Consider the following 54044-nt stretch of genomic DNA (forward strand, 5'->3'; position numbering starts at 1 on the left):
ACGGCGGCAGGAGCAGGATGCCATCGGCGCCGGCAGCTTCCGCGGCCTGGGCGTTTTCGATGGCCTGGGCGGTGGATCCGCCGGCGGAGGCCAGGACCGGAACGTGGCTGCCCACTTCGTCGACGGCGGTGCGGACCACGCGCTCGGACTCCGCGGGGGTCAGGGAGAAGCCTTCGCCGGTGCCGCCGGCGGCGAAGAGGCCGGCCACGGGGAAGCTTGCCTGCCAGGACAGGTGCTTGCGGTAGTTCTCCTCATCGAACTGGAGGTTGGCATCGAACGACGTCACGGGGAAGGACAGCAGGCCTTCCTTGAGGGTGTCCGCCAGTTCCTGGGGGGTGTACTTTGCCACGGTGAGGTCCTCCGGGTGTGTGCGCCGCGAAGGCGGCAGGCTGATGATTCCTTCCCAGCGTAGGAGCGCCGCTGATGCCTGTCTAAGTGTATTTTTATATGTATTGATACCTTTGTTGCATCATGATGCCGCACGCGCCCAGTGGCATCTCGTGCTGCGTGGCCAGCCCGGGGATCACTCCATCGCGAATTCGAGGTCGCGCAGCAGGCGGGCCAAAGCGGGGTTGGTGATCCTGCGGTTCCACAGCGCATGCAGTTCCACTTCCTCCCCGCGCCCGGCCTCGAGCGGCAGGAACTCCACGTCCTTGATGCCCAGCAGGGTGGCGGAGTGGGGCACGAAGGCAAGGCCCCGGCCGGCGGCCACCAGGGAAACCATGGTGAGGATCTGGCTGACGGTGTGCACCACGTTGGCGTGGCGGATGGGCAGCATCCGCACCACCAGGTCGTAGAAATAGCGGGCCTGGCTGGGGGAGTGCATGATCAGGGGCTCGTCCTTGAAGTCCTCGGCTGTGATGTCCCGCGCCAAGAGCGTCAGCGGGTGCCCCACCGGCACCGCTATCACCATGGATTCGCGGTAGAGCAGGTGTGAATCGAAGGTGTCACTGTCGAACGGCGGCCGGGCCAGCCCCAGGTCGAGTTCTCCGGTGAGGAGGCCGCTGAGCTGCTCACCGGTCACCAGTTCCTGCAGGTCGATGTCCACGTCCGGGATGATGGCCGCCAGTTCCCCCAGAAGTGGGCCCAGGATGCTGAAGCCGCTTGCTGCGGTAAACCCCACCCGCAGGACACCCGACCGCCCGGAGGCGATCCGCCGGGCTGTGACAGGGGCCCGCTCGGCAAGTGCCATCAGTCGCCGGGCCTCGTCGAGGAAGGCTTCGCCGGCGGAGGTCAGGGTGACTTTCCTGTTGTCCCGTTCCAGCAGCTCGGCCCCGACGATCTTTTCCAGCTTCTGGATCTGCCGGCTCAGCGGTGGCTGCGTCATGTTCAGCCGTTCGGCCGCGCGGCCGAAGTGGAGCTCCTCGGCCACGGCGATGAAGCCGGCCAGCTGGTCGAAAGTAAACATGATGCCTTCCGGGTATCAAATGATGCAGATATGGGCTTAGACAGGCATCATAACCGGTCCCTACACTCGACAAAGCGAACGGGGTGACCCGGTTCACAGATTGTTCCGGGCCCCACCCGGAGACTTAATGAGGAGTTCCAATGAAGCACTTCCCCACCCGCCGCGCGATCCTCGGCACTGCGTCGGCTGTCACGCTGCTGGCCCTGACGGCATGCGGCGGCAACGTTGGCGGCGGCGCCGCTGCCGGCAACTCGTCCAAGTTCCCCAGCGGTCCGGTCACGCTCACCGTCGGCCAGGCGGCCGGCGGCAGCACCGACCTCATCGCCCGCGCCCTGGCTGAAGGGGCTACCAAGACCCTCGGTTCGCCCATGCCGGTGGTCAACAAGCCCGGCGCCAACGGAGCCCTCGCCACCAAGGAAGTGGCAGGCAAGACCGCAGACGGCCAGGAGCTGGTACTGCTCACTGCATCGCTGATCACCATCACCCCGCTGGCCGTCAGCGCCGACGAAGCCGTAAACATCGATGACCTGGACATCATTGCCGGGCTGTCGCAGGACGACTACGTCCTCGTGGCCAGCCAGCAGTCAGGTTTCAAGAGCTTCAAGGATGTCACCAACGCCGGCCGCAACGTCACGTTCGGCACCACGGGCGTGGGCACCGGCAGCCAGCTGGCCCAGACCGTCCTGTTCAAGCAGGCCAACGTGAAGGGCACCGATGTTCCCTTCGACAGCGGCAAGCCCGCACTCACGGCCGTCCTGGGCAACCAGGTTGAACTGGCCACCATCCAGCTGGGCGAGGCCATGGCGCAGATCGAAGCCGGCAAGGTTTCCCCGCTGCTCGTCTTCTCCGAAGAGCGCAACAGCTTCCTGCCGGACGTGCCGTCAGCCAAGGAAGCCGGCTACGACGTCCCGGTGGCCCAGTACCGTGCGGTGGCAGCGCCCAAGGGCACCCCGCAGGAGGTCAAGGACAAGCTCCTGGCATCCTTCCAGGACACCTTCAAGACCGACGCCTACAAAGAGTTCAACAAGAAGAACCTGTTGACGCCCAAAGAGCTCAGCGGCGCGGAAGTTGTCACTGAGTGGAAGGGCTACGCCGAGAAGTACAAGGAGCTGGTGGAAAAGTACGACATCAGCCTCGGCGGGAAAAAGTAAGGACCATGGAGACAACTCCAGCAGTATCCGCCGGGCGTGACGGCAGCACCGCCGTCACGCCCGGCGGTGACGCCAGTGACGCCCCCAACGAACTGCCCGAAGCCCTGACCCCGGAGCAGCTCGCCGCGCAATGGGAAGAGGAGAAGCCTCCCGCTGCCGGGCCACTGGCCAACGCCGCGTCCTCCCTGGTGGTGCTCGGCGTCGGCATCGGCGCCCTGGTCCTCTCGGTGGCCATGGGCCTGGGAACCCTGTCCGCGCCGCAGCCCGGCCTGTGGCCCTTCATGGCCAGCTGCGTGATGGTGGCGCTCGGGCTCTTCCAGCTGATCCTGGGCCGGCACAACCGGGACGCCGAGAAATTCACCCGGATGTCGTTCGCCCCGCTGATTGGCCTGGCCACCCTCGCCACGATGGTTGCACTGATGCCGGTGATCGGCTTCGAAATCCCCGCCCTGGTCCTGTGCGTCATCTGGATGAAATTCCTCGGCGGCGAAACCTGGCGCTCAACCATCCTGGTCAGTGTCCTGGTGGTGGTTGCGTTCTACGCGATCTTCATCCTGGCCCTGGGCACCTCCATTCCCCACCTCTTCTAGGAGACCACCGTGGATTTTCTTAATCCTGTGATTAACGGTTTCTCGGTCGTCCTGGAACCGATGAACCTCCTGTACTGCCTGGTCGGCGTCGTCATCGGCATGCTGATCGGCGTACTCCCCGGCCTGGGACCGGCCGCCACCATCGCCATCCTGCTGCCTCTGACCTACGGTGTTGAGCCGGTGACGGCAATCATCATGCTCGCGGGCATCTTCTACGGGGCCCAGTACGGGGGCACCATCACGTCGGTGCTGCTGCGGCTCCCCGGCGAAGCATCATCAGTGGTCACCGTTTTTGACGGTTACCAGATGGCCCGGCAGGGCAAGGCCGGAACCGCTTTGGGCCTGGCCGCGATCGGTTCGTTCATCGGCGGCACGGCAGCCATCATCGGCCTGACCTTCCTGGCGCCCCTGGTGGCAGGCTTCGCCCTGGACTTCGGACCGCCCGAGTATTCCGCGCTGGCCATGCTGGGCATCCTGCTCGTGGCAACCATCAGCGGCGGGTCCAAAGCCAAAGCGCTGATCGCGGCGTCGGTGGGCCTCTTGCTGGCCACCGTGGGCCGGGACATCTTCACCGGCGAGAGCCGTTTCACCTTCGGCAGCATCCAGCTGGCGGACGGCATCGACTTCGTGCCGATCGCCATGGGCATCTTCGGCCTCGGCGAGATCCTCTACAACCTGGAGGAGCGGCACCGCGCCGCCAAAGCGCCGTCGAAGGTTTCCAACGTCTGGCCCTCGAAAGCAGAACTGAAGCACGCCTCCGGGGCCATCGGCCGCGGCTCCGTGCTCGGGTTCTTCCTCGGCATCCTTCCCGGCGGCGGCGCCACCATCGCCTCCATGGCCTCGTACGCCATGGAAAAGAAGCGCGCCAAGCAGCCCGAACGCTTCGGTAAGGGTGCGCCCGAGGGCGTGGCCGGCCCCGAAACAGCGAACAACGCGGCAGCAACGTCGTCGTTCATTCCGCTGCTGACCCTGGGCATCCCCGCCAACGCCACCATGGCCCTGATGTTCGGCGCGCTGCTGATCCAAGGCGTCACCCCGGGCCCGCAGCTCGTGGAGCAGGAACCGGAGCTGTTCTGGGGAGTGGTGAACTCGATGTACATCGGCAACATCCTGCTCCTGATCATGAGCCTGCCGCTGGTGGGAATCTTCGTGCGGATCCTGCGTGTCCGCGCCGCCATCCTCGCCCCGATCACCGCGCTGATCACTCTGCTGGGCGCCTACACCATCAACAACAGCATGTTCGATGTGACGCTCGTGGTGGTCTTCGGCGTGGTGGGCTACCTGATGAAGAAGTTCGGCTTCGAACCCGGCCCGCTGGTCCTGGCATTCGTCCTGGGCGAGCTGCTGGAAAGCTCCCTCCGCCGCTCGCTCCTGGTGTTCGATGGCGACCCCACCGGGTTCTTCACCCGGCCCATCTCGGCCACCCTGCTGGCGGTCTTCGTCCTGGTGGCACTGATGCCGGGCATCCGCAGCCTAATCGCCAAGCGCAAGGGCACGACGGCGGCATCCGCCCCGGCCGGAGACGGCACCAACAACGACGGTGCCAACAACATCAAGGAGAAGGTATGAGCATCATCGTCGGGTTCGTCCCCACACCTGCCGGGGAGGCTGCCCTCACCGCAGGCATCGCCGAGGCGCAACTGCGGAACCAGGAACTGTTCATCGTGAACTCGGCCCGCCAGGGTGCGCTGGTGGACAAGTCCGTCGCACCCGAGGACGTGCTGGCGGAGGCCGCTGCCCGGGCTACGGCCGCGGGCATCAAGGCAACAGTCATCCAGCCGCCGTACCAGCATGACCTCGCTGACGAATTCCTGGACGTTGCCCGGGAGGTGGATGCCTCGCTCATCGTCATCGGACTGCGGCACCGCACCCAGGTGGGCAAGTTCATCCTGGGCAGCCACGCGCAGCAGATCCTGATGCAGGCCGACCGTCCCGTGCTGGCCGTCAAGGCCGACGGCGGAAACTTCTAGCAGGAACGGGAACCGGAATGTATCAGCGCAGCCCCCTTCGCAGGATTGCCGCCAGGCGCGGGCCGGTCCGCGTCGCCGCCCCGGCCCAGGTCCCCGACTGGTCCAGGCTGGGCCGCGGCGACGACGTCGAGGTGCTGGCGGCCCGGGGAACCGCCGTGTCCGGGACGATCGACATGATCGCAGCGGACCGCAGTGTGTTCTGGATGATCCGGCGCGACGGCGGCGGACGGACCATGGTCTGCTCTGGCGACGACGTGAGCGTTGCGATGATTGGCCGGGCAAAGACCGCGCCGCCGCAGGAGCATTCTGCCGCCTAGGTGAGGCGCCCCACAGGTTGGGGAACGAAGCTGTTCTGCTCGACAAGCCGGTGGTTCCTCATGGACCACCGGCTTTTCGCATCCTGCCATCATCCGGCCTCGCCGAGCTCCTTCAGCAGGGCGTCCAGGACAGGAATCTGGCCTTTGACGAGTTTGTCCCGTGCGGCGGGTACCGGAAACCAGCGGGCGTCGTCGATCTCGGGAAAGTGCTGGATACGTCCGGACCCCTTGGGCCATTCGAGCGGAAACGTGTTGCTGACAATACTTTCGGGCCGGAAATCCTGTTCCGCCGTGAACACGGTAATGATCTTGCCGCTCGATTGCCGGAACTCACCCAGCAGCCGGTACTCGGCGGCGGGAGCGGGGACGCCCATCTCCTCGGCGAATTCCCGCAGGGCCGCTGCGAGCGGGTCCTCGGCGTCACCGTACTCACCCTTGGGAATGGACCAGGCATGGGTGTCCTTCCGGGCCCAGAACGGTCCGCCCATGTGGGCGATCCACACGTGAACGTCCGGATTTGAGCCGGGACCGTCAGCGCCCCGCCGGTACAGCAGGAGTCCTGCGCTTCGAACCGGCATCTGCCCTCCAAGGTCGAATCAAAAGTGGAAAACTGCCGCCCGGTGTTAACCCGCAGTTCACGGCACTGCTTTAGGTTATTCCTTCAGGCACTCTGCTCGAAGGGACCATCATGGCCAACATTGCTGAGGTTATGGGACGGCTGACGCTGGAAGAACTTGATGAGCTTCACCGTCTTGGCCCGCAGGGCCACCTGCCCCGCCACCTCCAGGACGCCCTGGACCGCGCGGCAGGCGGGCCCGGTTCCGGCAGGGGCTACTACGTGCCCACGGGAAACGTCAGCTCCACGGGCGGCCCCCTGCTGGTGCTGCGCAGTGACGTCTCCACATGGCTGTTCAGCGCCCACCGGGACGATCCGGACCAGCTTCCGCAACACCCCTGACCCATGCCCAGTAAGCCCGGCGGGGGTTCAGCCGATCAGCAGGCTCAGCGCCTCGGTCAGGTGCTCCACTTCGCGAACGGAGAAACCGGCCGGAACCGGGCCTGGCCCTGTGTGGCTGGCCGGGACCACCGCATGGGTGAATCCCAGCCGGTGGGCTTCCTGGATCCGCTGGTTGATGCCGGGAACCGGCCGGACCTCACCGGCCAGGCCCACCTCGCCGAAGGCGATGAGCCGGACCGGCAGAGGCTTGCGGGCCTTCGCCGAGGCCACGGCCAGGGCAACGGCCAGGTCAGTGGCCGGCTCGCTGAGCTTCACGCCGCCCACCGTTGCCACGTAGGAATCATCCTTGTGCAGCTGGGTTCCGGCACGTTGCTGCAGCACGGCCAGGAGCATGGACACCCGTGAGCTGTCCAGGCCGCTGGTGGCGCGGCGCGGCTGGGAGTTGGGGCTTTCGGCCAGCAGCGACTGCACCTCGGCAAGCAGCGGACGGCGCCCTTCCATGGTCACGGTGATGCAGGTGCCGGACACCGGCTCCTTGGTGCGGCTGACGAACAGCCCGCTGGGATCGGTGAGCCCCTCAATACCGTTCTCGTTCAGGTCGAAACAGCCGACGTCATCCGTGGGCCCGTAACGGTTCTTGACGGCCCGGAGCAGCCGCAGCCGGGAGTGCCGCTCACCCTCGAACTGGCAGACGACATCCACCAGGTGCTCCAGCAGGCGGGGCCCGGCGATGGACCCGTCCTTGGTCACGTGGCCCACCAGAAGGGTGGTCATGTTGCGGCGCTTGGCCGCGGCGATGATGGAGGCGGCCACCTCGCGGACCTGGGAGACGCCACCGGCGCTGCCGTCCACATCGGCGCTGCTGAGGGTCTGCACAGAGTCCACGATCAGGAGCCGCGGTTCAATCTTTTCCACCTGGCCCAGCGCCTGGCCAAGGTCCGTTTCCGCAGACAAGTAGAGGGATTCGGCGACGGCGTCGATCCGTTCCGCGCGCAGCTTCACCTGTGCAGCGGATTCCTCGCCGGTCACGTACAGGACATCCTGGGCCGTCCGGGCGAACTTCGCGGCCACGTCCAGCAGCAGGGTGGATTTCCCCACGCCGGGTTCGCCGGCCAGCAGGATCACAGCGCCCGGGACCAGGCCGCCGCCCAGCACCCGGTCCAGCTCGGCCACGCCCGTGGGCAGGAAAGCCGCCGTGGTGGCGTCCACCTCGGCAATCCGCCGGGCCGGCTCCACAACGGTGGTGGCCGCCGTCGTACGTGCAACAGCGGTGCCCGTTTCCTCAACGGTGCCCCACGCCTGGCACTCGCCGCAGCGCCCCACCCACTTGACGGTGGTCCAGCCGCACTCGGCGCATTTGTACGCGGGCGCCTTGGAAGCCCGGGAAGTCTTTGTTGCCATGCCTCCAACCCTACTGGCGGGCACCGACATCGGGCTTCCAGCCCCGCCCGCCTGCGGCCCGGCGGCTACAGCGTCGGCAGCACGTCCCGGGCCTCCTGGGCGTCCATGCCCGTGGCTTCGAGCAGATCCACCATCAGCGGCCGGAACAGCATCACCACTGTTTCGCCCTCCAGCCGCTGCACCTCGAGCAGCTTCGGGTGCAGCCGGAGGGCGATCTCGCTGAGGTCGTTCCGGGCCGTGCGCAGGTGGGCGCGCCGGACGCCGTCATGCGATTCCGCGAGGCCCAGCGACAGCTCCTCGATCGCGGCAGCGGTCTCCTGCAGCACTTCGGCGATGTTTTCGGTGGCTTCGTCGGAGAGCGCCGCATGGTTGATGGCGCTGGTGAGCCGCCGCGCGAACACCCGGCTGTTGCGCAATGCCAGGTCGATGAAGTCCAGGGATTCCTTGAGCCGGTCCAGCTCGTCCCGGTGCCTGCGGTAGGCGGGCGCCAGGCGGGCAACCTCATTGGAGGCCCGCAGCGAGTGCCGCATCCCGTCCACCAGCGGCTGGCAGTTCCGGCCGCGGACCAGGGCGTGCCATGCCTTGGTGGAGTCGCTGTGCGCCAATGCCTCCGCGCACTCGCGCAGCACCTCTGCCAGTTCGTGGAGCAGGTTCTGGACGTCCTTCCGGGGCTCCCGTCGGGGATCCTTCGGCATCAGGATGGTCACCAGCAGGGCGCACAATCCGCCCACCACGGCGTCAATACTGCGGGTGAACGGCCCGCCGGACGGCGCCGGCAGCAGCACCACCAGCAGCGACTGCAGGGCCAGTTGGGTGGTGAAGATATTGCCGCTGTCCAGGAAGCGGGCCAGCAGGATGGAGAAAAGGAGCACGACGGCGGCCTGCCAGATTCCGCTGCCCAGCCAGTGCAGGAGCAGGTCGCCCACCGCGATGCCGATGGTGCAGCCCAGCCCCACCTCCAGGACCCGGCGCAGCCGCGGCTCCCGCGAGAACCCCAGTGCAATCAGTGACGATGTGGCGGCGAACAGCGGCCCGGAGTGCCCCAGCACGTACTCGGCGAACGCGTAGGCGCCCACGGCGCAGACCGTCATCTGGATGGCCGGAACCAGGGAATTGCGGCTCCGGATCAGCCCGGTGCGGAAGCGGCCGTGCAGGAAGTGCCTGCTTGCTGAAAGTCCTGCTGCGGGGGCCATGGCGTCAAGTCTATTTGCTGCCCGGGCTGGTTCCGGCGCGCGCAGCTGCACTACGGCGGCGAATGTGATCTGCGCAATGGTGACCCGGCAAGTGTTAACCAAAGTCCCGCCGTCGTTAAGGTCCCGTTCACTTTGGGCAGCCCATCCCGTTACCTGCGGCCCATAACTTCGTTGAAGGTACAGAACGTACGCATCGCGCAGCAGGGTTCTCCGTCCCTGCCCGCACTGAATATCCCTGGAAGGGGTACACCTAGTGAAGGCACTCCGCTTCGGCCGCCACGCGGCTATCGCTGTTATCGCAGCCGGCGCACTCGCGCTTACCGCCTGCGGTTCAGACAACGCCACGGGCACCACGCCTGCCGGCAACCAGACTTCCTCCGGCCCCAAGGTCACGGGCACCCTCACCGGCATCGGCGCCTCCTCCACCGGCGCAGCCATGGACGCGTGGAAGGCAGGCTTCGCCTCCGCCAACCAGGGCGCCACTGTGCAGTACTCCCCGGACGGCTCCGGCGCAGGCCGCAAGGCCATCATCGACGGCTCGGCACAGTTCGCCGGCTCCGACGCGTACCTCAAGGATGAGGAGCTCGCAAGCTCCCAGACCGTCTGCGGCCCGGACGGCGCCATCAACATCCCGGTCTACATCTCGCCCATCGCCGTTGCGTTCAACATCCCCAACGTCACCGAGCTGAAGCTGGACGCCACCACGGTTGCCAAGATCTTCCGCGGCCAGATCACCAAATGGAACGATCCCGCCATCGCCGCCCTGAACGAGGGCGTCAGCCTGCCGGACCTGAAGGTCACCCCGGTGAACCGCTCTGACGATTCCGGCACCACCACCAACTTCACCGACTACCTGGCCTCCGCTGCCCCCGAGGTCTGGACGGACAAGTCCTCCGGAGTCTGGCCCGCCAGCCTCCAGGGCGAGAACGCCAAGGGCACCTCCGGTGTGGTCAAGACCGTCACCGACACCCCCGGCGCCGTGACCTACGCTGACGACTCCGCCGTGGGTGGCAAGCTCGGCACCGCCTCCATCAAGGTGGGCGAGGAGTTCGTCAAGATCTCCGCCGACGCCGCCGCCAAGGCTGTTGAAGCCGGCAAGCCCGTTGACGGCCGCTCCGCCAATGACGTGTCCATCAAGCTGGACCGCAAGACCACCGCTGCCGGCGCCTACCCGGTGGTGCTGGTTTCCTACCACGTGGTCTGCAGCGCCTACGACAAGCAGGAGACCGTTGACCTGGTCAAGGCCTTCGAGAACTACGTAGTCTCCGACGCAGGCCAGCAGGCCGCCGCCGACTCCGCGAAGTCCGCCCCGCTGTCCTCCTCCCTCGCGGAGAAGGCCCAGAAGGCCATTGACTCCATCAAGGTCAAGTCCTAGCAGCCGCACCAAAACCGGGTTCCCCGCCTGCCGAGAGGCAGGCGGGGAACTTCGGTTTGGACGCAGCAATCTTTTTCGTGCCAGTTAACGATCGAAGGGCCGTCGAATGACCGCCACCTCCCTGACCAGCACCCAGGGCGCCGGCCGCACCGGGGACAAAATCTTCTCGGGCGCCGCGCTCGCCGCCGGCTGCCTCATCCTTGCCGTCCTGTTCGGCGTCGCGCTCTTCCTGGTGGTCCAGGCCATCCCGGCGCTCACTGCACCCGCCGCCGAAATCCAGGGCGGGGCAGGCTTCTTCGCCTACATCTGGCCCATCGTGATCGGCACGCTGATCGCCGCCGTCATCGCCCTGGTGATCGCCACGCCCATCGCCATCGGCGTTGCACTGTTCATCTCGCACTTCGCCCCCCGCGGCCTGGCCGCCGGCCTGGGATACGTGGTTGACCTGCTGGCCGCCATCCCGTCGGTGGTTTACGGTGCCTGGGGCGCAACATTCCTGGCCCGGGAGATCTCCCCGGCCTACAACTGGCTGGCGGACAACATGGGCTGGCTGCCCATCTTCCAGGGACCCGCCTCGGCCACCGGCAAGACCATCCTGACGGCGGGCATCGTCCTGTCCGTGATGGTGCTGCCCATCATCACCTCGCTGTCCCGCGAGATCTTCCTGCAGACCCCCAAACTGCACGAGGAAGCCGCGCTGGCCCTCGGCGCCACCCGCTGGGAAATGATCAAGATGTCCGTCCTGCCCTTCGCCCGGCCCGGCATCATCAGCGCCGTCATGCTCGGCCTTGGGCGTGCGCTCGGTGAAACCATGGCCGTGGCCCTGGTGCTGTCCTCCGGCGCGCTGACCGCCAGCCTGATCCAGTCCGGCAACCAGACCATCGCCGCTGAGATCGCCCTGAACTTCCCGGAGGCCAGCGGCCTGAAGGTGAGCACGCTGATTGCCGCAGGCCTGGTCCTGTTCGTCATCACCCTGGCCGTCAACATGATTGCGCGCTGGATCATCACCCGGCACAAAGAATTCTCGGGAGCCAACTAAATGACCTCCACGCTTACCCCGGTGCGCAGCAAGCGCTCAGCACTGACCAAGGGCCAGCTGCCCAAGTACGCCCCTTACATCGTCCTGGCCGCCGCCCTGGTCGTGGGCGCCGCCATCCTGGCGCTCATTGGCTTCAACGCCTTCGGGTGGGGCCTCGTCTCGGCGCTGCTGTTCGCCGTCGGGCTCGTGTCCTGGAGCGCCGCCGTGGAAGGGTCCCGCAAGGCCAAGGACCGGCTGGCCACCTGCCTGGTGGTGGGTTCCTTCCTCGTGGCGCTGCTCCCGCTCGTCTCCGTGATCTGGACCGTGCTGGTCAACGGCGTGCCCGGGCTCCTGAACCCCGGCTTCCTGAGCAGCTCCATGAACGGCGTCACCGGCGTCTACGACAACAAGGCCGTTGAAGAGGGCGCCCCCGTCCTCGGTGGCATCTACCACGCGCTCCTGGGCACCGTGCAGATCACCCTCCTGGCCACCGTCATTTCCGTGCCCGTGGGCCTGCTGACCGCCATCTACCTGGTGGAGTACGGCAACGACGGCCGCCTGGCCCGGGCCATCACCTTCTTCGTGGACGTCATGACCGGCATCCCGTCCATCGTGGCCGGCCTCTTCGCAGCGGCCTTCTTCTTCGCCGTGGTTGGCCCGGGAACCAAGACCGGCGCGGTGGCCGCCGTCGCGCTGTCCGTCCTCATGATTCCCGTGGTGGTCCGCTCCAGCGAGGAAATGCTGAAGATCGTCCCCAACGAACTTCGCGAGGCCGCTTACGCCCTGGGCGTGCGGAAATGGCGGACCATCCTCAAGGTGGTCATCCCGACGGCGATCTCCGGCATTGCGTCCGGCGTCACCCTGGCCATCGCCCGGGTGATCGGCGAGACAGCTCCCATCCTGGTCACCGCAGGGTTTGCCACCAGCATCAACGGCAACGTCTTTGGCGGCTGGATGGCCTCTCTTCCCACCTTTATCTACACCCAGATCCTCAACCCCACCTCGCCCGCCAACCCGGACCCGTCGTCCGAGCGGGCCTGGGGTGCGGCGCTGGTACTGATCATCCTGGTGATGATCCTCAACCTCGCCGCACGGCTGATCGCCAGGATCTTCGCCCCCAAGACGGGCCGCTGAGCCCGCAGCCCCTTCCGGCCCCTCGGGCCGGATGCCAGACTTAATTCATCCCCAGTCAGTGAAGGAACACCATGTCTAAGCGCATCGACGTCAAGGACCTGAACGTTTACTACGGCGACTTCCTCGCCGTGGAGGACGTCAGCATCAACATCGAGGCCAAGTCCGTCACCGCGTTCATCGGCCCGTCCGGTTGCGGCAAGTCCACGTTCCTGCGGACCCTGAACCGCATGCACGAGGTCATCCCCGGCGCCCGCGTGGAGGGCGAGGTCCTCCTCGACGGAGACAACCTGTACGGCAACGGAGTGGACCCCGTGACGGTCCGTTCACAGATCGGCATGGTGTTCCAGCGTCCCAACCCGTTCCCCACCATGTCCATCCGGGACAACGTGCTGGCCGGCGTGAAGCTGAACAACAAGAAGATCTCCAAAGGTGAGGCCGACGTCCTGGTGGAACGCTCGCTGAAGGGCGCCAACCTGTGGAACGAGGTCAAGGACCGCCTGGACAAGCCCGGCTCCGGCCTCTCCGGCGGCCAGCAGCAGCGCCTCTGCATCGCCCGTGCCATCGCCGTGGAGCCGCAGGTGATCCTGATGGACGAGCCCTGCTCCGCCCTGGACCCCATCTCCACGCTGGCAATTGAGGACCTCATCAATGAGCTCAAGGACCAGTACACGGTGGTGATCGTGACCCACAACATGCAGCAGGCCGCGCGCGTCTCTGACAAGACCGCGTTCTTCAACATCGCCGGTACCGGCAAGCCCGGCAAGCTGATCGAGTTTGGCGACACCCACACCATCTTCAGCAACCCCGTGGAGAAGGCCACCGAGGATTACGTCTCCGGCCGCTTCGGGTAAAACCGGCAGCTCCGGATAAAGGGGAGCGCAGGCACTGCGTCCCGAGGCTGGCTTACTCCGGGACTTCCAGCTGGAATCCACACCGGCACCGCAGGACCCTGGTGGGAAGGCAGACGGCGTTGTGCCCTCCTCCCGCACTGCGGTTCCGGTAGCCCAGCCGCTCGATTTCGAACCCGGCTTCCTCCATGGGGTAGCCGCAGTGGACGTAGTCATCGCCGAACATGATCACCTGCGTCATGGAGCGCACCTGGTGGAGGGCGGCGGCCACGTCCGTGGCGTAGGCCAGATGCTCCTGGAACTGCCTGCAGTCATCGCAGGTGTAGGACACCGTCACCAGGTCCCCACCACCGGGATCCAGGGCCGTGATCGCGTGGATGGTCACGTGGTTTTCCGTGCCGCAGGTTGCGCAGCCTAGCTGCCGTGGCTGGGGCAGCGGGCGCCGGGGATTCGAAGTAGACATGATGCCTGCTCTTTTCCGCGATGTGCATTCATGCCGCCGGTTTGCAGCAGCGGCGCCAATCCGGCGGTTGCACGCGGCGCCGGACGCATCCCCGGCACCCAGCCCTGGGGGACATCTTTCGAATGTACGTCACCGGCGCGAGGACTGTACAGGAAAACCGGGCGCTCAGGCTGCCGCGGACAGGGCCAGCGCCAGCACGAAGGCGAGTGCCGCCGTCGCCAGCGGGGTGAGGATCCAGAGCCCCACGATGCGGATCACCAGCTTCCGGTTGGTGACGGAGAAATGCTGGTTCTCGCCGGCTCCCAGGACCGCCGCGGTGACGGTGTGGGTGGTGGACAGGGGCCAGTGCAGTGCCAGCGCCCCCACGAACAGCATGAGGGCGCTGTAGATCTGGGCCACCGAACCGCGCAGCGGATCCACCCGGGTGAGCTTGTAGCCGATGGTGTGGGATATCCGCCATCCACCAAGCAGGGTCCCGGCAGTCATCATCACCGCGGACAGCAGGACAACCCACACGGGGATGCTCCCGCCGTCGGAATATCCTGCCGCGAGCAGGGCGAGCAGCAGCACTGCGCTGACGCGCTGGCCGTCCTGCAGGCCGTGGCCGAACGCCACAGCACCGGCGGCGATGGCCTGGCTGCGGCGGAAGCGCTGGTTCACCACGCTCGGCTGCGTATGGCGGGCCGCCCACGTGGCCGGATAAACCAGCAGGAACGCGCCGCTGTACGCCACCAGGGGGGAGAGCAGCAGTGGCAGGACCACCTGCAGGAGCAGCGACTGGTCTGCGCCGCCCACCCCGGTCCCGCCGACGGCGAGGCTGGCCAGGCCGGCCCCCGCAAGGCCGCCCACCAGGGTGTGCGTGGAGGGGACGGGGATGCCCCGCCACCACATCAGCAGGCCCCAGGCACAGGCGCTGAGAAGGCCGGAAACCAGGATGGTCAGGCCGTCGGTGCCGGACGGCAGGCTGATCCAGGTCTGGCTGACGGCAACGGCCAGGGTGGCGCTCAGGAGCGCGCCCACAAAGTTGAAGAAGGCGGCCAGCAGGACCGCCACGCTGGGCGTGAGTGCCCGGTTGCGGACGGGCAGGGCCGTGGAAAGGGAAACGTCCCGGAAGCCGTTAAGGAAGGCAAACGCGGCGGTGAGGAGCACCACCGCGCCGAAAAAGACTGCCGTCACCTCACGATTCCTTGACGATGATGCTGCCCACCTGCGTGGCGATGCGCCGCATGTCCTTCGTGACCTCCACCAGTTGGTTGGCCACGTCCCGGTTGCGGGAGTATTGGGCCCACTTCATGTCCGAGATCATGTCCGCCACCCACACCCGGTGCGTGCGCTCGGCCCGTTTGGTAAGGCGGAGGATCTCGATCCAGTAGTCCTCGAGGTCGTCCAGGTTGTTCAGCCGGCGCATGGCATCCACGGTCAGTTCAGCCTGCCTGCTGATGATCTCCAGCTGGTCCGCGGCGCGCTTGGGGAGCCGCTCCAGCTTGTACAGCGCAACCAGTTCGGCCGCGGCGTCCATCTTTTCCATGGCTTCGTTGAGGTAGCGGGACAGGGTGTACATGTCCTCGCGGGGGAGCGGGTTCACGAAGCTGGTCCGCATGTGGGTCAGCAGGGCATAGTGCAGCTCGGAGGATTTTGCATCGTGGTTGTGCATGTCCTCCACGAGCTTGGCGTGGTCCGCGGCCGAGACTCCCAGGATTTCCGCCAGGGTGCCGCTGGCCAGGACAATCTGCTGCGCCATCTGGGAGAGGAGTTTCAGCCCGGCGGGCTCCTGGGGAAATAGACGCAACTGCTTCACGTGGCTTACCGGTTTCCGGGAAAAGTTCAAGGCGGGGGATTGCCGCCGTGTGACTTGACCCGGGCGCGCAACTGACGCTAACTCTACCGGCCCGTCACTGCGGGCCTGAAATGGGCGGACGGTCAAAAGGGCAGAAAAATGGTGCCGAACCGGATACGCCTCTCGGCGGTAGGCCGCTCTAGGCGGCTGAGTGTTGAAGCCCGGGGGTTTCGCGGTTCGGCACCGATTTCAGTCTTCTACGATGCTTCGCCCAAGTCAATCTTGACAGTTGGCGGTGCTTGGGCAGGGGGATTCAGTCGAGCTCACCGAGGCGCCACGCGTTGGCGGCGTGCTCCAGGTCTTCGGCGGTCTTCACCAGCTGGTGCGAGTTGCGGGTCAGCCGGCTGGCATGGGCCTCGTTGGCGTGCTCGGCGCCGTCGGCGAGCGTTACCTGGCCGAGCGCCACCACGCGGCAGAAAGCAGCGGAACGTTCCAGCGCGACGTCGAACTCGCCGTCGAACGCGCCGGAAAGGACGGCGTCCGCCATGGTCCGCATCTCATCCGCACCCGGCGGTTCTGCCACGCCGGCAACCACGTTGGACACCTGCGCGGTGTCCTTGCCTGCCCGGAAATAGACGGAGATGCGCTCGGGGTCCTGGACGGTGGCGGCACGCAGGGCGTAGAGCCGCCACAGTGCGCCGGGCAGGGAGCGGGCGGGGCTTTCGGCCCACATCTCCGCAATGGCTTCCAGGCCCTGTTCGTCCGCGAGCCGCACCAGGCGCTCGGTGATGACGGGGTCGTCGCTGTCGCGGCCATGCCGGACCAGCGCCTGCGCAGCGAGGTGCGCGGCCTCGGATACCCGGGCGGGATCGGCGCCGCCGGCAAAGGGCTCGAAGTCGATGGGGGCGAACGGCTTGGGCTTGTGGTGCCGGTTCGCGCCGCCGTATGGCTTGGATCCTGCTTGCTCGCTCATGCCCCCACGCTACTCCTGTGCAGTGCCTGAATCGAGCATGCCAAGCGGGCACAGGACCGGGCAGGAAAGCGGGTGCCGGATCAGCCGTGGAACGCCCGACGCCGGCATGCGGACTGCGTGCGGAGGCGCCGGAACCATGGGTTAGAGTATTAACGTCCAGAAATGGATGGGCCGGGATGGCGAACGTGGCAGACTGCAGCGTTGACCAGCCGGCTGGGGCCTTTAGCTCAGTTGGTAGAGCATCGGACTTTTAATCCGTGGGTCGAGGGTTCGAGCCCCTCAGGGCCCACCCATTCAGCGGGCCGGAAGCGTAGAGCTTCCGGCCCGTTTTTTGTTTGCCCGTTGTGGCGCCGGTCCTGGGCTTGTTCGCTGGCCAGAACCTTCACGGCGCGGTCCCGCGGACTAGCTTCTGACGGGAGCCTGCGCTGCCGGGGCAAGCCACGGGCTGCCAGCGGCAATATCCGTGAACCGTTCGCCGATCAGCCGGTAACCCTCGTCATTCGGGTGCAGGAGGTCCGGGAGGAGATGTGCGTCGGCGGACCCGAAAAGCCGCAGGCCGTCCAGGTGATGCAGGTTCGAATCGGACGTGCCGCGCTCGCTGACGGCGTCCGCGAGGATGCTCCTGGCGTCGCGGAGGGTCAGCAGCCCGTCGCCGGGCTTACGGGCAAGGTCGGTGGCCAGGAACTTTCCGTCCACCAGCCGCGAGGGGCCGGGGGCGTCCTCATGCTCGGGGCAGAAGATGGGCGATATCAGCACCAGCGGGGTCTCAGGGTGGCCGTCCCGTACAGTGTCCAGGAACCCGTGAACGGCCGGTGCGAAAGTGCGCCGGCGGAGGCTGGCGCTGTTGATGATGTTGATGCCCACCTTCAGCGTGATGAGATCGGCGGGCTGGTCGCGGATGGTCCGCGCAACGAACTGGTCGAGGTGGGCGGAGCCTGCAAGTCCCAGGTTGTAAAGGTCCAGGCCAAGGTTGCGGGCGGCAACGACGGGCCACACCCCGAGGGGTGCCTCGGCGTGCGAGGACTGGCTGATGGAGCTTCCGTAGTGGACCCAGCGGGGACCAGTGCTCGGTGCTGGCTGTAGCGGCCTGTCGGAACGGACGCCGTGGATCCTGGCGCTTCCCCGGTGCGGCAACCACACTGTGACAGTGCGCTCCTGCCGTGGCCCCGGAATCTCGAAACGTGCCGTGGACGGGGCGGCAGGAGTCAGGGTGCTGGACCCGTCCGGAAAGGTTTCCAGGACGTCCCCCTCGTGGAATTCCCGGCTCTCGGCGTGGCCATCCGATGTGGTCATGCTGATCACGGCTGCCTGGAGCGGACGCCAGCGCCAGGCAGCGGATTCCCGTGTGAACGTGAGGTCCAGTTCCAGCCAGGCCGCGTCCGTCAGGAATTCCAGCCGCACCCCGGAGGGTGTGGCGTTGGCTTTGGCCAGCGGCGCGTCGCCGCCGAACTGGGCCTGCGTCCAGGCCGGGAGGCGTTTGACCGACATGCCCCCGTTGTTGAGGGAAACGTCCAGGGCGCCTTTGATCGCGGTCAGCAACATACCGGGCGCGCCGTTGTCCAGGGTCATATTGCCATTCCATCACGCGGCCCCGCTGATTCGCGTGCGCCGTCCGGCGGATGACGCCCCTTGAAGAAATCCACAATGTAAAGCACACTAGACATGTAAAGTTTGTTGTACATATCAAGGGGGACACCATGGCAAGGCAGCAGACACGCACCAGATGGGGGCAGGCAAAATTCGGGGATGGCCGGATTCCTGCGGTCCTTTTTGCCATTCCCGGCGGATTACTCCTGGGTGCCGCCGGCGGTTGGCTGGCCGTGGGAACCGGCCTCGCCGGGTCAAACCCCCTGCTTGGCTTCGCGGTTTTCACCGCCTGCCTGGCAATGCCGGCGATGGCGCTGATGTACGTCCTGGTGGTCGACAGAAGCACTGTCGAAGGTGCAGTTGACCGCCCCGAGGAATCGGTGGAAGGCAAATGGTATGACAAGGCCGCCTCAGGATCGTTCACGGACCTCGTCCTAGTCCTGGGAGTCCTGGCCGCCGTGGCCGCGTTCGTTCCTGCCGATCTTGCGGCAGACCTGAAACTGGTCCTGCCGGCAATCCTGGCTGTCTGCTTCGCCTCCTTCGGCGTCCGTTACCTGCTGCTGCGCCTCCGGGGCTGAGATGGAAAACCGCGTCAACGAGTGCCGGTCACGGCTCGGGTGGTCACAGCAACGGCTTGCGGACCAGCTGGGGGTCTCCCGCCAAACCATCATCTCCATTGAACGCGGACGGTTTGACCCGTCGCTGCCCCTTGCCTTCCGGCTCGCCCGGATCTTTGAGACCACCCTTGAAGAACTGTTCCTTCCGGACGGGAATCCCTAGCCAGGCCCCGTTCACCACGCCAGCCGGACCTTCCTCATAAGCTTGTTCGCTCCCCAGAGCCTTCACGGCACGGTCCGGCAAAGTAGCTTAGGACGCGCCGGGGGCGGGCCACCCGTTCCAGCGGGACAATAGGCAGATGGCTAAAAGCAGCAAGGGCAGGATGCCTCGCCTGGAGGATGTGGCCGATGTGGCCGGCGTTTCCCACCAGACCGTCTCCCGTGTCATCAACAACCACCCGAATGTCAGCAAGGCCACCCGGGAAAAGGTGGAGGCCGCCATTGCGGAGCTGGGGTACCGGCGAAACACGGCTGCCCGAAGCCTGGTCACCAGGCGGTCCCAGACCATCGGGGTCCTTGGCAGCGAGCTGTCCCAGTACGGGCCGGCCAATACCCTCCTCGGTGTGGAGCAGGCTGCCCGCGACGCCGGCTACTTCGTCAGCATCGCCGCACTCCGCGAGGTCAGCGGAGCTGCCATCGCCGATGCCGTCAGCCATTTCCTGGACCAGGCGGTGGACGGCATTGCGGTGCTGGTGCCGCACGCCGAAACCCTCCAGGCGCTCGATGCGCTGAACATCCCGGTGCCCGTGATGGCTGTGGGATCGCTGGGCAACAGCGAGGTGAGTGGCGCCATGGTGGACCAGCGCGCAGGGGCGCGGCTCGCCGTCGAACATCTCATTGCCCAGGGGCACCGGCGGATCGGCCATGTCTCCGGTCCCGCCGGTTGGACCGACGCCGCTGAGCGCGCCGAGGGGTGGCGGGAAGCCCTCCACGACGCGGGGCTGGCGGACGATCTGCTGGTGGAAGGGGATTGGAGTGCCGGCAGCGGCTACGCCATTGGCCGCAGGCTGGCGGCGCGGCGCAGCGCCACCGCCCTGTTCGTGGGCAACGACCAGATGGCGCTGGGAGTCCTGAGGGCCTTCGCCGAGGCCGGTGTCCGCGTGCCCGACGACGTCTCCGTAGTCGGGTTCGACGACCAGCCGGAATCGGGGTACTTCAGCCCGCCGCTGACCACCGTCCGGCAGGACTTCGAGGAACTGGGCCGCCGCTGCCTGGACATCATGCTGAAGGAAATCGAGGCCGGCGCCGGGATCAGCTCCACGGTGGTCACGCCGGAACTTGTGCCACGGTCCAGCACCGCCCCGCCCGCGGCCGGGTAGGCGGCCCACAAAAAGTTCCATGATTCTGCATCCAACTCCGCGCCCGCACCAGTAGTAGGGGTGTAAGCGTAAAGCGCCCGCCGGACGGGCCGACCCAAGGAGAAGGACATGCGAAAGAGGATCTTCACAGCAGGTATCGGTGCCGCAGCCATTGCCGCCGCTATGGCCCTTGCCGGTCCCGCCAACGCGGCCGAAGGCGACGCCCAGCTGTCGGTGCTGCACGGCGTTCCCGGGCTGACGGTAGACGTATGGGTCAATGGCGACCGCACCCTGGACGACTTCACCCCGGGCAGCCTGGCAGGCCCGCTGGCATTGCCCGCAGGCGCCTACCAGATTGCGATCACTGCAGCGGACGCTGCTGATGCATCCGCGGCCGTCATCGGCCCCGTTACCGTGAACCTCGCGGCCAACGGCAACTACACCGCCGTGGCCAACCTTGACGCCGCGGGCAAACCCACAGCCAACCTCTTCACCAATGACGTGTCCCAAATCGCCGCGGGCAAGGGAAAGCTGACCGTCCGGCACACCGCCGCGGCACCCGCCGTCGACGTCCTGGCCGGCGGCGGCGCCGTGGTCACCAACCTGTCCAACCCCAACGAGCAGACCCTCACCCTGGATCCCGGAACGGTTTCCGCCGCCGTTGCCGCCACCGGCACCACCGCCCCGGTGATCGGCCCGGCGGACGTCACCATCGCCGAGGGCACGCACACCATCGTGTACGCGTGGGGCAGCCTGGCGGACAAGAACCTGCAGCTTGCCGTCCAGACCATCCCGGGACTGCACTCCGCGCCCGGTTCTGTCCCCGGCGCCCGCGACGGATCCGCGGACGCAACGGCTCCGGCAGGCCTGGTCCTGGGCTTCGGTGCAGCCACCCTCGCCCTGCTGCTTAGCGGCTTCGGCGCGGCCCGCGCAGTGGCCGCACGCCGCGTCCGGCAGTAGCTTCCGGCGATCCGATAGACCGGCCGCCCGGCGTACCCTGCCCACCTGCGCCGGGCGGCCACCCTACCGAAAACCACTGGTCCCCGTTCGGGCGCGGGGCGCGGACCGAGAAAGGCCACGGCGATGAACGGACGTACGACGACGGCACGGGAGTCCCGCCGTCGTCCATCTGTTGGGGCGCGGATCGCCGCCGCCGCGTCCATTCTGGTGCTGACCGCGTGTGCGCCCGCCGGGCCGCCCCCGGCACCTTCCGTTGCGCCCGCCAGCGCAGCAGCTTCCGCGGCAGCCGACCCTCCCAGTGCGGTTCCCACTGCCGCTCCGGCCGCCCCGGGCGCCGCTGCCCCCGGCCCGGCCGCTCCCGCCGGCCAACCGGGTGCCGCGCCCACCATTCCTGTCCATCCGGCTACCCTGGGTGCTGTTCCGGGAGACCCTGCGCCGACGTCGATCTCCATCGCCGGCACGGCCATCGATATGCCGGTGGTTCCCGGGGGAGTGTCCGGCGAAGGTGCCATGGAATTACCGGACGCTTTCGACCGCGCCGCCTGGTACCGGTTCGGGCCAGCCCCGGGAGCGGCCGAAGGGGCCGCCGTGATCGCCGGCCACATCGACACGGCCTCGGACGGGGCACCGTTCTCCGCCTTGAAATCACTGCCCGAGGGGACCGCCATCCGCGTGGGCCGTGACGGCTCCCCGGACCTCACCTACCGCGTGGTGAAGGTGGAACTGATGGCCAAGGACAGGTTCGACGGCGGCTCGCTCTTCCGCCGCACCGGGCCGCACGAGCTCAAGGTGGTCACCTGCGGCGGGAGGTGGCTGGACGAGCGGATGGACTACAGCGACAATGTGATAGTCACCGCGGTCCCCGGGTAAGCGGTGACCAGCCATGGTTCTTGTCACCGATGCCGGGAAGGAGCCGCGAGTGACCTCTCCTGCGCAAGCCTCCCACGGCTGGGACGACGGGCTGACCGCGTCCTTCCTCGCCGGTGATGAGAGGGCTCTGGCGGCGGCCTACCGCGAATTCGCCCCGCTGGTGCACACCCTGGCCCTCCGTTCCCTGTCGGACCGGTCCGCGGCCGACGACGTCACCCAGGAGGTCTTTATCCGGGTGTGGCGCTCGCGGAACACCTTCAAGCCGGAGGTGGCCCGGTTGCCCGCCTGGATTGTGGGCATCACCCGGAACGTCATCACCGACGCGCACTCGGCCACCGCACGCGAAGTGCGCAAGGCCCACGCGGCGGCCGGGGCCGGACTGGCCGCCGGAGAAGTGGGCGCCGGAACGGAGGCGGCGGAGGTCCTCGCGGACCGGCTGATGTTGGACGGCGAACTGGACAGGCTGGGCGAACCACAGGGGTCCATCATGAAGCTGGCCTTCTACGAGGATCTGACGCACGAACAGATCTCACGGAAACTGGACCTGCCGCTTGGTACCGTCAAGAGCCACATCCGCCGCAGCCTGACGCATTTGAGAAGCCGATTGGAGGTAGACCATGCCGCATCTTGATCCGGAACAGTTGAGCCTCCTTGCGATGTACGAGGACTGGGAGGACGCCGACGGCCGGGAGCACCTCAGTGTCTGCCCCGAATGCGCCGCCGATTACGCCGCGCTGCGCCGCACGGTTGACGCCGTCAGGACGACGCCGGACACCACAAGCCTGTCCGTTCCCGGACCGCACGTGTGGGCCGGAATCCACCGGCAACTTGGGCTTGCCGAGGCTGTCCAGGCGGACCCGCTGAGTGGTCCCGGTACCAAGCCTGCGGAGGCACCTGGCGAGGCGGCGCCGCCGAACGTTGCTCCGTTCAGCCCGCGGAGGAAGGCGTGGTGGCAGCGCACCGGGACGTGGATCGCAGCCGCTGCGGCCGTTGTGCTGGTGGCGGCGGGCGGCATCTGGGTGTCCACCCGGCCCGCCCAGCCCACCCAGCTGGCGCAGGCCCAGCTGACACCGCTGGCCCAGTACTCCGCCACAGGATCGGCGAAGGTGGTGGAGGCGGCCGACGGTTCGCGCCGGCTGGACGTCACGCTGGACAAGGATGAGGCGCGGGGCTACCAGGAAGTCTGGCTGATCGCCCCGGATCTGTCGCGGCTGGTCAGCCTGGGCATTATGAACTCGGACTCCGGAAGCTTCGAGGTGCCCGCCGGCCTGCAGCTGGCGGACTACCCGATTGTGGATGTCTCGGACGAGCCGGTGGACGGCAATCCGGCCCACTCAACGGTCAGTATTGTCCGGGGGACGCTTACTTCCTGACTGGGACGCCGGCGTCCGTATCTACTGGATTCCGTTGGCTTCGCCGTGCATGGATTGTGTCCAGCTGCCGGGTGGCGACAACCGTCAGCAGCGCCGCCGCCATGTGCAATTACAGGAGCAGGTGAAGATCGTGCGGCACGGGTCCTTGGTTCTGGCCTTGGTTGGCCGTACCTGGTTCCTGGGCGGGCGCCTGGCCGCAACCATGCGTGGGCGCGTCGAATCGAGTGGATATCGAAAAGGCAGCGAAGGCGAAGTGCAGCAACTGCTGGGCGATCCCGGCGGTGAGGAGCAAGCCCCAGCCGGGAAGCCGCCCGGGCTTGCCGATCGCCGCCGCCATGCCCAGCAGCGCCGCCAGCGCCACCACAATCAGCAGCGAGGGTGAGGCGCCGCCGCCCAGGACATGCGCCACCAACCCGAGCCCCGCGGCGATCGGGCCAAGGAGCCAGGCCAGGGCCGCAGCGGTCATGCGCCCGGCCTCGGCTCTGGTGGTGCTCACAGATTTCCCTCAGTCCATCCGGCTGGCAGTACCAGTGGACCGTACCCCGAATTGCTGCTGATGAACGCTGGGTCCCATCGACTCGCTGTGCCGAAGCATGGACTTTTCGCTAGCTATACTAGATGCTTGGCAGGCTAGTGAAAATTCTGAAGCTTCGACGAAGAGGTTAAGGGTGGAATGCAGTGACGAGCAGCGGGCTCTGGTGTCTTTGATCAACGCCCTCGAGGGCAGATTTCCGGGGCGCTCCCGCACTGAAGTTGAAGACGCAGTGTGCGAGGAATACGCGGCGTTCAATTCGGGCCCTGTGCGGACGATGGTTCCTTTGTTTGTGGAGCACGCAGCCGTTAAGCGACTGCGGGGCAGTCTGCTGTAAGCGGCTGCAGGCTTGGGGCAATGAACGACTGGCTTGCGCGGACCAGCGCAGCTGCTTCCTAGCCGCAGGCTCTGGAGCTTCCGGGTTCAATGCCCTTAGGGTGAGGTGACCAGGCAAGCCCACCCCAGGAGATGACATGTCCCTCGTCCGCGTGCACAACTTCTCGGTCTCCCTCGACGGCTTCGGCACGGGTGAGGGCCAGCAGCTCGATGCCCCGTTCGGCCATGCCGGATCACGGCTCATGGAATGGGCCTTCGGAACCCGCACCTTCCGCGCCATGGGACTCCACGGGGAGGGGCAGGCATCCTTTGGCGTCGATGAGGCCTTCGCCAGTCAATGGGGCCCCGGGATCGGCGTCGAAATCATGGGGCGCAACAAGTTCGGCCCCCAGCGCGGACCCTGGGAGGACGAAGAGTGGAAAGGATGGTGGGGCGACAACCCCGTCTTCCACACGCCCGTCGTTGTCCTGACTCACCACCCCCGGCCGGTCCTCGAAATGGAGGGCGGAACCACCTTCCACTTCATTGACGCCGACCCCGCAACGGCGCTCGCAAAGGCCCGCGAACTGGCCCCCGGCCTCGACGTCCGGATAGGCGGCGGCGCGGACACGGTTCGGCAGTTCCTCGAGGCAGGCCTGATCGACCACATGCACATCGCCGTGGTGCCCATCATCCTTGGCCGCGGCGAGCGCCTGTGGGACGGGCTGGAAGGACTTGATGAGCGCTTCGACATCGAATCCACCACATCGCCGGCCGGAGTGGTGCACATGGTCTTCACCCGCCGCGCCGACGCTTAGCGGGCCCGCTGCGTTTGAGCGCTGGGCCGACGGGTGTGCGTCCGGGCTAGTGCCCGAAGTGGGATTGCGGGGGACCCTCGGGCAGCCGCTCGAGGATGTCCTCCGCGATCCGGCGGACCTTGATGTTCCGGTGGCTGGAGGCCTTGGCCAGGATGGAAAACGCCTCGTGGTAGGAACACCGGTTCTGGGCCATGATGACGCCGCACGCCACGTTGATGGAGGTGCGGCTGTCCAGTGCCGAGCGCAGGTCCGACGCCATGGAACGGGCCGTATGCAGGTCGAGGGCCATCCGCAGGCTCCGTGACGCCAGCCCGGCAAATGCCCGGGCCTCGGCGATAACCTGCAGCGGAAAGGCCTTGGAATCCGGTGCGAAGAACGCCAGCGCAGCGTGGGTTTCCGCGTCCCCGCCCGGGGCTTCACCGGCGGGGCCCGAACCCGCTGCATCGCCCGCACCGTCAAGCCGGAGCCGGACGCCCAGGACACTGCCAAAACCGGCAACCTGCAGCTCGCTGCAGTAACGCGGCCAGCGGAAATCCCCGTGCCGTTGAAGAACCGCAACGGGATGGCCGCCGGCCAGCACCTCGCTGGTGGGGCCCTCAGCCGCCTGCTGCTCCCACGCCATCATCCGCTCCGCGTCCCGTGATGTCCCCGTAATGGCGGGGGACCGGCGCGGCTGGGTCAGCACCACCGCGCATTCGATGCGCGTGCCCGCCGACTGAATCGGGCCCGCCTGCTGGGCGCCTGCCACCGACCGCACCGCAGCGGCGGCCAGCCGGTCCAGGGAATCGGTCAGCGAGTCTGCCCCGATGACCAGGTCAAGCAGCATCGCCTGGCTGCCGTCACTCCCGGCAGCCTGTGCTGCTTTCGAGGCCGGACCGGCCGGCGTAGTGCCATGCGGCACAACGGTCGGCAGCCCGGCGGCAGACCGCGGGCCGTGGAGGCGTGAAGGAAGAAGAGGGCCGGCGACGGCTGGGGGAGAGGCCTTGGTCTCAAAGGCCTCCTCGTCGCCGGCCCCGCTCAGTACCCGGGTCCGTTGACCCGGGAAGTTTGGGCTCACCTGTCGTGCGTGCATTGCCACTCTCACACCCCCTGGTGAGCTAAGTCCTGCCAGGACAGAAACTCGCCCTGCCCCTGTGACGAACCTAATGGGCCAGCCGGGGCCGGAGAATGAGTAACGGTACTCGACTTTCAGATTAGGTATTACTTGGATACTCGAAAGCGCTACTTGCTTTGCGCATAGCCGCAGGTGGGACGCCCGGTGCCTGTTCCGCTCCGGCCCGGCCGCGGAAAAGTTTCTTTCCGGCGGCCGTTCCGCGCCGCACCCTTGACTCGGATCACTGCACCGCCAACAATGTTTTCTATAACGTTGTAAATCAAAGAGAACGAGGATGTTTTTCGTGGCAACCCCTGAACCGGCAACCGCCAAAGTAACCCTTGACCCGGCTTTCACCGTTGGTCCCGTCCGCCGCCGCACATTTGGCGCCTTCGTGGAGCACCTGGGCCGGTGCGTCTACACCGGCATCTTCGAGCCCAACCACCCCGATGCCGATGAGGACGGTTTCCGTCGCGATGTCCTGGGCCTGACCCGGGAACTCGGCGTCTCCACCGTGAGGTACCCCGGTGGCAACTTCGTTTCCGGCTACCGGTGGGAGGACGGCGTGGGGCCGAAGGACCAGCGGCCTGTCCGCCTCGACCTGGCCTGGCACTCCACGGACCCCAACCTGGTGGGCGTGGACGAATTCGCGGCGTGGTCCGCCAAGGCCGGCGTGGAACCCATGATGGCCGTCAACCTGGGCACCCGCGGCATCCAGGAGGCGATGGACCTGCTGGAGTACTGCAACATCGATGGCGGTACTGAGCTTTCCGACCAGCGCCGCGCCAACGGTGCACCGGACGGCTACGGCATCAAGATGTGGTGCCTGGGCAACGAGATGGACGGCCCGTGGCAGATCGGCCACAAGAACGCGCTTGAATACGGGCGGCTGGCGGCGGACACGGCCCGCGGCATGCGGATGATCGATCCGGACCTGGAGCTGGTGGCCTGCGGCAGTTCCGGTCCCACCATGGGCACGTTCGGCGAATGGGAGCGCGTGGTCCTGTCCGAAACCTATGAGCTGGTGGACCTGATCTCCGCCCACCAGTACTTTGAGGACTTCGGCGACCTTCAAGAGCACTTGGCCGCCGGGCACAAGATGGACGCCTTCATCAAGGACATCGTCAGCCACATCGACCATGTGAAGTCGGTGAAGAAGTCCACCAAGCAGGTGAACATCTCCTTCGATGAATGGAACGTCTGGCACATGAGCCGGGCCGAGTCCAAGGCGCCCTCCGGCAAGGACTGGCCGGTAGCCCCCGTGCTGCTGGAGGACACCTATACGGTGGCGGACGCCGTGGTGGTGGGCGACCTGCTGGTCACCTTGCTGAAGAACACGGACCGGGTCCATTCCGCGAGCCTGGCCCAGCTGGTCAACGTCATCGCCCCCATCATGACCGAACCCGGCGGCCGCGCCTGGAAGCAGACCACCTTCCACCCCTTCGCCCTGACCTCCCGGCACGCCGCCGGCACTGTCCTGCAGCTCGCCGTCGAATCCCCGCTGGTCAGCGGGGGCACCACCGCAGGCGTCGCCGCACTGTCCGCCGTTGCAACTTTCGACGCCGACAAGGGCGAGGCAGTGGTGTTCGCCGTCAACCGCTCGGCAACGGACGCACTCACCCTGGATGCCGCCGTCGCCGGCTTGGGCAACGTCCGCGTGCTGGAGGCACTGACCTACGCCAACAAGGACCCGTACTGGCAGGCCAGCGCGGACGATTCAACGTCCGTGGAGCCCTCGGAAAACGTCACGGTCAAGGCCGACGGCGGCCGCCTCACCGCGGAGTTCCCGGCCGTGTCCTGGTCCATGATCCGGCTGGCGGTGGGCGCCTAACACCCCGGGACGGGGCGGCGGAGGCGTCCTTATGACGACGGCGGCCCGCAGGTGGGAGGATGGACGGCATGGAGCTGCACATCACGGGGGATCCCGCCGCGGACAAGTTGTTGAGTGAGGACGCCTTCGCCCTGCTGACCGGCATGCTGCTTGACCAGCAGGTGACCATGGAATCGGCGTTCGCGGGGCCGGAAAAGATCAGGACCCGCATCGGGTCCGTCTCTCCCGAAGCCATTGCCGGCCATGATCCGCAGGCCTTCGTGGAGATGTTCAAGGAACGGCCCGCCGTGCACCGGTTCCCCGGTTCCATGGCCGCAAGGGTCCAGTCGCTCGCTGAAGCCGTGCAGAACGAATGGAACGGCGACGCCACCGCCATCTGGACCCAGGGCGAGCCCAGCGGCGCCGAGGTGCTGAAGCGGCTCAAGGCCCTGCCCGGGTTCGGTGACCAGAAAGCCAAAATCTTCCTTGCACTGCTGGGCAAACAGCGCGGACTCCAGGCGCCGGGCTGGCGGGAAGCTGCAGGCCACTACGGTGAAGACGGCTCCTACCTGTCCGTGGCTGACATCGTGGACCCGGAATCCCTGGTCAAGGTACGGGCCAGCAAGCAGGCGGCCAAGGCCGCGGCGAAGGCAGGAAAAGAACGTTAATGGCAGTAACCATGAACGACGTTGCGAAGGCCGCGGGTGTTTCACTCAAGACCGTCTCCAACGTCCTGAACAACTATGAGTTCATCCGCCCCGCCACCAAGCAGCGGGTGGAAGATGCCATCGCGGAACTGGGCTACGAAGCCAACCTCACCGCCCGCAGCCTGCGGTCCGGCAAGACCTCCATGCTGGGCCTCGTCCTCTCGGACCTTTCGGCGCCCTACTACGCCGAGCTCGCCTCCAGGCTGATGGACGCCGCAACCAAACACGGCTACCGCGTTCTGGTGGAGCAGTCGGCCGCAGACAGCGGTGCCGAGCTGAACGCCCTCCAGGGCCCATTCAGGCAACTCACGGACGGGCTGCTTTTCACACCGCTGTCCATCGGCGCCGACGCCATTGCCGAGCGGGCCGGGTCCAAGCCCCTGGTGATGCTGGGCGAACATATTGTGGACCCGCGGTTCGACCTGGTCACCATGAAGAACGAGGAGGCTGCCGCCGCGCTCACCTCGCACCTGCTGGCGGGAGGCCGCCGTCGTATTGCCGTCATTGGCGCCACAGCCGAGGAGTCCACCGGCACCGCCGGGCTGCGCCTCAACGGCTACCGCGCCGCCTTGAAGAAGGCAGGGATCCCCTTCGACCCGGCGCTGATCGCCCCGGGTGAGTGGCGCCGCGACGCCGGTGCTGCCGCCGTTGCAGGCCTGCTGGAAGCGGGCGTGGAGTTCGACGCCGTCTTCGGCCTGAACGACGTCCTCGCGCTCGGAGCAATGCACGAACTCCTGATCCGCGGTGTTCGGGTGCCCCAGGACGTGGCCGTGGCCGGCTTCGACGACGTGGATGAAGCCCGCTTCGCCTCACCGTCCCTGACCACTGTCTCGCCCGGGATGGACGAGATCGCCGAACGGTCCATGGCGCTGTTGCTGGACCGGATCGCCGGCCGCGAAACCGCCGACGCCGGAGTGCACGTTGAGGCCGAATTCCAGCTGAATATCAGGGAATCTGCGCCCTAGTCACATCATATCGTCTAGGGAACCGTATCGCCCTGGTGCCGGGGCGGTTCAGTGCCGGTACTGCCGAGGCGTGATCGCAGGGTGGGCACGCCGGGACCTTGGAGGTCATCGAGGTAGGGAATCCGTCCGGCCATTGTCATCACCAGAGCAAGGGTGCTCCCGGTAACCAGCGGTCCCGTACCCGCGGTGAAGGGGCCGTCATCTGCCCTCAGTTGCAGTCCGGCAACGTGCGTCCGGCTGGCAACCGTGAAGTTGCGGCGCGCATAGAACTCCGCGACGGGTGTCAACGCGTCAATGCTCGGCGACGTGGGTATCCCCAGCGGGCGGCGGATGTCTTGCGCGTGTACAACTACCTCCCCCAAATAGGCCGGGACATGAGCGGACGGCGCAATGCTGCTGTCAACGACGGCACAAAACCGGTCCAGGGTTTCGGCAGGGGTGCTGCCGCGGTTCTCCTCCAGCCGGCGCTGGTTGTGCACTTCGGGGCGGAAGCGCGCGCCGAACATGCTCCGCAGCCATTGCCACTGGTTCAAGCTCGCTGCGGCAGTAAGGTGTGCGACGGCCTGCTCGACATTCCACTGGCCACAGAGAGTCTGGCGATGCCAGTGCTCCGGGGCAAGGCTTGCCAGATCTTCCACCAGCGCGGCACGCTCAGCATGCGCCAGGGCCCAAAGGCGGCCGTCCGAAGATTGCGCCATGAAGTCAGCTCCCCCAAGTTGTCTTTCGTGGCCGCCCACGCCTGCTTCCTGTAGACGTATTCAAGCACAGTACGCTGCGGTGAAATGGGCGCGGAGCGATCCGCGGGGTCACTTCCTGGGGACGCGCCCGCGAAGCGAAGTAGCCGCTGAGTCTCCCCACCTTTGAGCGAGGACGACGGCGTGTCCCGGCAAACCGCCGTCGTCCGCTGCCATGGGGGAGCCAAAGCCGGGGAGTTTCAGCGCGTCCGTGCGCGGGCGTCCGGATGATGGACCTGAAACGTGGCGGAAATGTGCGGGGCCTACTCTGAATCCACGCTGTCCGCCGGCCGTTGAAGGGACCCCGCATGCATCTGATGCCACGTGAGCAGGAAAAACTCATGATCGTGGTGGCCGCCGACCTCGCCCGGCGCCGCCAGTCCCGCGGCCTCAAGCTCAACTACCCCGAAGCGGTGGCCATCATCAGCTACGAACTGATCGAAGGCGCCCGCGACGGCCGGAGCGTCGCCGACCTCATGAGCTACGGCACCACGCTGCTCACCCGCGAAGACGTCATGGAAGGCGTCCCCGAGATGATCCACGACGTGCAGATCGAGGCCACGTTTCCCGACGGCACCAAACTGGTCACCGTCCACGATCCCATCCGCTAAGGAGCCACAGTGATCCCAGGAGAATACGTCCTCCGCCCGGAGCCCGTGACGGCGAACGCGGGGCGCGACGCCATCGAGCTGCCCGTGACCAACACCGGCGACCGGCCCGTGCAGGTGGGCTCGCACTTCCACTTCGCCGAAGCCAATGCTGCGCTGGACTTCGACCGGGCAGCAGCCCGCGGCCGGCGCCTGGACATCCCCGCAGGGACGGCCGCCCGGTTTGAACCCGGGGACTCCCGGAGCATCCGGCTCATCGAACTCGCAGGGGCCCGCGAAGTGTTCGGGCTCAGCAACGCCGTCAACGGAAAGCTCGACGGCGGCCCCCGCCCGGGCGGGTCAGCCACCGAAAGGGACGCCAAATGAGCTTCGAGATCCCGCGGCGGCAGTACGCCGACCTGTACGGCCCCACGACGGGCGACAAGATCCGCCTGGCCGACACCGAGCTGTTCCTCGAAATCGAGAAGGACCTCACCGTCTACGGCGAGGAAGTGGTGTTCGGCGGCGGCAAGGTGATCCGCGACGGCATGGGCCAGAACGGCCAGGCCACCCGCGACGGGGACCGCCCGGAAGACGATGTTCCGGACACCGTCATCACCAACGCCGTCATCCTGGACTACACCGGAATCTACAAGGCGGACGTCGCCCTCAGGGACGGCCACATCCTTCGGATCGGCAAGGCCGGCAACCCCCAGATCACCGACGGCGTGGACATCGTTATCGGCGCCAGCACCGAGATCATCGCCGGGGAACGCAAAATCCTCACCGCCGGCGGCATCGACACGCACATCCACTTCATCTCCCCGGACCAGGTGGCCACGGCCCTGACCAGCGGCGTTACCACCATGATCGGCGGCGGCACCGGCCCGGCGGAAGGCACCAAAGCCACCACCGTGACTCCCGGCAAGTGGCACATCCACCGGATGCTGCAGGCCGCCGAGGCGTTCCCCATGAACATCGGCCTGTTCGGCAAAGGCCACGCGTCCGCCGTCGAGCCCCTCGCCGAGCAGATCCGAGCCGGCGCCATCGGCCTGAAAGTGCACGAGGATTGGGGCTCCACCACGTCCTCGATCGACATGTCGCTGACCGTCGCCGATGAATACGACGTCCAGGTGGCCATCCACACCGACACCCTCAACGAGTGCGGCTTCGTGGAAGACACCATCCGCGCCATCAACGGCCGCGTGATCCACACCTTCCACACCGAAGGCGCCGGCGGCGGCCACGCACCGGACATCATCAAGATCGCCGGGATGCCCAACGTCTTGCCCGCCTCCACCAACCCCACGCTGCCGTACACACGCAACACCATCGAAGAGCACCTGGACATGCTGATGGTCTGCCACCACCTCAACCCGGACATTCCCGAGGACGTGGCCTTCGCCGATTCCCGCATCCGCGCCGAGACCATCGCCGCGGAGGACGTCCTGCAGGACATGGGCATCTTCTCCATCACCTCCTCCGACTCCCAGGCCATGGGCCGGGTGGGAGAGGTGATCACCCGCACCTGGCAGGTGGCGGACAAGATGAAGAAGCAGCGCGGAATTTTAGCTTCCGACGGCGGCACGGACGTTGGTGCCGACGGATCGGCTTCCGCGCACGGCAGCGCCGGGAGTGACAACTTCCGCCTCAAGCGCTACGTGGCCAAGTACACGGTCAACCCCGCGCTCGCCCAGGGCATCGCGGACACGGTCGGGTCCGTGGAAGAAGGCAAGTTCGCCGACCTGGTCCTATGGGACCCGGCCTTCTTCGGCGTCAAACCCGAACTCGTCCTCAAAGGCGGGCAGATCGCCTACGCCCTGATGGGCGACGCGAACGCGTCCATCCCCACCCCTCAGCCACGCACCATGCGGCCCATGTTCGGCGCCTTCGGCAAAGCCGTCCAGCAGACCTCCATCACCTTCCTCTCCCAGGCCGCGATCGACGCCGGCGTCCACGCAGAACTCGGCCTCGAAAAGGTCATCCGGCCCGTCTCCGGAATCCGGAACCTCACCAAAGCCGACCTCAAATACAACGACGCGACGCCCGACATCCAAGTGGACCCGGAAACCTACCAAGTCACGGTGGACGGCGAAGACGTCACCTGCGAACCCGCCGACGTCCTACCCATGGCCCAGCGCTACTTCCTCTTCTAAAACCCACCCGGAGAACCACGTGATCATCGAGAAAATCCTCGGCAACCTCCACGACCTGCCCGAAACCGACCTCGCCGCCTACACCGGGCTCCACCGCGAGAAAGTGGTGCTGCCCAGCGCCCAACTGGTCAAACGCATCCAACGCGCCACCACGGACCACGGCAACGACATCGGCATCCGGCTCGCCCCAGGATCCGGCGACCTCCGCGACGGCGACATCCTCCACGTCGCCGACACCAACATGATCGTGGTCTCCGTCCTGCCCACCGACGTCCTGGTCATCGCACCCCGCACCATCCACGAAATGGGCGTCACCGCACACTCCCTCGGCAACCGGCACCTCCAGGCACAATTCTTCGACTCATCCTCCGAGTACGGGGCCGACGTCATGGTGTGCGCCTACGACCACACCGTCGAGGACTACCTCATCCACAACTCCGTGCCCTACGCCCGCCAGGAACGCGTCATGCCTGTGCCTTTCCGCCATGCTGAACACTCGCACTAACTCTTCCGCGCTGCGCGCTCTACGGGAGGTGCAGCTTGGGTGCGCCGCCCCGGATTGGGGGCCGTGCCCGCTCCGCGGTGCCCGCCACGCCGCGGCCCCCAATCCGGGCCGTCGCGATGCTCCGTCACGGTTGGCGGTGGTGCTGTGAGTAGTTATCAGCTTGCTCTACAACAATTGGTTGACTCTGCGCTTCCTACTGGGGCTTTTGCTCACTCACTGGGGTTTGAGACGTACATCGATCGGGAGCTCCTTTTTGATGAGGAGTCGTTCGGGCTCTGGCTTCGTGCGTTTGTCTCGCGGTCGCTTGCTTACTCTGATGGCTTGGCGATCCGCTTCCTTTATGAGGGTGTTGATCTTTGGGAGTTGGATGCTCTTTTGTCTGCTTCTCTGTTGCCTCGGGAGGTTCGGGAGGCCAGTTTGAAGATGGGCGGCCGTCTCTTGGAGATTGGGGCTGAGGTGTTTCCCTCGGCCGCGCTGGAACTGTACCGGGACCTGGTGACCAGCGGCCGGGCCGCCGGGCACCAGCCGCTGGCGTTCGCCGTCGTCGCCCGCTCACTGGGCGTGCCGCTGCAGGAGGCACTCGCCGCCTACCTCTTCGCCACCGTCATGTCCCTCACCCAGAACGCCGTGCGGGCCATCCCGCTCGGCCAGAATGCCGGCCAAAGGATCCTGCGGAAAGCGCACGACGACGTCGCTGCCGCCATCGAGGCGATCGCGCACCTCACGCCGGACGACTTCGGCGCCGTCAGCCCAGGACTGGAAATCTCGCAAATGCGGCACGAACGCCAACGTGCCCGGATGTTCATGAGCTAACAATGCTTATTGCTTTACAGGAGGAACACCATGACTGAACCCATCAAAATCGGCATCGGCGGACCCGTCGGCGCCGGCAAAACCCAACTCGTGGAACGGCTCACCCGGCACATGAGCGGCGGCATCTCCATGGCCGCCATCACCAACGACATCTACACCATCGAGGACGCCAAAATCCTCGCCGCCAACGGCATCCTCCCCGAGGACCGGATCATCGGCGTCGAAACCGGCGGCTGCCCCCACACCGCCATCCGCGAAGACACCTCCATGAACACCGCCGCCATCGAAGAACTCAAAACCCGGCACCCCGACCTCCAAGTCATCTTCGTCGAATCCGGTGGCGACAACCTCTCCGCCACCTTCAGCCCCGAACTGGTCGACTTCTCCATCTACATCATCGACGTAGCCCAAGGTGAAAAGATCCCCCGCAAAGCCGGCCAGGGCATGATCAAATCCGACCTCTTCATCATCAACAAAACCGACCTCGCACCCCACGTCGGAGCGGACCTTAGTGTCATGGAGCGAGACTCCAAAGAGTTCCGCGGCAACAAGCCGTTCTGCTTCACCAACCTCAAGACCGACGAAGGGCTCGACGCCGTTATCGACTGGATCCGGCACGACGTCCTGATGCTCGACTTGGTATGACCTCCAACAGTTCCGTCGTCGACACACCTTGGGCGGCGCCCGCGGATGGGGCTACTTCAGGCGCTTCACCGGATGTAAGGGGCCGTGCCCGCTCCGCGGTGCCCGCCACGCCGCGGCCCCTTACATCCGGCTCCGCTTGCGCTGACAGCTCACCTATGGGCGAGCTTGAGCTTGTGGTCGCCGAGCGTGCGGGACGATCCTTTGCGGCGCATCAGTACCATCGCGGTGCTCTGCGGGTACTGCGACCGCACTATCTGGATGACTCTGGACAGGTTTGTTATGTCGTTGTGAATCCTGGCGGGGCTTATCTGGGGGCTGACCTTTTTCTGCTGGATGTGGAGGTGGGTGAGGGCGCTGACCTCTTGTTGACCACTCAGTCTGCGACGAAGGTTTATCGGACTCCTGGGTCTTTTGCTGAGCAGCGGATGAGTGTGCGGCTGGGGGAGGGGGCGCGGCTGGAACTCATGCCGGACCAGCTGATCGCCTACCGGGAGGCCAGCTACCGGCAACGGACCTCCGTGACCCTGCGGCCGTCGTCGAACCTTGTCATGGCGGAAGTAGTGACCCCTGGCTGGTCGCCGGACGGCGCCGCTTTCCGGTACGAGGAAGTGCGGCTGCGGAACGAGGTCCACATCGAAACGGATGAGGGCACGCAGATGCTTGCCCTCGACAACCTGCTGATCCGGCCGCCGCTCGGCGACGTCACCGGGCTGGGGTTCATGGAAGGCTTCAGCCACCTCGGCTCACTGGTGGTGGTGGATGCCCGGGTGGACCAAGCGCTCGCAGACCACCTTCACCACCTCACGGCGGGATACGACGCCCGGACCGGAGTCACCCTCACCCGCACTGTCGCCCGAACCACCGGCCTGGTGCTCCGCTCGATGTCCAACAGCACCGGCGAACTGAACCGCCTGCTCGCAGCCTGCGCCGACCTCCTGCGGGAACGCTGGCACGGGCAAGGCCCACTGAACCTGAGGAAGCACTGATGACGGCCCTGGCAAACATCGCAACCCTGTACCGCGACCGGGAAACCCTGCCGTTCCGGACCCGCCTGCTTGCCACCTTTGGTGCCGTGGCCGCCCTGCATATTGCCGCCGTCGTCCTCCTCATCGCCGGCTCGGCAACAGCCGGCGCGCCCCTTGCCCTCGGCCTGGTCCTGACCGCCTACGTGGCCGGCGTCAAGCACAGCTACGACTGGGACCACATCGCCGCCATCGACAACTCCACCCGCAAATTCGTGGCGCAGCGGAAGGACCCCGTCAGCGTAGGTTTCGCCTTCAGCCTGGGCCACAGTTCCGTGGTGGTCCTGGCCGGGCTGCTGGTGGTTGCGGGCGCCGCGGTGATCGGCCAGTTCATGGAAGACGGAACCACCGGCAACTACGTGCTGGGCCTGATCGGCAGTGGCGTGTCCGGGCTGTTCCTGCTGGCCATGGGGCTGTTCAACGGGCAGGCGTTCCTTCGTGCCGCGCAGGCCCTAAGGAGCGCCCGCAGCGGTGCGGCCATCAGGGACGAAGACCTGGAAAGCAAAGGATTTGTTGCCCGGCTCCTGTCCAGGCCGCTTGCACGGGTGCAGCGGCCACGGAACATCTACGTGATCGGTTTCCTGTTTGGACTCGGGTTCGACACCGCCACCACCATCGGGCTGCTGGTGGTGACCACCGCCGCATCCCTGGCCGGGGTGTCCCCGGTGGCACTCATGGCCCTTCCCCTCGCCTTCACCGCGGCAATGACCCTCTGCGACACGGTCAACGGTGTGGCGATGATGCGCATGTACAGGTCAGCGATCCACAGCCCGCAGCGCAGGCTCGGCTTCAACGCAGTGGTGACCGGCATCTCAGCCCTGTCAGCGCTGTTCATCGCCGCCGTCACGCTCGGCGGATTCGCCAATGCCGCGTTTGACCTTGGCGACCCTCTGACTACCTGGCTGGGGAAACTCAACCTGGGGGAGGCGGGACTCCTGCTCGTGGCCGCCTTCATTGGCGTGTGGGCCCTTACGGCCGCCAGGAACCGGCTGCAGCGCGAGGGCTGACCACAACGGGCAGGCCGCCACAACGGCGGGCTGCAGGTTCTCGAGGCGGCCGGGCGAAGGTCAGGCAGCTATCCCGCGGTCGGGCTTCCGGTGCGGGCGTTCCTTCGCCGGTGCCAGGGCCTGCGGCTTCTGCAGCTGCCGGTGGCCATCGGGAACGGTGCTGTCCGAATGAAGATGGACCCCGTGACCGATCAGGGCACCAGACCCGATGCGGGAATGGCTGCCGATGTTGGCCCGGTTGCCGATCACGGTGCCGCGGCCAACCCGGACGCCGTCGCCGATGACCGTCTTGGCTCCAATCTTCGCTTCCCGGTCAATCCAGCTGCCGTGGCCGATCCGGCAGCCTGCTCCGATGACCGCCCCGTGCTCCACGTAGGTCATCGGGCCGACCCGGACGCTCTCAGGCACCACGGCGCCCGGTGCGACGAAACCGCCGCCGTTGGCATGCCGGACATACCGGGTGACCTTGCCGGCGTCGTCTTCTACTGATTCAAACTTTGCGCTCATCACATCCCTCACCAGCGGACGGGTTTCCTACCGCACAGTAAGTTAACGGTTGACAGCCCGAAGGGATTCCCGGCGGCCCCGGGAATGGTGAGCCCTAGGAGACAAGGTTCGCGGCGGCGGTGTCCATGTGTTCGAGGATGGTCTTCCGCGTCAGCCCGGCGTCACCGGTATCGATGGCATCCACGATGTCCCGGTGGCGGTCAACGCTCATGTTGCTGACGCCTTTTTCCTGTCCGGCAAACATGATGGACATCCGGATGGAGCCCTCCAGCGACTCCCAGGAGTGCAGGAGCGTTTCATTGCCGGTCAGCCGGCAGAGGGTCCGGTGGAACTCCAGGTCCGACTCGATGCGTTCCTCAAGCGTGCCCCCGGCATTCGCGGCCATGGCGTCGATGGCGGCGTGCAACGACTCGGTGACGTGCTGGCGGTCCACCAATTCGCAGAGTGTCCGGGCAGCAAGGGACTCCAGAGCCGCGCGCACCGCAAAGATGTCCCGGATCTCCTTGTGGTCCAGGTGCCGCACGGACAGGCGGCCACGCGGTCCGGCGGAGAGGAGGCCCTCCTGTTCCAGCTGCCGCAAGGCTTCCCGGAGCGTGCCGCGGCTGATCTGCAGCATTTCGGACAGTTCGGTTTCCACCAAGTGCCGTCCCGGTGCCAGCTCGCCGCTGGTGATGGCGGTCCGCAACGCCGAGAGGGCCTGCTCGCGCAGGCTTTTCTTTTGCAGTCCCAGCAGCGGGGCTGTCAGTCCGGCCATGGCATCCGTCCTCAGTGTCATAAGTCGACTGTTTACAGTCGTAGTTTCGATGGTACGGCAGAAAGCGCGGCACCGGCTTTGGACCGGTGCCGCGCTTTCTGCTGGTTTGTTGACTCTCTACCCGAGTTCGGCGAGGACCTTGGCCACGATACGGTCGGTGGCGAGCCCGTACCGGTCGTGCAGGGTGGGAAGGGCGCCGGCATCGAGGAACTGGTCCGGCAGGCCGATGGGAACGACACGCTTGCCCAGGCCCGCGGTGACGACGGCGGAGGCAACGGTTTCGAACAGACCGCCCACCACGGAGTGGTTTTCCAGGGTGACGGCGAGCCTGTCCGTGTTGATCTCCTTGAGGACGGTTTCGGCGTCGAACGGCTTGATGGTGGGCGTATGCACGACGGCGACGTCCACGTTATGTGCCGCGAGGGCCTTCGCTGCCTGCAGCGCACGCATGGTCATCAGCCCGGACGAGATGAAGACGACGTCGTTGCCGCCGCGCAGCACCTTGGCCTTGCCGAGCTCGAACGTGTAGCCGTACTCGTCCAGGACGGTGGGCACATTCCCGCGGAGCAGCCGCAGGTATGTGGGGCCCTCGGACGCTGCCAGCTGCGGCACTGCCTGTTCGATGTCGATGCTGTCGCAGGGGTCCACGATGGTCAGGTTGGGCATGCCGCGGAAGATCGCCATGTCCTCGGTGGCCTGGTGGCTGGGGCCGTACCCAGTGGTGAGGCCGGGCAGGCCGCCCACGATGTTGACGTTCAGGTTCGGCTCTGCCGCGTCCAGGCACAGGAAATCGTAGGCGCGGCGGGCCGCGAACACCGAGTAGGTGGACGCGAACGGCACCAGCCCGGTTTCAGCCAGTCCCGCGGCCGCGCCGAACAGGAGTTGCTCGGCCATGCCCATCTGGAAGAACCGCTCCGGGAAAGCCTTGGCGAAGATGTGCATGTCCGTGTACTTGCCCAGGTCCGCGGTCAGGCCCACGATCTTGTCGTTCTCCTGCGCGGCCTTGACCAGGGCGTGCCCGAACGGCGCCGACGCCGTCTTCTGGCCGGGATCGGCGAACGACGCGATCATCGCCGAGGTCTTGAGCTTGGGCTTAGCGGCCGCCGTGGTGTCCGGGGCCTCCGTGGTGGTGCTCATGCTGAAGCCTTTCCTTCATATCCGGCGGTGAGCTGCTCGCGGCAGATCTGCCATTCGTTCTCTTCGATGCGCATGAAGTGCGCCTTTTCGCGGTCCTCCAGCAGCGGGACGCCGCGGCCCACTTTCGTATCGCACAGGATCACGGAAGGACGTCCGACGGCGGCGGCCTGGGCGGCTGCGTTGTCGAACGCTGCGAGCAGCGCACCGACGTCGTTCCCGTCAACCCGCTGGGTGTACCAGCCGAACGATTCCCACTTCTCCGTCACCGGCTCGGTGCGGAGTACGGTGTCCGTCTTGCCGTCGGCCTGCAGGGCGTTGATGTCCACCATGGCGGTGAGGTTGCCCAACTGGTGGTGGTGCGCACCCATGGCCGCTTCCCAGGTGGAGCCTTCGTCCAGCTCGCCGTCGGAGAGGAAGTTGAACACCCGGGCGGACGAGCCCTGGTAGCGCAGGCCCAACGCCATGCCGACGGCGATGGTCAGGCCGTGGCCCAGGGAACCGCCCGAGATCTCCATGCCGGGGGTGTACGTGGACATCCCGGACATCGGCAGCCGGGAGTCATCCGAGCCGTAGGTTTCAAGTTCCCCCACCGGGACGATGCCGGCTTCGGCAAGGGCTGCGTAGTGGCCGATCGCGTAGTGGCCGGTGGACAGCAGGAACCGGTCGCGGGCTTCCCAGTGCGGGTCCTCGGCGCGGAAGTTCAGCTGGTCCCCGTACACGGTGGCGAGCATGTCGGCAGCCCCGAGGGCCTGGCCCACGTAGCCCTGGCCTTGGACTTCGCCCATGTTGAGGGCGTGGTGCCGGATCCGGTACGCGGCGGCGCTGATTTTCTCCACCCGTTCCGGGGTCACCGCGGTCTGCAGGATCTGTTCCTGCAATGTTTGTCCCTGTGGGGTGTCCTGGACGGTATCTGTAGGCATTGCGTGCTCCGTGGTTGTTGGGTGCGCGGTCATTCAGGCGTTGATGGTGTTGGGGGTGCTTTTGGTGGCTTCTTCGGCCAGTTCGCGCTCCCGCTTGCCCCAGGTTTCCCGGGTGGCCACCGCAGCCCATAGGCCGATCAGGGCGTAGGCGCCGAAGAGCAGCGCCGGGCCCATCCAGCCGAAGCTGACAAACAACAGGGTGGTGATGAAAGGGGTGAAGCCGGAGACCATGGCCGAGATCTGGTAGGCCAGGCTGGCGCCGGAGGCCCGGGTCTTGGCCTGGAAGAGCTCCGGGAACCAGGCGCCTTGGGCGCCGGCGAGCGAGTTCTGGCAGACCGCGTAGGAAATGACGATGGTGATGATGATGGCGATGAACATTCCCGTATTGACCAGCAGGAACATCGGGATGGCGAAGAGGGCCGCGAACAGGGTGGACCAGACATACAGCGGACGCCGGCCAATGCGGTCGGTCAGCGCGGCCCAGGCCTGGGTGGCGAAGATGCCGATGGCGGAGGCGATGCACAGGGCGATGAGGGTCTGGCTCTTGTCCGCCAGGTGCTGGCTGTTGAGGTAGGAAATCATGTAGGTGATGGACACGGCGTAGCCTGCGGTCTCGGCAACACGGAGGCCGATGCCCTTGACGATGTTGCGCCAGTCGGTCTTGATGACCTCAACGATGGGGGACTTCACGATGGCACCGCTGTCCTTGACCTCATCGAAGACCGGGGATTCCGGGACCTTGGAGCGGATGATCAGGCCCACCGCCACCAGCACGATGCTGGCAAGGAAGGGGATGCGCCAGGCCAGTTCGCCGCCGAGGTTGACGCTGAACAGGAAGGTCAGGTTGGCCAGCAGCAGGCCCACCGGGAAGCCGGCCTGGACAATGCCGGTGTACTTGCCCTTGGCCTTCCAGGGTGCGTGCTCGTAGCTCATCAGGATGGCGCCGCCCCATTCCGCTCCGAAGGCCAAACCCTGGACGATGCGGACGAAGACGAGCAGTGCAGGGGCGAGGAGCCCCACTGCGGCGTAGGTGGGCAGGAGTCCGATGGCGAACGTGGCCAGGCCCATCAGGATCAGGGAGGCCACCAAAACGGGCTTGCGCCCTACCTTGTCGCCGAGGTGGCCGCCGATGATGCCGCCCAAGGGACGGGCTGCGAAGCCGACGCCCAGGGTGGCGAAGGAAGCGAGGGTGCCGGTGACCGGATCGGTTCCGGGGAAAAACGCGGTGCCGAAGTACAGCGCAGCGGCGGTGCCGAAACCGATGAAGTCATACGTCTCGATCACAGCGCCCACACCGGAGCCAACGGCAACGCGCCTGGCGTCCTTGGTTCCGTGGACCGGACCGCGCATGGTCAGAGCATCTTTGCTCATGTTGGGTTCCCTTTCGAAAAGCGGCCTCAGGAAGTCGCCGCTGTCGACTGTTAACAAATGATATCCCCAGTGTGAGCCGCATCATGCTGACTGTCAACAGTCAACTTTATGGGTTGACTGTTGACAGTTAACGAAGTTAGTGTGGTCGGCATCACTACTGCTTCGCACGAACCAAGGGATCAACGATGTTCCACTTCAGACCCGGATGCTCGTCCTTCAGAATGCGTCACCAGGGTCTAAAGACTGACTCGCGGCGCACTCCACCACGAACCGGTGCGCGGCGAGCGCGAGGACCTGGAACCCGAAGGACTGCTGGCATACCGCCCGGCAGGGGCCGGCGACAACTACAGAGCAATCGATCCACAAAACACTTTCAAGGAGCACCAACCATGACCACCATCCAGCGCACCGCCGTCCTCACCGGAGCCACCTCGGACCGGGGCATCGGCATCACCACCGCCCGCCGCTACGCCCGTGAAGGCTGGGGCGTCGTCATCCTGGACCTCGACGGCGAAAAGTCCGCCAAGGTGGCCGCGGAAATCGGCAACGAGTTCAACGTCCCTGCCTACGGCCACGAGATCGACGTCGCCAACGAGGCCTCCGTGACCACCGCCCAGGCCGCCGTCGCCGCCGAGGTGGCCGCCGGTAACCTGCCGCCCGTCGGCGCACTGGCCAACATCGCCGGCATCACCTCGCCCGTCCCGTTCCTGGAAACCACCCTCGAGCTGTGGCACAAGATCATGGACGTCAACGCCACCGGCACCTACCTGGTGACCAAGGCATTCCTGCCGGACATGATCGGGAACGGCTGGGGCCGCATTGTGAACATGTCCTCCGTGTCCGCCCAGCGCGGCGGCGGCGTCTTCGGCAAGGTCCCTTACTCTGCAGCCAAGGCAGCCATCCTGGGCCTCACCAAGGCACTGGCCCGTGAACTCGGCACCACCGGCGTCACCGTCAACGCCATCACCCCGGGCGCGGTGGACACCAACATCCGCGTGGGCAGCACCGAAGAACAGGAAGCCGCCATCAACGCCGGCATCCCGCTGGGCCGTAACGCCAGCACCGAGGAAGTAGCTTCCGTGATCACTTTCCTGTCCTCCGAGGATTCCGCGTACCTCACCGGAACCGTGGTGGACATTAACGGCGGAAGCCACATGCACTAAGGGCCCCGCAGCCCTTTCGCCTCCTTCCGGATGCCAGAGAACCCACCATGACAAAGACCGTCAATGACCCTTCGGACTTTGCCGAGGAAGCCCTTGCGGGTTTCTGCGACATTCACGCCTTCGCCGGGCTGACCGGCCCGGACGTCGCCGACGGCGCCTTGATGGGCAATATCAAGATCCTCAACGACTTCGAGACACGCTGAGCAGGAGGGATGCCGTGGATTCCTACCCGTATTCCGAGTGGGCCCGCCTGATCGGTGTCCCTGTGGAGGTCCGGAAGGGCCGCCGGACGGTGCGGTCCGGCGTGGTGGACAACGCCATGCCGGACTCCTCCGCCGTGTGGATTGCAGGCGACGCCAACGGCGGCCGTGCCCTGTTCACCGCCGCTGACGGCTACGAGGTGTGGATCAGCCCCCGTAAGTTGGACGGCAATCTTTGCTACAAAATGGCTGCCTCCCACCTGCCGGGTGCTCCTAGACTGGGGTGATGATCACAGTAGCCGGAAGTGTGGAAACCAAACTGTCCGCTGAGAAGGCCTTTGCCTTCCTGAGTGAGTTCGAAAACACCAGCAAGTGGGACCCCGGCACCCCTGTGATGGACAAGATCACGCCGGGGCCCGTGGCCGTGGGACATAAGTACCACGCTGAGGCCGAGTTCCGGGGGAAACGCCAGTCGCTGATTTACGAGGTCATCGAGCTGACGGGCAGCCACATCAAGCTGCGCGGGGAGAACAAGTCCGTCGTCTCCTTCGATTCCATCGACGTCGCCCCCAATGGCACCGGATCCGTGGTGAAGTACACGGCAGAGTTCAGCATCAAAGGGCCGGCCAAAATCATCCAGCCGCTCCTGAAACCGCTGTTCATGCAGCTCCGCGACCCCGCATTGAAGGGCCTCCGGGACACGCTTAACTCACTGGCTGCCGCCTGACCTGGTTCCCGGCAAAAAACAGCCGGACCTCCCGCCGTGGGTCCGCTTCCACCCGGGGCGCGTCGTCGAGCATCATGGTGCGGCGCTCCTGCCCGTATTCCGGCCACGCCAGGCCGGGCTGGTCCGGGGCCCCGGTGCCGGCGAAGGCCGCCCAGGCTCCGCTCATGGTGTCACTGAGGGCCTGCGGACCCTTGCCCCGGGTCAGGTAGGCGGCGTCCGGGGATGCCAAGTGCCGGAACACGAAGGGAATTTCCAGCGTGTGGCAGGATCCCAGCTTGCCGCCCATGGCCGGGCTGCGCCAGGTGAACAGGTAGGCGAATGTCCTGCCGTGCGCAGCGCTGCGTGCTGACTGGAGCCTCGCATCAAGCAGGTTGTTGCTGGGCTGGCGGTACACCGCATCGGCAATGGCCGCCTCCAGCAGTTCCTTCCCGCGGGGCCCGTGTGCCAGCACGGCCGCCAGTGCTTCCGCGTATCCCTGCGCGCAGTCTCCCGGCAGGCCCCCTGCGGACAGGACCGCGGCGGCCCGGTCCGGGTAACCAGGGTCTTCCGGCCGGTCCGGGCGCATTTCGACGGCGAAAGACCCTTCGTTGAGGTTGGTGCCCACCAGCAGGTCCACGCCACTGTTGATCCCGTTCCGGACGGCGTCCAGTGGAGGTTCCGGCAGTGACGGGGTCCCCACTGTTGGCTGGAAGGGGAGCGGCACTGCGTAGCTTTCGGCGGCGATCCGCTCTTCGAGTTGCTGCTGGGCGGCCAGCAGGTGTTCCACCGGAAGGGTGCGCAACTCACCTGCTGACGATTCGTCCAGGCCGCAAAGCCGCAGGAAGTCAGCAGTTACGCGCGCAGACCCCTCCGGGGTGCGGAAGCGCTCCGCTGTGCCGCTTTGCATGATGGCCCGCCGGAAGAGGCCTTCCGACGCCGGCATGCCCAGCAGGGTGCCGATGGCTGCCGCGCCGGCCGATTCGCCGAACAGGGTCACGTTGTGCGGGTCGCCGCCAAACCCGGCGATGTTGTCCCGCACCCAGCGCAGCGCCTCAATCTGGTCCAGCAGGCCAAGGTTGGATGAAGCCCCGAAATCATCGCCGAGCAGGTGTGCCAGGTGGAGGAAGCCCAGCGCACCCAGCCGGTAATTGATGGCTACCACCACCGTGCCCGTCGCTGCGGCGAGCCGGGCGCCGTCGTACATCCCGTCACTGTTGGCGCCCATCAGGTAGGCGCCGCCGTGGATCCAGACCATCACCGGCCTGGCCGTCCCGCCGGTGCCCGGCGTCCAGATGTTCAGGTTCAGGCAGCCGTCCTCGCTCCAGGCCAGCGGGGTTTCGTCTGGATCACGGGCGTCCGGGTTCTGGGGGGCTGCGGGGCCGTACCCGGTGGCGTCCACCTCGCCGGTCCATTGGGGGAGGGCCACTGGCGGGCGGAAGCGCAGTTCTCCCGATGGCGGCTGGGCGTAAGGGATGCCGAGGAACCGGTGCACGGGGGCGCCGTCCACTGCCAGGGTGGCTCCGCGGAAGGTTCCGCCGATGCTGGAGGCGAGCTTCATGATTGACACCTTACGGGGTGTCCACGGGTACGCTGAGGACTACCGTTCGGCAGTGAGCGGCCATGGTGTGCCATGGCTTATCAATTGTGTCCGGGAGGGAATATTTGTGGTTGACGCCGGGGTTTCGGGCGGCAAGGTTTTTGCCGATGTTGCAGCCCACGTTCAGGACCTTGTCCTGCAGAGTCCTGATGTGGTCCGGCTCCTGGACAGCCTTGCCCTCTACGCGGTAGCCCGGCTGGGGAGCGTAGGCCGGGAGCTGTTCTGCGGTATCTCCGTCAGCCGCCCCAAGAAACCCACGGCAGCGGCCGCCAGCGACACCAAGGCGAGGCTGCTTGACCAGCTGGAACTCAAGTACGGCCAGGGGCCAGGAGACTCCGCCGTCAGCAGCGCGGCCACCATGCACATCAAGGACCTGCGGGAGGAAGCGCGGTGGCCGGATTACGCCGCCGCGGCCACTCACCAGGGCGCCCACTCCGTGCTGGCCATGCCGCTGCAGCTCGAGGGTGAGGACCGCGGCGTGTTGGTCCTGTACAGCGGGCAGCCCCATGCTTTCAGCGCCGATGCCGTTGCCATGGCCGAGGCGTTCACGGAACAGGCGGCCAAGGGCGTGGCCCTGACGCTGCGGATGGCGAAGCTCCAGGACACCAAGGATGGAATGACCGCGGCAATGCAGACGCGGACGGTCATCGACCTGGCCACCGGTGCCATCATGGCGCAGAACCGCTGCAGCCAGGACGAAGCGTTCAAGGTGCTGCGGGAAGCCTCCAACAGCAGGAACATGAAGCTGCGGGACGTTGCCTCGCTGGTGGTGTCCTCGGTAGCCGGCGGCGCAAAGACGTTCACCTACTTCGACGAATAGGGATCCTTCGGCTCCACGGGTACCACGGTCAGCGGGGAGCTGCTGTACGGTGCCCGGACCACCAGGTCCGCCTCGGCACAGCACTCATTGACGGCCTGGGACAAAGCGTCGCGCTCCTTCTGCGGCAGTGCACCGGATTCCAGGCTGTAATTGCGGATGTCCTGTTCTGAGGCATCGCCGCCAAGGGCAACGTAGTCGAGCCACAGGCCGCCGATGTCCAGGTTGTGCAGCCTGATGACAGCTCCGGTCAGGGCCTGCTGGTCCGCCTCATCCATTGTCCCTCCTAGCTTTGGGAGATGATCTCCACCGGGATTCGGAGCCGGGATGCCTGCGGATGGGTGCGGATGGGAATTTCTTTCCTGTGAGAATGGGTCCATGGATCCCGGCACCTATCCCATCCGGCGGCTGGTGGAGAACCCCGACAACAGCCTGGACCGCGGCCGATGGCCTGCCGGCCTTCCGCTTGTGGCCCAAATCCTGGAAAAGGGCCTGGACCTTGCCCCGGCAACGATCCTGGTGGGGGAGAACGGATCGGGAAAGTCCACGCTGGTGGAAGCCATTGCCCTGGCGTACGGGCTGTCACCGGAAGGCGGTTCAACGGGCGCCCGGCACTCCACCCGGCCCACCGAATCGGTGCTGGCGCAGCACCTGCAACTGGTCAGGAACGCCGGTGCCACCCGCCGAGGGTATTTCCTGCGCGCCGAAACCATTCACGGGTTCTTCACCTACCTGGAAAACAATCCCGGCGGCCGGGACGCCGCCTTCCACGACATGTCACACGGGGAGTCCTTCCTGGAACTGGCGGTCAGCCGGTTCCGTGGACGCGGACTGTGGGTCCTCGACGAACCGGAATCCGCACTGTCGTTCTCCGGCTGCCTCAGCTTGCTGGCGATCCTGAAGGACTTGCTGGCTGAAGGGCATTCACAGGTGGTGATGTCCACCCACTCGCCCCTGCTGGCCGCGCTTCCGGGTGCGCAAATCCTGGAAGCGGGCCCCTGGGGACTGCGGGAGCGCGACTGGGACGATCTGGACCTCATCACCAACTGGCGCAACTTCCTCGATTCACCGCAGCGGTACCTCCGGCATATCTGACGGCGGCAGAGCATGGCGTCCGCTTCCCGGAGTGAGAGCCACGGGTGAATTCCTGCGCCGGCGGAGGGTGGGGATCCAGCACGGTACGGCCTCGCGGTATGCCTCGAAGCCGCTGCCGAAGCGGGCCTTGAGGTCCGCCTCCTCAAGCGGCCGCACGGCATAGTTCCACACCAGCGAACCCAGGACCGCGTAGCCCACCACGAACCAGGAGTGCAGCATGAGGCCCACCGCCGCGCCCTGGACAACGCCGGCCACCGCCATCGGATTGCGTATCCAGCGGTACGGGCCGGCAACCACCAGCGTGGTGGCCATGGCTGCGGGCAGCGGTGTCCCGTTTCCCCTGGTGGACATCGAAACGGCAGACCAGATTCCCAGCGCACTGGCCACGATCAAGACCACCACGCCGGCCGGGCCGGCCGCTTGGGGAAAGGCAGCAGCCAGTCCCCAGCGCCGCTCAAGGAAGTCCAGGAACAGGGGAAGGACTCCCAGGAAGAAACCCCAGAACACGACGATCTGCCCAAAGGTGGCAGCCACATGGAACCTGGCGCCCCGCTGGCGGGCGGCGCGGAACGCGAACGGGCCACGGATGATCCACTCAACGGGAATCCGTCCCCACCAGACCAAACAGAGGGCCGCGATCGAACCCGCCGCTGCTGCCACCATCAGGAGGGCACCAGCGCCTGCCTGCGTTGTGGCAGTGGCGTAGGCGCCGAGTGCAATGGTGACCACGGCGGACCACGCGGCAACAATGGCGGCAGCGGCCCGGACACCTGCTGCGGCCGCGGCGGACCCCACCACGAAGAGCGGGATGTCGAAAGCGGCAACAAGGGCGGGATCGAGGCTGCCGAGTGTGGCTGTCCGCACGGTGGGAGACACCGCAACGGCGGCCCACCATAGGGCTCCGGCCAACGCCTGCAGGGCAAAGTACGCCCTGCCCCACCAGATGAACCGCGGCACGGATTCCCCCGAATCTCTCCTGGCATCCCTGGCGAATGCCCCTCTGTTCCGCCGTGCCGGCCGCAGGCGGATTCGGGAGCTTTCCAGTGAATGAAAGCCATGGCCCTGGGGTGCGGTGCGGCGGCAAGACTTGTTCCTGAGACTACCCGTCGGGCCGGGGCACTGGATGCCACCGGTGCTCTCCGGATCCCCGGGCTAACGGGCCCGGGGGACAACCCGGCGCCCGGACGAACAGGCGCCGGGACAAACAGGCGCCCGGGCACACCAAGGCGGGGCCAAGCGAAAGGACCAGGATGGACATGATTCGGGTTGAACCCAGGTGCAGGGTCATCATTGACAACGACTGGGCAGGTGACCCGGACGGGCTGGTGGGGCTGGCGCATCACGCGCTGTCCCCGGCCAACCGGATTGTCGCCGTCACGGCTTCGCTGACGAAACCCATGTTCGGGCCGCCGGAGGGACGTGCCGTGGCTGGCGCGGCCTTGGCGGAGGACCTGCTGCGGGTCCTCAAGCTGCCGGCCCCGCCCGCCGTCCAGGCCGGACCCGACGCCCCCTTCACCGGGCAACCGCGGGAATCGGCGGCGGCCCGGGCCATCATCGCCGCCGCCGCTGCCGAACCGGCCGGGGGAGACCTTCCGCTGGTCCTGGTCTGTGCAGGTCCCCTGACGAATGTGGCTGATGCACTCCTGCTGGAGCCTGCTATCGCGTCGGCGGTCACGCTTGCGTGGGTGGGCGGAGCAGAGGTCAACGGCGACGAATACAACTACTTCACCGACCCCGCCGCTGCCGACTTTGTCCTGGGCAACAATGACCTCGCCGTGTGGCAGTTCCCGGCCGAAACGTACCGGCGGATTGTTGCCCCGGTGGCGGAGCTGGACCAGCTGTTCCGCACTGCAGGACCCGCCGGCGCGTGGCTGTGGGAGCTTTTCCACGGCCTGGACGTGCCGGACTTCGTGAAGTTCGGGCCGCTGTGGTGCCTGGGGGACAGTGCACCCTTGGTGGTGACAGGGCTCGACGACGCCACCTCCACGTTCACGGAAAAAAGCACCCAGTCCGAGCGCCGCACCTACACCTCAGTGGATACCCGGCTGATCATGGCCGATTTCGCCGCCAAGCTGCGGCTGCAGGCGTAGCAGCACAAAAGGAAATGGCCCGGATCTCCATGGGAAATCCGGGCCATTCGCCGTGATCAGGCGGGCTGGGCCACCTGGGATGCCTGCTCCCGGGCAAAACTGCCCAGCCAGTGGGCGCTCTCCTTGGGGGTGCGCTCCTGGGTGCTGCGGTCCACAGCGATCAGTCCGAACTTGGGCCGGTACCCGAAGATCCACTCGAAGTTGTCGAATGCGGTCCACGCAATGTACCCGCGCACGTCGATGCCGTCCGCGATGCAGGAGGCAACGCAGTCGACCGCTGCCTTAAGGTAGGCAACCCGCTGCGTGTCGTCCTCCGTGGCCAGGCCGTTCTCGGTGACCATCACCGGAACGCCGGCAACGCGGGCGGCTTCACGGACGGTGGCTTCAAGGGCCTGCGGGTAGATTTCCTCACCCATCTGGTTGGTTTCCACGCCGTCCGGCGCGGGTGCATGGCCGTCCGGGCCGTACACCGTGCGGCCGTAAGTCTGGATGCCCACGAAGTCATCGCCCCGGGAAGCTTCGAGGAAGCGCTCGTTGACGTCGCGGCGCACCTTGTCCGCAATTTCCTCGCCGCCGGGGATGGACTGGATGTCGGAGTTGGCGAGCGTCCAGCCCACCTGGAGGTCCGGGCGGTGGGCCTTGATCGCGGCGGTGGCAGCCTGGTGCGCTGCCAGCTTCACGGCGAACCCGGCCTCGGTGGAGCAGAACTGGAACGGGGCAACGGTGCTTGCGTCAACGCCGAGGCGCTGCGCTGCGGCAGCCCAGATGGGTACGGAGCCGCGGCTTTCCGGGGCTTCTCCGCCAATGCCGAAGGACTCCAGGAGCCAGGGCAGGTTGGGCTCGTTCAACGTGCACGCGACGCCGATGAGGTGGCCGAAATGCGCCATGGCACGGTCGCAGTACCGGGCGAACAGCTCGGCCGTGCGGGCACCTTCCCAGCCGCCGGACTGCAACAGCCACAGCGGTGAGGTGAAGTGGTGGAACGTCACCACAGGGGTGAGGCCGTGCTCAACGCAGGCCTCCAGGACGCGCTTGTAGTGGTCCAGCGCGGCCACGGAGAACTGGCCTTCGGCCGGCTCGATCCGAGCCCACTCCAGGGAGAAGCGGTAGCTGGTGAAGCCCAGCCCGGCAATCAGGGCAATGTCCTCGCGGAAGCGGTGGTAGTGGTCCACGGCGTCCCCGGACGGCTCCGCGAAGATGGTCCCGGGCAGCTGCTCCAGGAACCAGGTATCGCTGTTGACGTTGTTGCCTTCCACCTGGTGGCCGGCGGTGGCCACGCCCCAAAGAAAGTCCTGCGGAAACGGGTTGGTCATGTGGTTCCTCTCGTGTTGGGGGCCGGCCAGGCGGCGCCCAGGCGTCTCTGCCTTCATCCATCCTGTCCGGCCGCGTGACCCCCGCCACAATACTTTTTCAATCAATGACATTGTCATGTCTGGCCCTGACGGCCCCGGCTGATTCTTGAAAGGTGCCGGACACCACCGGCCCCCCTTTCTTTCCGTTGCAGTCACAGAAGAATGCGAAGGCGCACCCGATGAAACTCCTGACCACCACCGCCCGCGGCAGCGCTGCCGTCCTGACCGGCGCCCTGCTGATGGGCTCCCTGGCCGCCTGCGGCGGCGGCAGCCAGCAGGCGGCCACCGTGGACAAGTCCACCCTGACCATCGGCGTCGAAAGCGACTCGGCGTCCTTCGGCTACGACCCCATCCGCGTGGCAGACGCCCAGCGCCAGTTCATGGAAGGCCTGTACGACACCCTCCTGGACCTCCAGCCCGATGGAACGGCCGGCCCCGGCCTGGCCACGAAGTTCGAGTACAACGCAGACAGCACCGTCCTCACCCTGACCCTCGCGGACGGCGTCACCTTCACGGACGGTTCCACCCTGGACGCCGCACTGGTCAAGGCCAACTTCGACCGCCGCACCGACACCGCCCTGAGCACCTACTCAGCCATCGCCAAGGGCGGGGCGCAGGAAATCGCAAGTGTCGACGTCGTAAGCCCCACCCAGGTGGCCATCACCTTCGCCAAGCCGCAGCCGGGCTTCGAGAAGAACCTCACCTCCACCATGGGCATGATTGTGGGCAAGGCGGGCGTCGCCGACACCGCCAGCCTCGCCACCACGCCCGACGGCTCCGGCCCCTACACCCTTGACCCGTCCACGGTGAAGGGCAACAAGTACGTGATGGTCAAGAACGAGAAGAACGACGACGCCGCGGACTACGCGTACAGCAAGATCGTCTTCAACGTCATCATGGACCCGCAGGCCCGGGCCAACGCGCTGGTGTCCGGCCAAGCCGACGTGGCCCAGCTGACCTCGCCCACCGTGGACTTCGCGAAGTCCAAGGGCGTGGGCGTGTCCCGCATCGGCGGCACGGTGCAGACCATGATTTCGTTCGACAAAACCGGCAAGACCGCCCCCGCGTTCGCCAGCGAAAAGGTCCGCCAGGCCATCCAGCACGCCATCAACCGCCAGGCCCTGGTGGACGCGCTGCACAAGGGTGACATCCCCACCTGGAACGCCCTTCCGAAGGACTCGGCCGGCTTCACCGCGGACTTGGAGAAGACGTTCGCCTACGATCCGGAGAAGGCCAAGAGCCTGCTGGCCGAGGCCGGCTACGCCAACGGCTTCGAGTTCACCATCATCGCCGGCGCCCAGACCCAGACCGACCTGCAGGCTGTCCAGAAGGACCTCGCAGCGGTGGGCATCACCATGAACGTGAAGATGGCCGCCTCAACCGATGAGGCCTTCGCCGCCGTTGCCACCACCCCGCTGGGCTACGCACCGCTGGGCTGGGACAACCCGATCGGCCTGATGTACGGCGCCATCCTCAACGGTTTCACCAACGTCCAGAAGGCCACCGACGATCAGCTGAGCGCCGCCACCGGCGAAGCCGCCGCCGCCAAGGACGACGCCGCCCGGAAGACGGCACTGACCAAGCTGAACACCCGGCTGGTGGAGTCCGGCTGGCTGATCCCGCTCTTCGAATCACTGTCCAACTGGGGCTACAACACCAAGAAGGTCCAGGAAGTCCAGTTCGCCGGCACCAACGCCTACCCGCTGCTCTCGTCCTACAAGCCCACCAACTGATCCAACCCGCCCGGCGCCCCCGCTTCCACGGGGCGCCGGGCAAGACCAACGGAGGTCACCCCATGGCATTGTTCGTTGCCAAGCGCCTGCTCATGGCGCTCGCCACGGTGCTGGTGGTTGCGGTGCTGGCGTTCCTGCTGGTGCACGCGATGCCCGGCAGCCCGGGAGCTGTTTCGCTCGGCGCCGGCGCCTCCCAGGACGCGATCGACCAGCTGAACCAGCAGCTCGGCTGGAACGATCCGCTGTTCTCCCAGTTCTTCCGCTGGCTGGGCGACGCGGTGCAGGGAAACCTGGGAGTCTCGCTGATTGACGGCCGCTCCGTCAGCGCCGACCTGGCGGACCGCCTGCCGGTGACGGCATCCCTCGCCGCCGGAGCCACGGTCCTCAGCGCCATCCTCGGCATCGCCCTGGGCGTCACCGCAGCGGTCCGCGGCGGTCTCCTGGACCAGGTGATCGGCGGGTTCGTGGGGCTCCTCGTGGCCCTGCCGGCGTTCTGGGTGGGCATCATCCTGGTCTACCTCCTCGCCGTCCAGTCCTCGGTCTTCCCGGCCACGGGCTACGTCCCGTTCGAGGTCTCGCCGCAGGACTGGGCGTTGTCCCTGGCGCTGCCGGTCATCACGCTGGCCGTGGGCGGGGCGGCCTTCATCGCCCGCCAGACCAGGGCCTCCATGCTCGAGGCGCTGCAGCAGGAACACATCCGCACCCTGCGCGCCACTGCCACCCCCACCTGGAAGATCCTTTACATCCACGCCCTGCGCTACGCGAGCCTGCCGATCGTTGCCGGCATCGCCCTGCAGTTCATCGGCCTGTTCGGCGGTTCCGTCATCGCGGAGCAGCTGTTCGCCATGCCCGGCCTGGGCCAGGCCGTTCAGACCTCCGTCAGCACCCATGACGCCCCCGCAGTCCAGGGCGTGGTGGTGATCGCCACCGTGGTGGTGGTTGCCGTCAACCTGGTGCTGGAGCTGGCCACCAAGTTCCTCGACCCGAAGTTGCGTGCCTCATGATTCCCACAGTTGCCCCGGCCCCCGCGGACGCGGACCAGGCAGGAAGTACGACGGCGGCAGGAGCCTCCGTGCCACGCTCCAGCAAGGCGGCACTCGCCAGGTTCTCCCGGCACCGGCTCTTCGGCTCGCCGGGAGCAGTGGCCGGCCTGGTGTGGCTGGCGGCCCTGGTCATTGCCTCCCTGACGGCGCCGCTGTGGCTGCCCTTCAAGACCGAAGACCAGGACTTCACCGCCGTCCTCTCCGGCCCCACCGCCGCCCACTGGCTCGGCACCGACGAACTGGGCCGGGACATCCTCAGCCGCATTTTCGCCGCGGCCGCCGGCACCCTGGGGACCTCGCTGATCACGGTGATTGTCGGCGTCGGGCTGGGTACCCTCCTGGCCATGGCCGCCGCCGGTGCCGAACGTACCGAGGCCGTCATCAGCAGGATCACGGAAGTCATGATGTCCCTGCCGGGAACCGTGATCATCCTGGCGGTGATCGGCGCGGTGGGAACCAACATTCCGCTCATCATGGCCATCCTGGGCATCCTGATGTCTGCCGGCATCTACCGGGTGGTCCTGGGCCAGGCCAAGTCCCTGCAGTCCCAGCTCTATGTTGACGCCGCC

General features: G+C 66.5%; 62 protein-coding genes and 1 tRNA gene (2 of these 63 only partly in view). 41 read left to right on the top strand and 22 right to left on the bottom strand.

What is annotated here, in order from left to right:
- Both kdgD and BLT71_RS03055 read right to left on the bottom strand, forming a co-directional pair.
- Window positions 1-349, bottom strand: partial view of a 5-dehydro-4-deoxyglucarate dehydratase gene (gene kdgD / locus BLT71_RS03050; protein WP_091717473.1) — the beginning only. The gene continues 566 nt to the left of window position 1, outside the view; only the first 349 of its 915 coding nucleotides appear in the window; it begins with the start codon at window positions 347-349; its stop codon lies beyond the left edge, outside the window.
- Between the two features lie 174 nt (window positions 350-523).
- Window positions 524-1408 carry a LysR family transcriptional regulator gene (locus tag BLT71_RS03055; protein WP_091717475.1) on the bottom strand — a complete coding sequence of 295 codons (885 nt, stop codon included), beginning with the start codon at window positions 1406-1408 and terminating at the stop codon, window positions 524-526.
- A gap of 140 nt (window positions 1409-1548) precedes the next feature.
- Here BLT71_RS03055 and BLT71_RS03060 point away from each other — a divergent pair, with 140 nt between their 5' ends.
- The 5 genes from BLT71_RS03060 to BLT71_RS03080 are packed head-to-tail and all read left to right on the top strand — an operon-like array spanning window position 1549 to window position 5436.
- Window positions 1549-2559, top strand: a complete 1011-nt coding sequence (locus BLT71_RS03060; protein ID WP_091717477.1) for a tripartite tricarboxylate transporter substrate binding protein — start codon at window positions 1549-1551, stop codon at window positions 2557-2559.
- Window positions 2560-2564: 5 nt separating this feature from the next.
- Window positions 2565-3149, top strand: a complete 585-nt coding sequence (locus BLT71_RS03065) for a tripartite tricarboxylate transporter TctB family protein (protein WP_091717479.1) — start codon at window positions 2565-2567, stop codon at window positions 3147-3149.
- A 9-nt stretch (window positions 3150-3158) separates the two neighbouring features.
- Entirely contained in the window at window positions 3159-4718 is a 1560-nt protein-coding gene (locus BLT71_RS03070; RefSeq protein WP_091717481.1) for a tripartite tricarboxylate transporter permease, read from the top strand.
- On the top strand, window positions 4715-5119 hold the full coding sequence (locus tag BLT71_RS03075; protein ID WP_015935582.1) for a universal stress protein: 405 nt from the start codon (window positions 4715-4717) through the stop codon (window positions 5117-5119). Before BLT71_RS03070 ends, BLT71_RS03075 begins: the two co-directional genes overlap by 4 nt.
- Window positions 5120-5136: 17 nt before the next feature.
- Window positions 5137-5436 (top strand): hypothetical protein, encoded by a 300-nt coding sequence (locus BLT71_RS03080; protein ID WP_091717483.1) that lies wholly within the window; start codon window positions 5137-5139, stop codon window positions 5434-5436.
- 89 nt (window positions 5437-5525) lie between these two features.
- On the opposite strand, the gene BLT71_RS03085 is transcribed toward BLT71_RS03080, so the two are convergent.
- Window positions 5526-6014, bottom strand: a complete 489-nt coding sequence (locus BLT71_RS03085) for an NUDIX domain-containing protein (protein WP_091717485.1) — start codon at window positions 6012-6014, stop codon at window positions 5526-5528.
- A gap of 110 nt (window positions 6015-6124) precedes the next feature.
- On the opposite strand from BLT71_RS03085, the gene BLT71_RS03090 reads away from it, so the two are divergent.
- Window positions 6125-6394, top strand: a complete 270-nt coding sequence (locus tag BLT71_RS03090) for a hypothetical protein (protein ID WP_091717487.1) — start codon at window positions 6125-6127, stop codon at window positions 6392-6394.
- 27 nt (window positions 6395-6421) lie between these two features.
- Here BLT71_RS03090 and radA read toward each other — a convergent pair whose 3' ends face one another.
- Entirely contained in the window at window positions 6422-7795 is a 1374-nt protein-coding gene (gene radA / locus BLT71_RS03095; RefSeq protein ID WP_091717488.1) for a DNA repair protein RadA, read from the bottom strand.
- 65 nt (window positions 7796-7860) lie between these two features.
- On the bottom strand, window positions 7861-8988 hold the full coding sequence (locus BLT71_RS03100; RefSeq protein ID WP_091717490.1) for an FUSC family protein: 1128 nt from the start codon (window positions 8986-8988) through the stop codon (window positions 7861-7863).
- 253 nt (window positions 8989-9241) lie between these two features.
- Here BLT71_RS03100 and pstS point away from each other — a divergent pair, with 253 nt between their 5' ends.
- The 4 genes from pstS (at window position 9242) to pstB (ending at window position 13366) form a co-directional block, all read left to right on the top strand.
- Window positions 9242-10363, top strand: coding sequence for a phosphate ABC transporter substrate-binding protein PstS (gene pstS / locus BLT71_RS03105; protein WP_091717492.1), 1122 nt, complete (start codon window positions 9242-9244; stop codon window positions 10361-10363).
- A 106-nt stretch (window positions 10364-10469) separates the two neighbouring features.
- Window positions 10470-11402 (top strand): phosphate ABC transporter permease subunit PstC, encoded by a 933-nt coding sequence (gene pstC / locus BLT71_RS03110; RefSeq protein ID WP_056082832.1) that lies wholly within the window; start codon window positions 10470-10472, stop codon window positions 11400-11402.
- Window positions 11403-12515, top strand: a complete 1113-nt coding sequence (gene pstA, locus BLT71_RS03115) for a phosphate ABC transporter permease PstA (RefSeq protein WP_091717494.1) — start codon at window positions 11403-11405, stop codon at window positions 12513-12515.
- Window positions 12516-12586: 71 nt separating this feature from the next.
- Entirely contained in the window at window positions 12587-13366 is a 780-nt protein-coding gene (pstB, locus tag BLT71_RS03120; protein WP_015935591.1) for a phosphate ABC transporter ATP-binding protein PstB, read from the top strand.
- A gap of 52 nt (window positions 13367-13418) precedes the next feature.
- Here the strand turns inward: pstB and BLT71_RS03125 are convergent, their stop codons facing one another.
- From BLT71_RS03125 to BLT71_RS03140, 4 genes are all read right to left on the bottom strand, one after another.
- Entirely contained in the window at window positions 13419-13748 is a 330-nt protein-coding gene (locus tag BLT71_RS03125) for a hypothetical protein (protein ID WP_231994428.1), read from the bottom strand.
- Window positions 13749-13991: 243 nt separating this feature from the next.
- Complete coding sequence (locus tag BLT71_RS03130; protein WP_091717499.1) at window positions 13992-15002, bottom strand: inorganic phosphate transporter; 1011 nt, start codon at window positions 15000-15002, stop codon at window positions 13992-13994.
- A gap of 1 nt (window position 15003) precedes the next feature.
- A complete protein-coding gene (locus tag BLT71_RS03135) occupies window positions 15004-15567 on the bottom strand; it encodes a DUF47 domain-containing protein (protein WP_045731943.1) in 564 nt (187 codons plus the stop codon).
- 349 nt (window positions 15568-15916) lie between these two features.
- Complete coding sequence (locus BLT71_RS03140; protein ID WP_056082820.1) at window positions 15917-16576, bottom strand: hypothetical protein; 660 nt, start codon at window positions 16574-16576, stop codon at window positions 15917-15919.
- Between the two features lie 216 nt (window positions 16577-16792).
- Here BLT71_RS03140 and BLT71_RS03145 point away from each other — a divergent pair.
- Window positions 16793-16865: transfer RNA gene (locus BLT71_RS03145), tRNA-Lys, on the top strand.
- A 113-nt stretch (window positions 16866-16978) separates the two neighbouring features.
- On the opposite strand, the gene BLT71_RS03150 is transcribed toward BLT71_RS03145, so the two are convergent.
- Window positions 16979-18145, bottom strand: coding sequence for a GDSL-type esterase/lipase family protein (locus BLT71_RS03150; protein WP_091717501.1), 1167 nt, complete (start codon window positions 18143-18145; stop codon window positions 16979-16981).
- Between the two features lie 128 nt (window positions 18146-18273).
- On the opposite strand from BLT71_RS03150, the gene BLT71_RS03155 reads away from it, so the two are divergent.
- From BLT71_RS03155 to BLT71_RS03185, 7 genes are all read left to right on the top strand, one after another.
- Window positions 18274-18741, top strand: a complete 468-nt coding sequence (locus tag BLT71_RS03155) for a hypothetical protein (protein ID WP_091717503.1) — start codon at window positions 18274-18276, stop codon at window positions 18739-18741.
- Between the two features lies 1 nt (window position 18742).
- A complete protein-coding gene (locus tag BLT71_RS03160) occupies window positions 18743-18943 on the top strand; it encodes a helix-turn-helix transcriptional regulator (protein WP_056082808.1) in 201 nt (66 codons plus the stop codon).
- 136 nt (window positions 18944-19079) lie between these two features.
- On the top strand, window positions 19080-20099 hold the full coding sequence (locus BLT71_RS03165; protein WP_091717505.1) for a LacI family DNA-binding transcriptional regulator: 1020 nt from the start codon (window positions 19080-19082) through the stop codon (window positions 20097-20099).
- Window positions 20100-20207: 108 nt separating this feature from the next.
- Window positions 20208-21038, top strand: coding sequence for a DUF4397 domain-containing protein (locus BLT71_RS03170; protein ID WP_091717507.1), 831 nt, complete (start codon window positions 20208-20210; stop codon window positions 21036-21038).
- Between the two features lie 123 nt (window positions 21039-21161).
- Window positions 21162-21908 (top strand): class F sortase, encoded by a 747-nt coding sequence (locus tag BLT71_RS03175; protein WP_091717510.1) that lies wholly within the window; start codon window positions 21162-21164, stop codon window positions 21906-21908.
- A gap of 13 nt (window positions 21909-21921) precedes the next feature.
- The gene (locus BLT71_RS03180; RefSeq protein ID WP_172829898.1) at window positions 21922-22539 is read left to right on the top strand and encodes an RNA polymerase sigma factor; all 618 of its coding nucleotides are present in this window, start codon (window positions 21922-21924) and stop codon (window positions 22537-22539) included.
- Complete coding sequence (locus BLT71_RS03185; RefSeq protein WP_091717513.1) at window positions 22526-23281, top strand: anti-sigma factor; 756 nt, start codon at window positions 22526-22528, stop codon at window positions 23279-23281. Before BLT71_RS03180 ends, BLT71_RS03185 begins: the two co-directional genes overlap by 14 nt.
- A gap of 109 nt (window positions 23282-23390) precedes the next feature.
- Here the strand turns inward: BLT71_RS03185 and BLT71_RS03190 are convergent, their stop codons facing one another.
- Complete coding sequence (locus BLT71_RS03190) at window positions 23391-23777, bottom strand: hypothetical protein (protein ID WP_091717515.1); 387 nt, start codon at window positions 23775-23777, stop codon at window positions 23391-23393.
- A gap of 97 nt (window positions 23778-23874) precedes the next feature.
- Here BLT71_RS03190 and BLT71_RS20995 point away from each other — a divergent pair, with 97 nt between their 5' ends.
- The gene (locus BLT71_RS20995) at window positions 23875-24150 is read left to right on the top strand and encodes a three-helix bundle dimerization domain-containing protein (protein WP_390896631.1); all 276 of its coding nucleotides are present in this window, start codon (window positions 23875-23877) and stop codon (window positions 24148-24150) included.
- A 136-nt stretch (window positions 24151-24286) separates the two neighbouring features.
- Window positions 24287-24946: a dihydrofolate reductase family protein gene (locus tag BLT71_RS03195; RefSeq protein WP_091717517.1), complete on the top strand. Its 660-nt coding sequence runs from the start codon at window positions 24287-24289 to the stop codon at window positions 24944-24946.
- Window positions 24947-24992: 46 nt separating this feature from the next.
- Here the strand turns inward: BLT71_RS03195 and BLT71_RS03200 are convergent, their stop codons facing one another.
- Window positions 24993-25847: a GAF and ANTAR domain-containing protein gene (locus BLT71_RS03200; protein WP_231994429.1), complete on the bottom strand. Its 855-nt coding sequence runs from the start codon at window positions 25845-25847 to the stop codon at window positions 24993-24995.
- Between the two features lie 487 nt (window positions 25848-26334).
- Here BLT71_RS03200 and arfA point away from each other — a divergent pair, with 487 nt between their 5' ends.
- From arfA to BLT71_RS03215, 3 genes are read left to right on the top strand one after another with little or no spacing between them, the layout of a single operon-like run.
- Entirely contained in the window at window positions 26335-27870 is a 1536-nt protein-coding gene (arfA, locus tag BLT71_RS03205; RefSeq protein WP_091717521.1) for an arabinosylfuranosidase ArfA, read from the top strand.
- Window positions 27871-27929: 59 nt separating this feature from the next.
- Window positions 27930-28517, top strand: coding sequence for an HhH-GPD-type base excision DNA repair protein (locus BLT71_RS03210; RefSeq protein ID WP_091717523.1), 588 nt, complete (start codon window positions 27930-27932; stop codon window positions 28515-28517).
- On the top strand, window positions 28517-29521 hold the full coding sequence (locus BLT71_RS03215; RefSeq protein ID WP_091717525.1) for a LacI family DNA-binding transcriptional regulator: 1005 nt from the start codon (window positions 28517-28519) through the stop codon (window positions 29519-29521). Before BLT71_RS03210 ends, BLT71_RS03215 begins: the two co-directional genes overlap by 1 nt.
- 14 nt (window positions 29522-29535) lie before the next feature.
- On the opposite strand, the gene BLT71_RS03220 is transcribed toward BLT71_RS03215, so the two are convergent.
- A complete protein-coding gene (locus BLT71_RS03220) occupies window positions 29536-30219 on the bottom strand; it encodes a maleylpyruvate isomerase family mycothiol-dependent enzyme (RefSeq protein WP_091723780.1) in 684 nt (227 codons plus the stop codon).
- 344 nt (window positions 30220-30563) lie between these two features.
- On the opposite strand from BLT71_RS03220, the gene BLT71_RS03225 reads away from it, so the two are divergent.
- The 8 genes from BLT71_RS03225 (at window position 30564) to BLT71_RS03260 (ending at window position 36990) form a co-directional block, all read left to right on the top strand.
- A complete protein-coding gene (locus tag BLT71_RS03225; RefSeq protein ID WP_091717527.1) occupies window positions 30564-30866 on the top strand; it encodes an urease subunit gamma in 303 nt (100 codons plus the stop codon).
- 9 nt (window positions 30867-30875) lie between these two features.
- Window positions 30876-31229 (top strand): urease subunit beta, encoded by a 354-nt coding sequence (locus BLT71_RS03230; RefSeq protein WP_091717529.1) that lies wholly within the window; start codon window positions 30876-30878, stop codon window positions 31227-31229.
- Window positions 31226-32998, top strand: coding sequence for an urease subunit alpha (ureC, locus tag BLT71_RS03235; protein ID WP_091717531.1), 1773 nt, complete (start codon window positions 31226-31228; stop codon window positions 32996-32998). The genes BLT71_RS03230 and ureC overlap by 4 nt, the downstream gene beginning before the upstream one ends.
- A gap of 19 nt (window positions 32999-33017) precedes the next feature.
- Window positions 33018-33503 (top strand): urease accessory protein UreE, encoded by a 486-nt coding sequence (gene ureE / locus BLT71_RS03240; RefSeq protein ID WP_091717533.1) that lies wholly within the window; start codon window positions 33018-33020, stop codon window positions 33501-33503.
- A 144-nt stretch (window positions 33504-33647) separates the two neighbouring features.
- Complete coding sequence (locus BLT71_RS03245; RefSeq protein WP_091717534.1) at window positions 33648-34316, top strand: urease accessory protein UreF; 669 nt, start codon at window positions 33648-33650, stop codon at window positions 34314-34316.
- A 30-nt stretch (window positions 34317-34346) separates the two neighbouring features.
- Window positions 34347-34961: an urease accessory protein UreG gene (gene ureG / locus BLT71_RS03250; protein ID WP_091717536.1), complete on the top strand. Its 615-nt coding sequence runs from the start codon at window positions 34347-34349 to the stop codon at window positions 34959-34961.
- A 155-nt stretch (window positions 34962-35116) separates the two neighbouring features.
- Window positions 35117-35947: an urease accessory protein UreD gene (locus tag BLT71_RS03255; protein WP_091717538.1), complete on the top strand. Its 831-nt coding sequence runs from the start codon at window positions 35117-35119 to the stop codon at window positions 35945-35947.
- Window positions 35947-36990 (top strand): HoxN/HupN/NixA family nickel/cobalt transporter, encoded by a 1044-nt coding sequence (locus BLT71_RS03260; RefSeq protein WP_091717540.1) that lies wholly within the window; start codon window positions 35947-35949, stop codon window positions 36988-36990. Before BLT71_RS03255 ends, BLT71_RS03260 begins: the two co-directional genes overlap by 1 nt.
- 60 nt (window positions 36991-37050) lie before the next feature.
- Here BLT71_RS03260 and BLT71_RS03265 read toward each other — a convergent pair whose 3' ends face one another.
- The 5 genes from BLT71_RS03265 to BLT71_RS03285 all read right to left on the bottom strand — a co-directional run bounded on the left by BLT71_RS03265 (window position 37051) and on the right by BLT71_RS03285 (window position 41679).
- A complete protein-coding gene (locus tag BLT71_RS03265) occupies window positions 37051-37497 on the bottom strand; it encodes a transferase (RefSeq protein WP_056082739.1) in 447 nt (148 codons plus the stop codon).
- Between the two features lie 94 nt (window positions 37498-37591).
- On the bottom strand, window positions 37592-38251 hold the full coding sequence (locus BLT71_RS03270; protein WP_091717542.1) for a GntR family transcriptional regulator: 660 nt from the start codon (window positions 38249-38251) through the stop codon (window positions 37592-37594).
- A gap of 117 nt (window positions 38252-38368) precedes the next feature.
- A complete protein-coding gene (locus BLT71_RS03275; protein WP_091717544.1) occupies window positions 38369-39388 on the bottom strand; it encodes a transketolase family protein in 1020 nt (339 codons plus the stop codon).
- A complete protein-coding gene (locus BLT71_RS03280; RefSeq protein WP_091717545.1) occupies window positions 39385-40308 on the bottom strand; it encodes a transketolase in 924 nt (307 codons plus the stop codon). The genes BLT71_RS03275 and BLT71_RS03280 overlap by 4 nt, the downstream gene beginning before the upstream one ends.
- A gap of 33 nt (window positions 40309-40341) precedes the next feature.
- Window positions 40342-41679, bottom strand: a complete 1338-nt coding sequence (locus BLT71_RS03285; RefSeq protein ID WP_056082723.1) for an MFS transporter — start codon at window positions 41677-41679, stop codon at window positions 40342-40344.
- A 389-nt stretch (window positions 41680-42068) separates the two neighbouring features.
- On the opposite strand from BLT71_RS03285, the gene BLT71_RS03290 reads away from it, so the two are divergent.
- Genes BLT71_RS03290 through BLT71_RS03300 form a run of 4 tightly spaced genes read left to right on the top strand, consistent with a single transcriptional unit; the run spans window position 42069 to window position 43769 of the window.
- Window positions 42069-42842 carry an SDR family NAD(P)-dependent oxidoreductase gene (locus BLT71_RS03290; protein WP_056082719.1) on the top strand — a complete coding sequence of 258 codons (774 nt, stop codon included), beginning with the start codon at window positions 42069-42071 and terminating at the stop codon, window positions 42840-42842.
- Between the two features lie 47 nt (window positions 42843-42889).
- Window positions 42890-43045 carry a hypothetical protein gene (locus tag BLT71_RS20300; protein WP_157693418.1) on the top strand — a complete coding sequence of 52 codons (156 nt, stop codon included), beginning with the start codon at window positions 42890-42892 and terminating at the stop codon, window positions 43043-43045.
- A 14-nt stretch (window positions 43046-43059) separates the two neighbouring features.
- The gene (locus tag BLT71_RS03295) at window positions 43060-43329 is read left to right on the top strand and encodes a hypothetical protein (protein WP_056082715.1); all 270 of its coding nucleotides are present in this window, start codon (window positions 43060-43062) and stop codon (window positions 43327-43329) included.
- Window positions 43329-43769, top strand: a complete 441-nt coding sequence (locus BLT71_RS03300; RefSeq protein WP_091717546.1) for an SRPBCC family protein — start codon at window positions 43329-43331, stop codon at window positions 43767-43769. The genes BLT71_RS03295 and BLT71_RS03300 overlap by 1 nt, the downstream gene beginning before the upstream one ends.
- Here the strand turns inward: BLT71_RS03300 and BLT71_RS03305 are convergent.
- Complete coding sequence (locus BLT71_RS03305; protein ID WP_091717548.1) at window positions 43747-45306, bottom strand: carboxylesterase/lipase family protein; 1560 nt, start codon at window positions 45304-45306, stop codon at window positions 43747-43749. The genes BLT71_RS03300 and BLT71_RS03305 overlap by 23 nt on opposite strands.
- On the opposite strand from BLT71_RS03305, the gene BLT71_RS03310 reads away from it, so the two are divergent.
- Window positions 45305-46165 (top strand): GAF and ANTAR domain-containing protein, encoded by an 861-nt coding sequence (locus BLT71_RS03310; RefSeq protein ID WP_231994431.1) that lies wholly within the window; start codon window positions 45305-45307, stop codon window positions 46163-46165. The genes BLT71_RS03305 and BLT71_RS03310 overlap by 2 nt on opposite strands.
- Here BLT71_RS03310 and BLT71_RS03315 read toward each other — a convergent pair.
- Window positions 46150-46440, bottom strand: coding sequence for a hypothetical protein (locus BLT71_RS03315; RefSeq protein WP_091717552.1), 291 nt, complete (start codon window positions 46438-46440; stop codon window positions 46150-46152). The genes BLT71_RS03310 and BLT71_RS03315 overlap by 16 nt on opposite strands.
- A gap of 100 nt (window positions 46441-46540) precedes the next feature.
- On the opposite strand from BLT71_RS03315, the gene BLT71_RS03320 reads away from it, so the two are divergent.
- Window positions 46541-47257, top strand: coding sequence for an AAA family ATPase (locus BLT71_RS03320; RefSeq protein WP_091717553.1), 717 nt, complete (start codon window positions 46541-46543; stop codon window positions 47255-47257).
- Here the strand turns inward: BLT71_RS03320 and BLT71_RS03325 are convergent.
- Entirely contained in the window at window positions 47228-48214 is a 987-nt protein-coding gene (locus BLT71_RS03325) for a methyltransferase family protein (protein WP_231994432.1), read from the bottom strand. The two genes, BLT71_RS03320 and BLT71_RS03325, sit on opposite strands and share 30 nt — an antisense overlap.
- A 299-nt stretch (window positions 48215-48513) precedes the next feature.
- On the opposite strand from BLT71_RS03325, the gene BLT71_RS03330 reads away from it, so the two are divergent.
- A complete protein-coding gene (locus tag BLT71_RS03330; RefSeq protein ID WP_231994433.1) occupies window positions 48514-49347 on the top strand; it encodes a nucleoside hydrolase in 834 nt (277 codons plus the stop codon).
- Between the two features lie 56 nt (window positions 49348-49403).
- On the opposite strand, the gene BLT71_RS03335 is transcribed toward BLT71_RS03330, so the two are convergent.
- Window positions 49404-50660 (bottom strand): glycoside hydrolase family 1 protein, encoded by a 1257-nt coding sequence (locus BLT71_RS03335; RefSeq protein ID WP_091717557.1) that lies wholly within the window; start codon window positions 50658-50660, stop codon window positions 49404-49406.
- 218 nt (window positions 50661-50878) lie between these two features.
- Here BLT71_RS03335 and BLT71_RS03340 point away from each other — a divergent pair, with 218 nt between their 5' ends.
- From BLT71_RS03340 to BLT71_RS03350, 3 genes are all read left to right on the top strand, one after another.
- Window positions 50879-52432 (top strand): ABC transporter substrate-binding protein, encoded by a 1554-nt coding sequence (locus BLT71_RS03340; protein WP_091717559.1) that lies wholly within the window; start codon window positions 50879-50881, stop codon window positions 52430-52432.
- Between the two features lie 62 nt (window positions 52433-52494).
- Window positions 52495-53436 (top strand): ABC transporter permease, encoded by a 942-nt coding sequence (locus BLT71_RS03345; protein WP_091717561.1) that lies wholly within the window; start codon window positions 52495-52497, stop codon window positions 53434-53436.
- Window positions 53433-54044, top strand: the beginning of a protein-coding gene (locus BLT71_RS03350) for a dipeptide/oligopeptide/nickel ABC transporter permease/ATP-binding protein (RefSeq protein ID WP_091717563.1). The gene runs 1512 nt beyond the window's last position; only the first 612 of its 2124 coding nucleotides appear in the window; its start codon is at window positions 53433-53435; the stop codon falls past the right edge of the window. The genes BLT71_RS03345 and BLT71_RS03350 overlap by 4 nt, the downstream gene beginning before the upstream one ends.

Source organism: Pseudarthrobacter equi (assembly GCF_900105535.1).
GTDB classification, from domain to species: domain Bacteria; phylum Actinomycetota; class Actinomycetes; order Actinomycetales; family Micrococcaceae; genus Arthrobacter; species Arthrobacter equi.

What these genes read in the sequence shown, in the direction of transcription:
- BLT71_RS03055 (WP_091717475.1), bottom strand. Translation starts at nt 1,408, where the DNA reads ATGTTTACTTTCGACCAGCTGGCCGGCTTCATCGCCGTGGCCGAGGAG.
- BLT71_RS03060 (WP_091717477.1), top strand. Translation starts at nt 1,549, where the DNA reads ATGAAGCACTTCCCCACCCGCCGCGCGATCCTCGGCACTGCGTCGGCT.
- BLT71_RS03065 (WP_091717479.1), top strand. Translation starts at nt 2,565, where the DNA reads ATGGAGACAACTCCAGCAGTATCCGCCGGGCGTGACGGCAGCACCGCC.
- BLT71_RS03075 (WP_015935582.1), top strand. Translation starts at nt 4,715, where the DNA reads ATGAGCATCATCGTCGGGTTCGTCCCCACACCTGCCGGGGAGGCTGCC.
- BLT71_RS03080 (WP_091717483.1), top strand. Translation starts at nt 5,137, where the DNA reads ATGTATCAGCGCAGCCCCCTTCGCAGGATTGCCGCCAGGCGCGGGCCG.
- BLT71_RS03085 (WP_091717485.1), bottom strand. Translation starts at nt 6,014, where the DNA reads ATGCCGGTTCGAAGCGCAGGACTCCTGCTGTACCGGCGGGGCGCTGAC.
- BLT71_RS03090 (WP_091717487.1), top strand. Translation starts at nt 6,125, where the DNA reads ATGGCCAACATTGCTGAGGTTATGGGACGGCTGACGCTGGAAGAACTT.
- radA (WP_091717488.1), bottom strand. Translation starts at nt 7,795, where the DNA reads ATGGCAACAAAGACTTCCCGGGCTTCCAAGGCGCCCGCGTACAAATGC.
- BLT71_RS03100 (WP_091717490.1), bottom strand. Translation starts at nt 8,988, where the DNA reads ATGGCCCCCGCAGCAGGACTTTCAGCAAGCAGGCACTTCCTGCACGGC.
- pstC (WP_056082832.1), top strand. Translation starts at nt 10,470, where the DNA reads ATGACCGCCACCTCCCTGACCAGCACCCAGGGCGCCGGCCGCACCGGG.
- pstA (WP_091717494.1), top strand. Translation starts at nt 11,403, where the DNA reads ATGACCTCCACGCTTACCCCGGTGCGCAGCAAGCGCTCAGCACTGACC.
- pstB (WP_015935591.1), top strand. Translation starts at nt 12,587, where the DNA reads ATGTCTAAGCGCATCGACGTCAAGGACCTGAACGTTTACTACGGCGAC.
- BLT71_RS03135 (WP_045731943.1), bottom strand. Translation starts at nt 15,567, where the DNA reads ATGGCGCAGCAGATTGTCCTGGCCAGCGGCACCCTGGCGGAAATCCTG.
- BLT71_RS03140 (WP_056082820.1), bottom strand. Translation starts at nt 16,576, where the DNA reads ATGAGCGAGCAAGCAGGATCCAAGCCATACGGCGGCGCGAACCGGCAC.
- BLT71_RS03150 (WP_091717501.1), bottom strand. Translation starts at nt 18,145, where the DNA reads ATGACCCTGGACAACGGCGCGCCCGGTATGTTGCTGACCGCGATCAAA.
- BLT71_RS03155 (WP_091717503.1), top strand. Translation starts at nt 18,274, where the DNA reads ATGGCAAGGCAGCAGACACGCACCAGATGGGGGCAGGCAAAATTCGGG.
- BLT71_RS03160 (WP_056082808.1), top strand. Translation starts at nt 18,743, where the DNA reads ATGGAAAACCGCGTCAACGAGTGCCGGTCACGGCTCGGGTGGTCACAG.
- BLT71_RS03165 (WP_091717505.1), top strand. Translation starts at nt 19,080, where the DNA reads ATGGCTAAAAGCAGCAAGGGCAGGATGCCTCGCCTGGAGGATGTGGCC.
- BLT71_RS03170 (WP_091717507.1), top strand. Translation starts at nt 20,208, where the DNA reads ATGCGAAAGAGGATCTTCACAGCAGGTATCGGTGCCGCAGCCATTGCC.
- BLT71_RS03175 (WP_091717510.1), top strand. Translation starts at nt 21,162, where the DNA reads ATGAACGGACGTACGACGACGGCACGGGAGTCCCGCCGTCGTCCATCT.
- BLT71_RS03180 (WP_172829898.1), top strand. Translation starts at nt 21,922, where the DNA reads ATGGTTCTTGTCACCGATGCCGGGAAGGAGCCGCGAGTGACCTCTCCT.
- BLT71_RS03185 (WP_091717513.1), top strand. Translation starts at nt 22,526, where the DNA reads ATGCCGCATCTTGATCCGGAACAGTTGAGCCTCCTTGCGATGTACGAG.
- BLT71_RS20995 (WP_390896631.1), top strand. Translation starts at nt 23,875, where the DNA reads ATGGACTTTTCGCTAGCTATACTAGATGCTTGGCAGGCTAGTGAAAAT.
- BLT71_RS03195 (WP_091717517.1), top strand. Translation starts at nt 24,287, where the DNA reads ATGTCCCTCGTCCGCGTGCACAACTTCTCGGTCTCCCTCGACGGCTTC.
- arfA (WP_091717521.1), top strand. Translation starts at nt 26,335, where the DNA reads ATGTTTTTCGTGGCAACCCCTGAACCGGCAACCGCCAAAGTAACCCTT.
- BLT71_RS03210 (WP_091717523.1), top strand. Translation starts at nt 27,930, where the DNA reads ATGGACGGCATGGAGCTGCACATCACGGGGGATCCCGCCGCGGACAAG.
- BLT71_RS03215 (WP_091717525.1), top strand. Translation starts at nt 28,517, where the DNA reads ATGGCAGTAACCATGAACGACGTTGCGAAGGCCGCGGGTGTTTCACTC.
- BLT71_RS03220 (WP_091723780.1), bottom strand. Translation starts at nt 30,219, where the DNA reads ATGGCGCAATCTTCGGACGGCCGCCTTTGGGCCCTGGCGCATGCTGAG.
- BLT71_RS03225 (WP_091717527.1), top strand. Translation starts at nt 30,564, where the DNA reads ATGCATCTGATGCCACGTGAGCAGGAAAAACTCATGATCGTGGTGGCC.
- ureC (WP_091717531.1), top strand. Translation starts at nt 31,226, where the DNA reads ATGAGCTTCGAGATCCCGCGGCGGCAGTACGCCGACCTGTACGGCCCC.
- ureG (WP_091717536.1), top strand. Translation starts at nt 34,347, where the DNA reads ATGACTGAACCCATCAAAATCGGCATCGGCGGACCCGTCGGCGCCGGC.
- BLT71_RS03255 (WP_091717538.1), top strand. Translation starts at nt 35,117, where the DNA reads ATGGGCGAGCTTGAGCTTGTGGTCGCCGAGCGTGCGGGACGATCCTTT.
- BLT71_RS03260 (WP_091717540.1), top strand. Translation starts at nt 35,947, where the DNA reads ATGACGGCCCTGGCAAACATCGCAACCCTGTACCGCGACCGGGAAACC.
- BLT71_RS03265 (WP_056082739.1), bottom strand. Translation starts at nt 37,497, where the DNA reads ATGAGCGCAAAGTTTGAATCAGTAGAAGACGACGCCGGCAAGGTCACC.
- BLT71_RS03270 (WP_091717542.1), bottom strand. Translation starts at nt 38,251, where the DNA reads ATGGCCGGACTGACAGCCCCGCTGCTGGGACTGCAAAAGAAAAGCCTG.
- BLT71_RS03275 (WP_091717544.1), bottom strand. Translation starts at nt 39,388, where the DNA reads ATGAGCACCACCACGGAGGCCCCGGACACCACGGCGGCCGCTAAGCCC.
- BLT71_RS03280 (WP_091717545.1), bottom strand. Translation starts at nt 40,308, where the DNA reads ATGCCTACAGATACCGTCCAGGACACCCCACAGGGACAAACATTGCAG.
- BLT71_RS03285 (WP_056082723.1), bottom strand. Translation starts at nt 41,679, where the DNA reads ATGAGCAAAGATGCTCTGACCATGCGCGGTCCGGTCCACGGAACCAAG.
- BLT71_RS03290 (WP_056082719.1), top strand. Translation starts at nt 42,069, where the DNA reads ATGACCACCATCCAGCGCACCGCCGTCCTCACCGGAGCCACCTCGGAC.
- BLT71_RS20300 (WP_157693418.1), top strand. Translation starts at nt 42,890, where the DNA reads ATGACAAAGACCGTCAATGACCCTTCGGACTTTGCCGAGGAAGCCCTT.
- BLT71_RS03300 (WP_091717546.1), top strand. Translation starts at nt 43,329, where the DNA reads ATGATCACAGTAGCCGGAAGTGTGGAAACCAAACTGTCCGCTGAGAAG.
- BLT71_RS03310 (WP_231994431.1), top strand. Translation starts at nt 45,305, where the DNA reads ATGATTGACACCTTACGGGGTGTCCACGGGTACGCTGAGGACTACCGT.
- BLT71_RS03305 (WP_091717548.1), bottom strand. Translation starts at nt 45,306, where the DNA reads ATGAAGCTCGCCTCCAGCATCGGCGGAACCTTCCGCGGAGCCACCCTG.
- BLT71_RS03315 (WP_091717552.1), bottom strand. Translation starts at nt 46,440, where the DNA reads ATGGATGAGGCGGACCAGCAGGCCCTGACCGGAGCTGTCATCAGGCTG.
- BLT71_RS03320 (WP_091717553.1), top strand. Translation starts at nt 46,541, where the DNA reads ATGGATCCCGGCACCTATCCCATCCGGCGGCTGGTGGAGAACCCCGAC.
- BLT71_RS03330 (WP_231994433.1), top strand. Translation starts at nt 48,514, where the DNA reads ATGATTCGGGTTGAACCCAGGTGCAGGGTCATCATTGACAACGACTGG.
- BLT71_RS03335 (WP_091717557.1), bottom strand. Translation starts at nt 50,660, where the DNA reads ATGACCAACCCGTTTCCGCAGGACTTTCTTTGGGGCGTGGCCACCGCC.
- BLT71_RS03340 (WP_091717559.1), top strand. Translation starts at nt 50,879, where the DNA reads ATGAAACTCCTGACCACCACCGCCCGCGGCAGCGCTGCCGTCCTGACC.
- BLT71_RS03345 (WP_091717561.1), top strand. Translation starts at nt 52,495, where the DNA reads ATGGCATTGTTCGTTGCCAAGCGCCTGCTCATGGCGCTCGCCACGGTG.